Annotated in this window: 53 protein-coding genes (2 of these 53 cut by a window edge); 42 read left to right on the plus strand and 11 right to left on the minus strand. The window is 71.3% G+C overall.

The window, feature by feature from the left end; all coding sequences use genetic code 11:
* The 23 genes from rsmH to ACIBJC_RS24585 form a co-directional block, all read left to right on the plus strand.
* On the plus strand, positions 1-449 hold the 3' end of the coding sequence (gene rsmH, locus ACIBJC_RS24475; protein ID WP_399295833.1) for a 16S rRNA (cytosine(1402)-N(4))-methyltransferase RsmH. It extends 508 nt beyond the left edge of the window; only the last 449 of its 957 coding nucleotides appear in the window; its start codon lies beyond the left edge, outside the window; the stop codon is at positions 447-449.
* Complete coding sequence (locus ACIBJC_RS24480; RefSeq protein WP_399295835.1) at positions 449-946, plus strand: cell division protein FtsL; 498 nt, start codon at positions 449-451, stop codon at positions 944-946. Before rsmH ends, ACIBJC_RS24480 begins: the two co-directional genes overlap by 1 nt.
* Before the next feature lie 4 nt (positions 947-950).
* On the plus strand, positions 951-2,921 hold the full coding sequence (locus ACIBJC_RS24485) for a peptidoglycan D,D-transpeptidase FtsI family protein (protein ID WP_399295837.1): 1,971 nt from the start codon (positions 951-953) through the stop codon (positions 2,919-2,921).
* A 17-nt stretch (positions 2,922-2,938) separates the two neighbouring features.
* Complete coding sequence (locus ACIBJC_RS24490) at positions 2,939-4,687, plus strand: UDP-N-acetylmuramoyl-L-alanyl-D-glutamate--2,6-diaminopimelate ligase (RefSeq protein WP_399295839.1); 1,749 nt, start codon at positions 2,939-2,941, stop codon at positions 4,685-4,687.
* A gap of 4 nt (positions 4,688-4,691) precedes the next feature.
* A complete protein-coding gene (gene murF, locus ACIBJC_RS24495) occupies positions 4,692-6,122 on the plus strand; it encodes a UDP-N-acetylmuramoyl-tripeptide--D-alanyl-D-alanine ligase (protein WP_399295841.1) in 1,431 nt (476 codons plus the stop codon).
* Positions 6,119-7,189, plus strand: a complete 1,071-nt coding sequence (gene mraY, locus ACIBJC_RS24500; RefSeq protein WP_399295843.1) for a phospho-N-acetylmuramoyl-pentapeptide-transferase — start codon at positions 6,119-6,121, stop codon at positions 7,187-7,189. Before murF ends, mraY begins: the two co-directional genes overlap by 4 nt.
* Entirely contained in the window at positions 7,186-8,592 is a 1,407-nt protein-coding gene (murD, locus tag ACIBJC_RS24505; RefSeq protein ID WP_399295846.1) for a UDP-N-acetylmuramoyl-L-alanine--D-glutamate ligase, read from the plus strand. Before mraY ends, murD begins: the two co-directional genes overlap by 4 nt.
* A 136-nt stretch (positions 8,593-8,728) precedes the next feature.
* On the plus strand, positions 8,729-10,165 hold the full coding sequence (gene ftsW / locus ACIBJC_RS24510; RefSeq protein WP_399295848.1) for a putative lipid II flippase FtsW: 1,437 nt from the start codon (positions 8,729-8,731) through the stop codon (positions 10,163-10,165).
* Between the two features lie 6 nt (positions 10,166-10,171).
* A complete protein-coding gene (gene murG / locus ACIBJC_RS24515; protein ID WP_399295850.1) occupies positions 10,172-11,266 on the plus strand; it encodes an undecaprenyldiphospho-muramoylpentapeptide beta-N-acetylglucosaminyltransferase in 1,095 nt (364 codons plus the stop codon).
* Positions 11,267-11,288: 22 nt separating this feature from the next.
* A complete protein-coding gene (locus ACIBJC_RS24520; protein WP_399295852.1) occupies positions 11,289-12,080 on the plus strand; it encodes a cell division protein FtsQ/DivIB in 792 nt (263 codons plus the stop codon).
* Between the two features lie 276 nt (positions 12,081-12,356).
* Positions 12,357-13,568, plus strand: a complete 1,212-nt coding sequence (gene ftsZ / locus ACIBJC_RS24525; RefSeq protein WP_329826035.1) for a cell division protein FtsZ — start codon at positions 12,357-12,359, stop codon at positions 13,566-13,568.
* Positions 13,565-14,293: a peptidoglycan editing factor PgeF gene (gene pgeF, locus ACIBJC_RS24530; protein ID WP_399295854.1), complete on the plus strand. Its 729-nt coding sequence runs from the start codon at positions 13,565-13,567 to the stop codon at positions 14,291-14,293. The genes ftsZ and pgeF overlap by 4 nt, the downstream gene beginning before the upstream one ends.
* Before the next feature lie 23 nt (positions 14,294-14,316).
* The gene (locus tag ACIBJC_RS24535) at positions 14,317-15,036 is read left to right on the plus strand and encodes a YggS family pyridoxal phosphate-dependent enzyme (protein ID WP_399296054.1); all 720 of its coding nucleotides are present in this window, start codon (positions 14,317-14,319) and stop codon (positions 15,034-15,036) included.
* A 124-nt stretch (positions 15,037-15,160) separates the two neighbouring features.
* A complete protein-coding gene (locus ACIBJC_RS24540; protein ID WP_399295856.1) occupies positions 15,161-15,772 on the plus strand; it encodes a cell division protein SepF in 612 nt (203 codons plus the stop codon).
* A 93-nt stretch (positions 15,773-15,865) separates the two neighbouring features.
* Entirely contained in the window at positions 15,866-16,162 is a 297-nt protein-coding gene (locus tag ACIBJC_RS24545) for a YggT family protein (protein ID WP_329826038.1), read from the plus strand.
* A gap of 49 nt (positions 16,163-16,211) precedes the next feature.
* A complete protein-coding gene (locus ACIBJC_RS24550; RefSeq protein ID WP_399295859.1) occupies positions 16,212-17,480 on the plus strand; it encodes a DivIVA domain-containing protein in 1,269 nt (422 codons plus the stop codon).
* Positions 17,481-17,693: 213 nt separating this feature from the next.
* Positions 17,694-18,398 carry a GntR family transcriptional regulator gene (locus tag ACIBJC_RS24555; protein ID WP_399295861.1) on the plus strand — a complete coding sequence of 235 codons (705 nt, stop codon included), beginning with the start codon at positions 17,694-17,696 and terminating at the stop codon, positions 18,396-18,398.
* Positions 18,395-19,201, plus strand: coding sequence for a LamB/YcsF family protein (locus ACIBJC_RS24560; RefSeq protein WP_399295863.1), 807 nt, complete (start codon positions 18,395-18,397; stop codon positions 19,199-19,201). The genes ACIBJC_RS24555 and ACIBJC_RS24560 overlap by 4 nt, the downstream gene beginning before the upstream one ends.
* Positions 19,198-19,836, plus strand: a complete 639-nt coding sequence (locus ACIBJC_RS24565) for an allophanate hydrolase subunit 1 (protein WP_399295865.1) — start codon at positions 19,198-19,200, stop codon at positions 19,834-19,836. Before ACIBJC_RS24560 ends, ACIBJC_RS24565 begins: the two co-directional genes overlap by 4 nt.
* Positions 19,833-20,780, plus strand: a complete 948-nt coding sequence (locus ACIBJC_RS24570; protein ID WP_399295867.1) for a biotin-dependent carboxyltransferase family protein — start codon at positions 19,833-19,835, stop codon at positions 20,778-20,780. The genes ACIBJC_RS24565 and ACIBJC_RS24570 overlap by 4 nt, the downstream gene beginning before the upstream one ends.
* Before the next feature lie 106 nt (positions 20,781-20,886).
* Positions 20,887-21,339: a VOC family protein gene (locus ACIBJC_RS24575; protein ID WP_399295869.1), complete on the plus strand. Its 453-nt coding sequence runs from the start codon at positions 20,887-20,889 to the stop codon at positions 21,337-21,339.
* 162 nt (positions 21,340-21,501) lie between these two features.
* Complete coding sequence (locus ACIBJC_RS24580; protein WP_399295871.1) at positions 21,502-22,857, plus strand: MFS transporter; 1,356 nt, start codon at positions 21,502-21,504, stop codon at positions 22,855-22,857.
* On the plus strand, positions 22,854-23,690 hold the full coding sequence (locus tag ACIBJC_RS24585) for a putative hydro-lyase (RefSeq protein ID WP_399295873.1): 837 nt from the start codon (positions 22,854-22,856) through the stop codon (positions 23,688-23,690). Before ACIBJC_RS24580 ends, ACIBJC_RS24585 begins: the two co-directional genes overlap by 4 nt.
* Positions 23,691-23,739: 49 nt before the next feature.
* Here the strand turns inward: ACIBJC_RS24585 and ileS are convergent, their stop codons facing one another.
* Positions 23,740-26,883, minus strand: a complete 3,144-nt coding sequence (gene ileS / locus ACIBJC_RS24590) for an isoleucine--tRNA ligase (protein ID WP_399296056.1) — start codon at positions 26,881-26,883, stop codon at positions 23,740-23,742.
* Between the two features lie 640 nt (positions 26,884-27,523).
* Here ileS and ACIBJC_RS24595 point away from each other — a divergent pair.
* From ACIBJC_RS24595 to ACIBJC_RS24615, 5 genes are all read left to right on the plus strand, one after another.
* On the plus strand, positions 27,524-28,366 hold the full coding sequence (locus tag ACIBJC_RS24595) for a TraR/DksA family transcriptional regulator (RefSeq protein ID WP_399295875.1): 843 nt from the start codon (positions 27,524-27,526) through the stop codon (positions 28,364-28,366).
* Between the two features lie 126 nt (positions 28,367-28,492).
* Complete coding sequence (gene lspA, locus ACIBJC_RS24600) at positions 28,493-29,065, plus strand: signal peptidase II (protein ID WP_399295877.1); 573 nt, start codon at positions 28,493-28,495, stop codon at positions 29,063-29,065.
* A 60-nt stretch (positions 29,066-29,125) separates the two neighbouring features.
* The gene (locus ACIBJC_RS24605) at positions 29,126-30,067 is read left to right on the plus strand and encodes an RluA family pseudouridine synthase (protein ID WP_329826042.1); all 942 of its coding nucleotides are present in this window, start codon (positions 29,126-29,128) and stop codon (positions 30,065-30,067) included.
* Positions 30,064-30,534, plus strand: coding sequence for a GNAT family N-acetyltransferase (locus ACIBJC_RS24610; protein WP_399295879.1), 471 nt, complete (start codon positions 30,064-30,066; stop codon positions 30,532-30,534). Before ACIBJC_RS24605 ends, ACIBJC_RS24610 begins: the two co-directional genes overlap by 4 nt.
* Before the next feature lie 165 nt (positions 30,535-30,699).
* Positions 30,700-32,286 (plus strand): Na+/H+ antiporter, encoded by a 1,587-nt coding sequence (locus ACIBJC_RS24615; protein ID WP_399295881.1) that lies wholly within the window; start codon positions 30,700-30,702, stop codon positions 32,284-32,286.
* Positions 32,287-32,354: 68 nt separating this feature from the next.
* On the opposite strand, the gene ACIBJC_RS24620 is transcribed toward ACIBJC_RS24615, so the two are convergent.
* Positions 32,355-33,473 (minus strand): mechanosensitive ion channel family protein, encoded by a 1,119-nt coding sequence (locus tag ACIBJC_RS24620; protein WP_399295883.1) that lies wholly within the window; start codon positions 33,471-33,473, stop codon positions 32,355-32,357.
* Between the two features lie 59 nt (positions 33,474-33,532).
* Between ACIBJC_RS24620 and ACIBJC_RS24625 the strand changes: the two genes are divergently transcribed.
* Entirely contained in the window at positions 33,533-34,102 is a 570-nt protein-coding gene (locus ACIBJC_RS24625; RefSeq protein WP_329826046.1) for a dienelactone hydrolase family protein, read from the plus strand.
* A gap of 81 nt (positions 34,103-34,183) precedes the next feature.
* Here the strand turns inward: ACIBJC_RS24625 and ACIBJC_RS24630 are convergent, their stop codons facing one another.
* The 3 genes from ACIBJC_RS24630 to ACIBJC_RS24640 form a co-directional block, all read right to left on the minus strand.
* On the minus strand, positions 34,184-34,999 hold the full coding sequence (locus ACIBJC_RS24630) for a DsbA family protein (RefSeq protein WP_399295885.1): 816 nt from the start codon (positions 34,997-34,999) through the stop codon (positions 34,184-34,186).
* 112 nt (positions 35,000-35,111) lie between these two features.
* Positions 35,112-35,795, minus strand: a complete 684-nt coding sequence (locus tag ACIBJC_RS24635; protein ID WP_399295887.1) for a hypothetical protein — start codon at positions 35,793-35,795, stop codon at positions 35,112-35,114.
* A gap of 74 nt (positions 35,796-35,869) precedes the next feature.
* On the minus strand, positions 35,870-37,225 hold the full coding sequence (locus ACIBJC_RS24640; protein WP_399295889.1) for a DUF2252 domain-containing protein: 1,356 nt from the start codon (positions 37,223-37,225) through the stop codon (positions 35,870-35,872).
* A 260-nt stretch (positions 37,226-37,485) separates the two neighbouring features.
* On the opposite strand from ACIBJC_RS24640, the gene dnaE reads away from it, so the two are divergent.
* On the plus strand, positions 37,486-41,022 hold the full coding sequence (gene dnaE, locus ACIBJC_RS24645; RefSeq protein WP_399295891.1) for a DNA polymerase III subunit alpha: 3,537 nt from the start codon (positions 37,486-37,488) through the stop codon (positions 41,020-41,022).
* Between the two features lie 92 nt (positions 41,023-41,114).
* Here the strand turns inward: dnaE and ACIBJC_RS24650 are convergent, their stop codons facing one another.
* Complete coding sequence (locus ACIBJC_RS24650) at positions 41,115-41,291, minus strand: hypothetical protein (protein ID WP_329826051.1); 177 nt, start codon at positions 41,289-41,291, stop codon at positions 41,115-41,117.
* Between the two features lie 268 nt (positions 41,292-41,559).
* Here ACIBJC_RS24650 and ACIBJC_RS24655 point away from each other — a divergent pair, with 268 nt between their 5' ends.
* The 4 genes from ACIBJC_RS24655 to ACIBJC_RS24670 all read left to right on the plus strand — a co-directional run bounded on the left by ACIBJC_RS24655 (position 41,560) and on the right by ACIBJC_RS24670 (position 45,723).
* A complete protein-coding gene (locus ACIBJC_RS24655; protein WP_399295893.1) occupies positions 41,560-42,828 on the plus strand; it encodes an NYN domain-containing protein in 1,269 nt (422 codons plus the stop codon).
* A 168-nt stretch (positions 42,829-42,996) separates the two neighbouring features.
* A complete protein-coding gene (locus tag ACIBJC_RS24660) occupies positions 42,997-43,968 on the plus strand; it encodes an ABC transporter ATP-binding protein (RefSeq protein WP_399296058.1) in 972 nt (323 codons plus the stop codon).
* 154 nt (positions 43,969-44,122) lie between these two features.
* A complete protein-coding gene (locus tag ACIBJC_RS24665; RefSeq protein WP_399295895.1) occupies positions 44,123-44,959 on the plus strand; it encodes an ABC transporter permease in 837 nt (278 codons plus the stop codon).
* Between the two features lie 83 nt (positions 44,960-45,042).
* Positions 45,043-45,723, plus strand: coding sequence for a hypothetical protein (locus tag ACIBJC_RS24670; RefSeq protein WP_399295897.1), 681 nt, complete (start codon positions 45,043-45,045; stop codon positions 45,721-45,723).
* Between the two features lie 65 nt (positions 45,724-45,788).
* Here ACIBJC_RS24670 and ybaK read toward each other — a convergent pair whose 3' ends face one another.
* The 4 genes from ybaK to ACIBJC_RS24690 form a co-directional block, all read right to left on the minus strand.
* Positions 45,789-46,289 (minus strand): Cys-tRNA(Pro) deacylase, encoded by a 501-nt coding sequence (gene ybaK, locus ACIBJC_RS24675; protein ID WP_399295898.1) that lies wholly within the window; start codon positions 46,287-46,289, stop codon positions 45,789-45,791.
* Positions 46,290-46,324: 35 nt separating this feature from the next.
* The gene (locus ACIBJC_RS24680; protein WP_399295900.1) at positions 46,325-47,065 is read right to left on the minus strand and encodes an LON peptidase substrate-binding domain-containing protein; all 741 of its coding nucleotides are present in this window, start codon (positions 47,063-47,065) and stop codon (positions 46,325-46,327) included.
* Positions 47,066-47,070: 5 nt separating this feature from the next.
* On the minus strand, positions 47,071-48,099 hold the full coding sequence (locus ACIBJC_RS24685; protein ID WP_399295902.1) for a hypothetical protein: 1,029 nt from the start codon (positions 48,097-48,099) through the stop codon (positions 47,071-47,073).
* Positions 48,100-48,326: 227 nt separating this feature from the next.
* On the minus strand, positions 48,327-49,946 hold the full coding sequence (locus tag ACIBJC_RS24690; protein ID WP_399295904.1) for an oxidoreductase: 1,620 nt from the start codon (positions 49,944-49,946) through the stop codon (positions 48,327-48,329).
* 251 nt (positions 49,947-50,197) lie between these two features.
* Here ACIBJC_RS24690 and hisD point away from each other — a divergent pair, with 251 nt between their 5' ends.
* From hisD to hisF, 8 genes are all read left to right on the plus strand, one after another.
* Positions 50,198-51,529, plus strand: a complete 1,332-nt coding sequence (hisD, locus tag ACIBJC_RS24695) for a histidinol dehydrogenase (RefSeq protein WP_399295906.1) — start codon at positions 50,198-50,200, stop codon at positions 51,527-51,529.
* On the plus strand, positions 51,526-52,674 hold the full coding sequence (locus tag ACIBJC_RS24700) for a histidinol-phosphate transaminase (RefSeq protein WP_399295908.1): 1,149 nt from the start codon (positions 51,526-51,528) through the stop codon (positions 52,672-52,674). Before hisD ends, ACIBJC_RS24700 begins: the two co-directional genes overlap by 4 nt.
* Positions 52,671-53,264, plus strand: coding sequence for an imidazoleglycerol-phosphate dehydratase HisB (gene hisB / locus ACIBJC_RS24705; RefSeq protein ID WP_384998014.1), 594 nt, complete (start codon positions 52,671-52,673; stop codon positions 53,262-53,264). The genes ACIBJC_RS24700 and hisB overlap by 4 nt, the downstream gene beginning before the upstream one ends.
* Positions 53,261-53,428: a hypothetical protein gene (locus ACIBJC_RS24710; protein ID WP_329826060.1), complete on the plus strand. Its 168-nt coding sequence runs from the start codon at positions 53,261-53,263 to the stop codon at positions 53,426-53,428. Before hisB ends, ACIBJC_RS24710 begins: the two co-directional genes overlap by 4 nt.
* Positions 53,425-54,069, plus strand: a complete 645-nt coding sequence (gene hisH, locus ACIBJC_RS24715) for an imidazole glycerol phosphate synthase subunit HisH (protein ID WP_399295910.1) — start codon at positions 53,425-53,427, stop codon at positions 54,067-54,069. Before ACIBJC_RS24710 ends, hisH begins: the two co-directional genes overlap by 4 nt.
* A gap of 66 nt (positions 54,070-54,135) precedes the next feature.
* Positions 54,136-54,861 carry a bifunctional 1-(5-phosphoribosyl)-5-((5-phosphoribosylamino)methylideneamino)imidazole-4-carboxamide isomerase/phosphoribosylanthranilate isomerase PriA gene (gene priA / locus ACIBJC_RS24720; protein WP_399296060.1) on the plus strand — a complete coding sequence of 242 codons (726 nt, stop codon included), beginning with the start codon at positions 54,136-54,138 and terminating at the stop codon, positions 54,859-54,861.
* Entirely contained in the window at positions 54,858-55,307 is a 450-nt protein-coding gene (locus tag ACIBJC_RS24725; RefSeq protein WP_399295912.1) for a RidA family protein, read from the plus strand. Before priA ends, ACIBJC_RS24725 begins: the two co-directional genes overlap by 4 nt.
* Positions 55,304-56,059, plus strand: a complete 756-nt coding sequence (gene hisF, locus ACIBJC_RS24730) for an imidazole glycerol phosphate synthase subunit HisF (RefSeq protein WP_399295914.1) — start codon at positions 55,304-55,306, stop codon at positions 56,057-56,059. The genes ACIBJC_RS24725 and hisF overlap by 4 nt, the downstream gene beginning before the upstream one ends.
* A gap of 72 nt (positions 56,060-56,131) precedes the next feature.
* Here hisF and ACIBJC_RS24735 read toward each other — a convergent pair whose 3' ends face one another.
* Positions 56,132-57,671 carry the 3' portion of a glycoside hydrolase family 97 catalytic domain-containing protein gene (locus ACIBJC_RS24735; protein WP_399295916.1) on the minus strand. The gene runs 422 nt beyond the window's last position, so the window shows 1,540 of its 1,962 coding nt (coding positions 423-1,962); the start codon falls outside the window, past its right edge; its stop codon occupies positions 56,132-56,134.

The following is a 57,671-nucleotide window of genomic DNA, read 5'->3' on the forward strand; positions in this document are numbered from 1 at the left end:
CGGTCGTCAAGGAGCGCGACAAGGAGCCCTTCAGCCACAGCGCCCGGCTCGTCGAGCTGATCCGTGACTCCCTCCCGCAGGCCGCCAAGCGCACCGGCGGCAACCCCGCCAAGCGCACCTTCCAGGCCCTGCGCATCGAGGTCAACGGCGAACTCGCCGTCCTGGAACAGGCGGTCCCCGCCGCCGTACGCAGTCTCGCCGTCGGCGGCCGGATCGCCGTCCTCTCGTACCACTCGCTGGAAGACCGCCTGGTCAAGCAGGTCTTCGCGGCCGGGGCCGCCAACACCGCGCCGCCCGGCCTGCCCGTCGTCCCCGAGCGCTACCAGCCCCGGCTGAAGCTGCTCACCCGCGGCGCGGAACTCCCCACCGAGGAAGAGGTCGCGGAGAACCGCCGCGCGGCCCCCGCCCGGCTGCGGGGGGCGCAGCGGATCCGGGAGGACGTCCAGTGATGAAGGGGCCGGCCAAGCAACTGAAGGGGCGGGCCGCACGCCTCGCCGAGGTGCTGCCCGCCGGGAACAGCTCGGCGGCCCGCACCCCCTTCGTCCTGCTGGTCGTGCTGCTCCTCGGCGGCGGCCTGATCGCCCTGCTGCTGCTGAACTCCGCCCTCAGCGAAGGGTCGTTCAGACTGACCGACCTGAAGAAGCGCACCACCGACCTCACCGACGAACAGCAGGCGCTGCAACGGGACGTGGACGACCTCTCCGCCCCGTACGCGCTGGAGCGGCGCGCCCGCGAGCTGGGCATGGTCCCCGGCGGCAGCCCGGCCTTCCTCAATCCGGACGGTACGGTACGCGGCCTCCCCGGCGCGGCCGGGGACGGGCCGTCGGCCCAGCCCTCCGCCCAGCTCTCCGTACGGCCCGCCCCCCGGCCCTCCGTCATGGAGGAGAGCTCGCCGTCCCCCGCACCGGCATCCGGTACGCCGGCCCCGACGACCTCCGGCAGGTGACGCAGTGCCCCCCAAGGAACCACCGCGCCGCCGGGTGCCGAACCCCGCGCGCTCCGGCAGCGGCGGGCGCCCCCGTACCCCGCCCCGCCCCGCCGCCCGCCCGGCGCCGCGCCGGCCCCGTAACGGCTCCCGCGCCCCGCGCCGGATCCAGCTCGGCAGCCCCCGCCCCCGGCTCCGGCTGGTCGGTCTCGGCCTGACGCTGGTCATGCTGGTGTTCGTCGTGCGGCTGCTCCAGGTGCAGGCCGTCGACGCCAGCGCGTACGCGGCCAAGGCGGAGAAGAGCCGCTACCTCAGCCACACCATCGCCGCCGAGCGCGGCCAGATCACCGACCGGTCCGGTGTCGCGCTCGCCACCAGCGACGACGCGTACGACATCACCGCCGACCCGTCGATGTTCACCCCCGACTTCAGCAAGATCCGCGACGCCCCCGAACAGGCCGCGGCCCTGCTCGCGCCGATCCTCGGCGCCGACACCGGCGAACTCGCCAAGAAGCTCAAGACCCCCAAGTCCCGCTACGCGGTGCTGGCCCGCCGCCAGACCCCGCAGGTCTGGAACCAGATCAAGGACCTCAAGCGGGTGCTCGCCGAGAAGGCGAGCAAGGAGAAGTCAGCCGACGGCGCCGTCAGCGTGCTGGCGGGCGTCTTCCAGGAGACCAGCAGCAAGCGGGTCTACCCCAACGGCGACCTCGCCGCCGGGATACTCGGATACGTCAACGCCGCGGGGCGTGGCGGAGGCGGCATCGAGTCCATGCTCGACAAGGAACTCGCGGGCGAGGACGGCAAGGTCACCTACGCCCAGTCCGGCGGACGCCGGGTCCCCACCGCGAGCTCCCGCGAGACCCCCGCCGTACCCGGCTCGGACATCGAGCTGACCATCGACCGGGACATCCAGTGGGCGGCCCAGCAGGCCATCGCCGACCAGGTGAAGCAGTCCAAGGCCGACCGCGGCTACGTGGTGGTCCAGAACACCAGGACCGGCGAGGTCCTCGCCATGGCCAACGCCCCCGGCTTCGACCCCAACGACCTCGCCCAGGCCAACTCCGCCTCCATGGGCAACGCGGCGCTCCAGGACGCGTACGAGCCCGGCTCCACCGCCAAGGTCATGTCCATGGCCGCCGTCCTGGAGGAGGAGGCGGCCACCCCCGGCACCCATGTCGTGGTCCCCAACCGGCTGCACCGCGGCGACCGGCTCTTCAAGGACGACATCGACCACCCCACCTGGTACCTGACGCTCAACGGCGTCCTCGCCAAGTCCAGCAACATCGGCACCATCCTGGCCACCGGGCAACTCGGCAAGACCCAGCCCGAGGCCAACAAGGTGCTCCACTCCTACCTCGACAAGTTCGGCATCGGACAGCCCACCGGCCTCGGCTACCCGGGCGAGACCCGCGGCATCCTCGCCCCGCCGAAGGACTGGTCCACCTCGCAGCAGTACACGATCCCCTTCGGCCAGGGGCTCTCCCTCAACGCCATGCAGGCCGCCTCGGTCTACTCGACCATCGCCAACGGCGGCGTACGGATCGAACCCACCCTGATCCGCGGCACCAACGGCCCCGACGACCGCTTCACCGCGGCGCCCGCCCCCAAGAAGACGCGGGTCGTCAGCGAGAAGACCGCCAAGACGGTGGCCACCATGATGGAGTCGGTCGTCGCCGACGTGGAGGGCACCGGCACCAAGGCACAGATCCCCGGCTACCGCATCGCGGGCAAGACCGGTACGGCCAACCGGGTCGACCCGAAGCTCGGCGTCTACAAGGGCTACACCGCCTCCTTCGCCGGATTCGCGCCCGCCGACGACCCGCAGATCACCGTCTACTGCGCCATCCAGAACCCCACGAGCGGCAGTTATTTCGGCGGACAGATCTGCGGACCCATCTACAAGAAGGTCATGGAGTTCGCTCTCAAGACACTGCGGGTCGAACCGACCGGCAGCAAACCCGCCCGGCTGCCGGTCAGCTTCAAACCCGGCGAGTGACCCCAGGGAAAGTCCCAGTGACAACGATCACCTCCGGTTCCGGGAACCACCCGGACCCGCCCGCGCACCAGCCCGCCTCACGTGGCCCGGCGCCCGTCCACCCCGGTACGCTCACCGCCGTGCCACAAGCTGATCAGTACCGAACCCCCTCCAAGGACGCCCCTGTGAACACTCCGGGGACGCCCCGTCCGGACCGGGTCCGCCCGACCTCACTCGCCGAGCTGGCCGCCCTGCTGGGCACCGAGGCACCGGGCGCCACGGCGGCGGGACCCGGCGAAGCCACCGGGATCACCCACGACTCGCGCGCCGTGCGCCTCGGGGACGTGTACGCCGCGCTCCCGGGCGCCCGCCTCCACGGGGCGGACTTCGCCGGCCAGGCCGCGGATCTCGGAGCCGTCGCGATCCTCACGGATCCCTCCGGCACCGACCGCGCCGCCGCCACCGGGCTGCCCGTCCTCACCGTGCCCGACCCCCGCGGCAGCATGGGCGAACTCGCCGCAGCGATCTACGGGAACCCCGGCACCGACCTGCTCCAGATCGGCATCACCGGCACCTCGGGCAAGACCACCACGGCCTACCTCGTCGAGGGCGGACTGCGCGGCGCCGGCCACCGTACGGGCCTCATCGGCACCGTGGAGACGCGCATCGAGGACGAGCGCCTCAAGTCGGAGCGCACCACCCCCGAGGCCACCGACCTCCAGGCGCTCTTCGCGGTCATGCGCGAACGCGGCGTCCGCTCGGTCGCCATGGAGGTCTCCAGCCACGCCCTCGTGCTCGGCCGGGTCGACGGCTGCGTCTTCGACGTCGCCGTCTTCAACAACCTCAGCCCGGAGCACATGGAGTTCCACTCCGACATGGAGGACTACTTCCAGGCCAAGGCGCGGCTGTTCACCCCCGAGCGCAGCAGGACCGGCGTCGTGAACGTCGACGACGCGTACGGCCTGCGGCTCTCCACCGAGTCCGGCGTCCCCGTCACCACCTTCTCCGCCGAGGGCCACCCCGACGCCGACTGGCGCGCCGAGGACGTCCAGGTCGGCTCGCACGGCTCCACCTTCACCGCCGTCGGCCCCCGCGGCGAGCGCGTCACCGCCGAGGCGCCCCTGCCGGGCCCGTTCAACGTCGCCAACACCCTCGCCGCGATCGTCACCCTGGCCGTGGCCGGGATCGACCCGCAGACCGCCGCCGACGGCATCGCCGCCGTCCCCGGCGTTCCTGGCCGGCTGGAGCGCGTGGACGCCGGACAGCCGTACCTGGCCGTCGTCGACTACGCGCACAAGACGGACGCCGTCGAATCGGTGCTGCGCTCCCTGCGCAAGGTCACCAAGGGCAAGGTGCACATCGTCCTCGGCTGCGGCGGCGACCGCGACCAGACCAAACGCGGGCCGATGGGCGCCGCCGCCGCGCGCCTTGCCGACACCGCCGTCCTCACCTCCGACAACCCGCGCGGCGAGGACCCGCTGGCGATCCTCGCCGCGATGCTCGCCGGTGCCGCCGAGGTGCCGGTCCACGAACGCGGGGACGTCCTGGTCGACTCCGACCGGGCCGCCGCCATCGCCGCGGCCGTCGCACGCGCCGCGGCCGACGACACCGTACTGATCGCGGGTAAGGGCCACGAGCAGGGCCAGGACGTCGCCGGAGTGGTACGCGCCTTCGACGACCGCCAGGTCCTGCGCGAGGCCATCGAGCGCTCCCTGCGCCACGACGCAGACCCCGGCGAGCAGCGCCCCCCGTCCCGCGCCCGCAACGAGAACAACAGTCAGGGATGACCCAGTGATCGCCCTCTCCCTCGCCGAGATCGCCGCCATCGTCGGCGGGCAGCCGCACGACATACCGGATCCGGCCGTCCGTGTCACCGGCCCCGTCGTGTACGACTCCCGCGCCGTCGAGCCGGGCGGCCTCTTCGCCGCCTTCGCCGGCGACCGCGTCGACGGCCACGACTACGCGCGACGCGCCGTCGAGACGGGCGCGGTGGCCGTGCTGGCCACCCGCCCCGTCGGCGTGCCCGCCATCGTCGTCGACGATGTCGTCCAGGCCCTCGGCGCCCTCGCACGCACCGTGGTGAAGCGCCTCGGCGCCACCACCGTCGCGCTGACCGGATCGGCCGGAAAGACCAGCACCAAGGACCTGATCGCGCAGCTCCTGCGGCGCGCGGGCCCCACGGTCTGGCCGGACGGCAACCTCAACAACGAGATCGGGCTGCCCATCACGGCGCTCCGCGCCGAGGCGGACACCCGCTTCCTCGTGCTCGAAATGGGCGCGCGGTACATCGGGGACATCCGCTACCTCACCGGACTCGTCCCGCCCACCGTCGGACTCGTCCTGAACGTCGGCACCGCGCACATCGGCGAGTTCGGCGGCCGGGAACAGATCGCCCAGGCCAAGGGCGAAATGGTCGAGTCCCTGCCGTCCGCCGCCGACGGCGGTGTGGCCGTACTCAACGCCGACGACCCACTGGTTCGCGCCATGGCGTCGCGCACAAAAGCGCGCGTCGTGCTCTTCGGGGAGTCGGGCGAAGCAGACGTACAGGCAGAGAACGTCCGTCTCACAGCCACCGGACAGCCCGCGTTCAGCCTTCGAACACCCTCCGGGTGCAGCGAGGTGACGCTGCGGCTGTACGGTGAGCACCACGTGTCGAACGCGCTCGCCGCGGCCGCCGTCGCTCATGAGTTGGGCATGTCCGTCGACGAGATCGCCGTGGCGCTCTCCGAGGCGGGGACCCTCTCCCGCTGGCGTATGGAGGTCACCGAGCGCTCGGACGGCGTGACGATCGTCAACGACGCCTACAACGCGAACCCCGAATCCATGAGAGCGGCGCTCCGCGCGCTGGTCGCCATGGGTGGTGCCTCACGCGCCGAGGGGGGCCGTACGTGGGCGGTGCTCGGGCAGATGGCCGAGCTGGGTGACGCGTCGCTCGCCGAGCACGACGCGGTCGGACGGCTCGCCGTCCGGCTCAACGTCAGCAAGCTCGTGGCAGTCGGGGGCAGGGAAGCGTCCTGGCTGCGATTGGGCGCTTACAACGAGGGTTCGTGGGGTGAGGAGTCGGTGCACGTGTCCGACGCGCGGGCGGCGATCGACCTGTTGCGCAGTGAACTGCGTCCGGGAGACGTCGTGCTGGTGAAGGCTTCCAGGTCGGTCGGCCTCGAAAAGGTCGCCCAGGCACTGCTGGAGAACGCCACCGAGGGCGAGGTCGCCGGCCGATGAGGCAGATCCTCTTCGCGGGAGCCATCGGGCTCTTCCTCACCCTGATCGGCACTCCACTGCTGATCAAGCTGCTGGCCCGGAAGGGGTACGGGCAGTTCATCCGGGACGACGGACCCCGTACCCACGGCAGCAAGCAGGGCACGCCCACGATGGGCGGCATCGCCTTCATCCTGGCCACGCTTATCGCGTACGCCCTGGCGAAGGTCCTCACCGGTGAGCCCCCGAGCTTCTCCGGACTGCTCGTCCTGTTCCTGATGGGCGGGATGGGGCTCGTCGGGTTCCTCGACGACTACATCAAGATTGTGAAGCAGCGGTCGCTGGGGCTGCGGGCCAAGGCCAAGATGGCGGGCCAGCTCATCGTCGGTATCGCCTTCGCGGTGCTCTCGCTGCAGTTCGCCGACTACCGGGGCAACACCCCGGCCTCCACCAAGCTGTCGTTCGTCGCGGACTTCGGCTGGTCGATCGGCCCGGTGCTCTTCGTCGTCTGGGCGCTGTTCATGATTCTCGCCATGTCCAACGGCGTGAACCTGACGGACGGTCTGGACGGCCTGGCCACCGGCGCCTCGGTGATGGTCTTCGGCGCGTACACGTTCATCGGGCTGTGGCAGTTCCAGGAGTCCTGCGCCAACGCGCTGACCCTGACCAACCCCAACGCCTGTTTCGAGGTACGCGATCCACTCGACCTCGCGGTCGTCGCCTCCGCCCTGATGGGCTCCTGCTTCGGCTTCCTGTGGTGGAACACCTCGCCTGCCAAGATCTTCATGGGGGACACCGGATCGCTCGCGCTCGGCGGCGCGCTCGCCGGTCTGGCGATCTGCTCCCGCACGGAGTTCCTGATGGCGATCCTCGGCGGCCTCTTCGTGATGATCACCATGTCGGTGGTCATCCAGGTCGGCTCCTTCAAGATGACCGGCAAGCGCGTCTTCCGGATGGCACCCCTCCAGCACCACTTCGAACTCAAGGGGTGGTCCGAAGTCCTTGTGGTGGTCCGCTTCTGGATCATCCAGGGCATGTGCGTCATCGTCGGTCTCGGACTCTTCTACGCGGGCTGGGCGGCAGAGAAGTGAACTGGCAGGGCAAGCGGGTCACCGTCGCGGGTCTCGGGATCTCCGGGATCCCGGCGGCCCGGGTGCTGCACGGCCTGGGCGCCGTCGTCACCGTCGTCAACGACAAGGACGACGAACGGGCCCGCGCCCAGGCCGCCGAGTTGGAGAAGCTCGGCGTGACGGTGCGCCTCGGTGACGGGGCGACCCTGCCCGAGGCCACCGAGCTGATCGTCACGGCCCCCGGCTGGCAGCCCGACAAGCCCCTCTTCACGGCCGCCGCGGCGGCCGGCGTGGAGATCTGGGGCGACGTCGAACTGGCCTGGCGTCTGCGGGGGCCCGGTGCGGCCCCCTGGCTGGCCGTCACCGGCACCAACGGCAAGACCACGACGGTCAGGATGCTCGCCTCGATCCTGGCCGCCGCGGGGCTGCGCACGGCCGCCGTCGGCAACATCGGCGTCTCGCTGCTGGACGCCATCACCGGCGAGGAGACGTACGACGTCCTCGCCGTCGAACTGTCCAGCTACCAGCTCCACTGGGCGCCGAGCCTGCGCGCCCACTCCGCGGCCGTGCTCAACCTCGCCCCCGACCACCTCGACTGGCACGGCTCCATGGCGGCGTACGCCGCCGACAAGGGCCGTGTCTACGAGGGCAACACGGTCGCCTGCGTCTACAACGCGGCCGACCCGGCCACCGAGGACCTGGTGCGCGCGGCCGACGTCGAGGAGGGCTGCCGGGCGATCGGCTTCACCCTCGGCACCCCGGGCCCCTCCCAACTGGGCGTCGTGGACGGCATCCTGGTCGACCGGGCCTTCGTCGAGAACCGCCGCGAACAGGCCCAGGAGCTCGCCCAGGTCTCCGACGTGAACCCGCCGGCCCCGCACAACATCGCCAACGCGCTCGCCGCCGCCGCCCTCGCCCGCGCGTACGGGGTCGAACCCGCCGCCGTACGCGACGGACTGCGCGCGTTCCATCCGGACCCGCACCGGATCGAGCGCGTCGCGGAGATCGGGGGCGTCACGTACATCGACGACTCCAAGGCCACCAACACGCACGCCGCGGAGGCCTCCCTCGCCGCGTACGACCCGATCGTCTGGATCGCGGGCGGACTCGCCAAGGGCGCGTCCTTCGACGACCTCGTCACCGCCTCCGCGAAACGGCTGCGCGGCGTGGTCCTGATCGGCGCCGACCGGGCCCTGATCCGCGAAGCACTCGCGCGACACGCCCCCAAAGTCCCGGTCGTGGACCTCGACCGGACGGACACTGGGGCGATGTCGGCGGCGGTCCGTGAAGCGGGGCGCCTCGCGCGGCCGGGGGACACGGTCCTGATGGCCCCCGCCTGCGCCTCCATGGACATGTTCGTCAACTACAACAAGCGGGGCGAGGCGTTCGCCGACGCGGTACACGCCCTGGATGAGCAAGCCTGACCGGTCCGGCCCCGCGCCGTGCTGAACTGTTCCGCGGGGCCGCGACAGCGGCGGCCCCGCGGAACACGCCCCGGCCCGCCGAACGCCGCGACAGCCGTGACGGCCGCGCCAGGCACGACTGGAGGGGACAGCGACGATGCCGGCCGACGACACCGCGGACCGGGAACGCGAGCCCGTGACGCCCCGCTGGAGCCTCGCGGGAGTGCCCGCGCCCGGGGGAGGGCCCGCACTCCGCGGCAGGACCCCGGGAGCCGCCGTACGCAGGCCGCCCGCGGCCCGGCGCACGGCGCGGAGCCGGGCACCCCGTCCGCCCCGCGGGGCCCGCACCAGGCGCCTCTACGAGCGGCTGAGGCGGGCCTGGGACCGGCCGCTCACTGCCTACTACCTGATCCTCGGCAGCGGCCTGCTGATCACCGTGCTGGGCCTCGTGATGGTCTACTCCGCGTCGATGATCTACGCGCTCCAGAACTCGCTGCCCGCGACCTACTTCTTCCGCAAACAGTTCCTCGCGGTGGTCATCGGCGCCGCGCTGCTGCTGGCCGCCTCCCGGATGCCCGTCAAACTGCACCGGGCCCTCTCGTACCCCATGCTGGTCTCCAGCGTCTTCCTGATGGTGCTCGTCCAGGTCCCCGGGATAGGACGGTCCGTCAACGGAAACCAGAACTGGATCTACTTCGGCGGTCCGTTCCAGCTCCAGCCCAGTGAGTTCGCCAAGCTCGCCCTCGTCCTGTGGGGCGCCGACCTGCTCGCCCGCAAGAACGACAGACGGCTGCTGACCCAGTGGAAACATCTCCTGGTGCCGCTGGTCCCCGGCGGCTTCCTGCTGCTCGGACTGATCATGCTCGGCGGCGACATGGGCACCGCGATCATCCTCACCGCGATCCTCTTCGGGCTGCTCTGGCTGGCCGGCGCCCCCACCCGGCTCTTCGCCGGAGTCCTCGGCGTCGCCGCACTGATCGGCTTCATGCTCATCCAGACCAGCCAGAACCGGCTGGACCGGTTCGGCTGCATCGCCGCGAAGGACCTGGGACCCGAGGGGCAGTGCTGGCAGGCGGTCCACGGAATCTACGCCCTCGCCTCCGGCGGATGGTTCGGTTCCGGCCTCGGCGCGAGTGTGGAAAAGTGGGGTCAACTACCCGAACCGCACACCGACTTCATTTTCGCCATCACCGGGGAGGAACTGGGGCTGGCGGGGACGCTGTCGGTACTCGCACTGTTCGCGGCTCTAGGCTATGCGGGTATTCGCGTGGCCGGACGCACGGAGGACCCCTTCGTGAGGTACGCCGCGGGAGGTGTGACCACCTGGATCACGGTGCAGGCCGTGATCAACATCGGTGCGGTGCTCGGCCTGCTGCCGATCGCCGGAGTCCCGCTCCCGCTGTTCTCCTACGGAGGGTCGGCCCTGCTGCCGGCGATGTTCGCGGTCGGGCTGCTGATCGCGTTCGCACGGGAGGATCCCGCCGCGAAGGCGGCCCTGGCCATGCGGCAGCCTGTCTTCGGCAGGAAGCGGCCCGGGGTGAGTTGGAAGACGATGAGACGGCGCGTCAAGAAGCGTCCGTCCGGAGAGCGGTGAATTTCGGTGCATGTCGTACTCGCCGGTGGGGGGACCGCCGGCCACATCGAGCCCGCGCTCGCCCTCGCGGATGCCCTGCGCAGGCAGGACCCCACCGTGGGGATCACGGCCCTCGGCACGGAGCGCGGACTGGAGACCAGGCTCGTACCCGAGCGTGGTTACGAACTCGGGCTCATCCCCGCCGTACCGCTGCCGCGCAGGCCCACCCCCGAACTGATCACCGTACCGGGGAGGCTGCGCGGCACGATCAAGGCCGCCGAGCGGATCCTGGAGCGCACCAAGGCGGACTGTGTCGTCGGCTTCGGCGGCTATGTCGCGCTGCCCGGCTACCTGGCCGCCAAACGGCTCGGGGTGCCGATCATCGTCCACGAGGCCAACGCCAGGCCCGGACTCGCCAACAAGATCGGCTCGCGGTACGCGGCCGCGGTGGCCGTCTCCACGCCCGACAGCAAACTGCGTGACGCGCGTTACATCGGCATCCCGCTGCGCCGCACCATCGCCACCCTCGACCGCGCCCGGGTGCGCCCCGAGGCGCGCGCCGCCTTCGGGCTCGACCCCAACCTGCCGACGCTGCTGGTCTCCGGCGGCTCGCAGGGCGCGCGCCGGCTCAACGAGGTGATCCAGCAGATCGCCCCCGTGCTCCAGCGCTCCGGGATCCAGATCCTGCACGCGGTCGGCCCGAAGAACGAAATGCCGCGCGTGGACAACATGCCCGGTATGCCGCCCTACATCCCGGTACCGTATGTCGACCGGATGGACCTCGCGTACGCCGCGGCCGACATGATGCTCTGCCGCGCGGGCGCGATGACCGTCGCCGAACTCTCCGCCGTCGGACTGCCCGCCGCCTACGTCCCGCTGCCCATCGGCAACGGCGAACAGCGGCTCAACGCCCAGCCGGTGGTGAAGGCCGGCGGCGGACTGCTGGTCGACGACGCGGAACTGACGCCCGAGTGGATCCAGAGCCAGGTGCTTCCGGTGCTCGCCGATCCGCACCGGCTGTTCGAGATGTCGCGCGCGGCGGCGGAGTTCGGCCGCAGGGACGCCGACGAGCTGCTGGTCGGCATGGTGTACGAGGCGATCGCCGCACGCCGAAGGGCGTAGGCGGGAGGCAGGAGGCAGCAGCGTGGCCGGAGGGACGACCGCCGAGCGCGGCGCACGACCGAAGCCGGCCTCCGGCCACCCCGGCGAAGGGGGCGGAGGCGGCCGGTTCCGGCTGCCGCGCCCCCGGCTGCTGATCGCGGTGACCGCCGCGGTCGTGGTGGCCGGCGGGGTCCTCTGGGCGCTCTACGGCTCCCAGTGGCTCCGCGTCGGGAAGGTGACCACCTCCGGCACCGGGGTACTCACCCGCGCCGAGGTCGAGTCGGTGGCGGCGGTGCCCCTCGGGGAGCCGCTGGTCTCCGTCGACACGGACGCGGTGGAGGCCCGGCTGCGACGGGAGCTGCCCCGGATCGACTCCGTCGATGTCACCCGGTCATGGCCGGACGGGATCAGTCTGAAAGTGATCGAACGTAAACCCGCGCTGCTCATCGAAAAGGGTGCGAAGTTCATCGAAATGGACGCCGGTGGCGTCCGTTTCGCGACCGTCGACAAGGCACCCGCAGGTGTTCCCCTACTGAGAATGACGGCCGCTCGACCGGCCGGTTCCGATCGTTTCGGAACCGACCGGCTGATGCGCGAGGCGGTGGCCGTCCGGAGCGAACTCCCCGGCGGCGTAGCCAGGGAGACGAGGGCCGTCCGGGTCCGTTCGTACGATTCCATCTCCCTGGAGCTGACCGGCGGACGTACGGTGATGTGGGGAAGCGGCGAGGACGGCGCGGCCAAGGCGCGTGCGCTCGCCGCCCTCATGAAAGCGGTCCCCAAAGCGGGGCACTTCGATGTGAGCGCACCCACGGCACCTGCCGCGTCAGGGAGTTGACGGACATATGCGCTGGCCAGCACCCTGGTTGGTCAGCGCTATGGGTGATCACATAGGGTGAAAAGAAAAACGGGAGGTTCGGCGTGTTCGTTGAACGCGCGCCACTTGTCGACTTAGTGTCCTGTTCGGAAGAGTCCAAGAAGCGGACACACTGGTAACCCTGAACTTCAACGTGAGGGTTTGGGTCGGCGTTCCGGACCGTCCCATCGGCATCAGTCGCCGCGGCGCCACATCAGCGCCGCGACGACACGTAAATCGAGGCGAGAGGCCTTCGACGTGGCAGCACCGCAGAACTACCTCGCAGTCATCAAGGTCATCGGTGTCGGCGGCGGTGGTGTCAATGCCATCAACCGAATGATCGAGGTCGGCCTCAAGGGCGTCGAGTTCATCGCGATCAACACGGACGCGCAAGCCCTGTTGATGAGCGACGCCGACGTCAAGCTCGACGTCGGCCGGGAACTCACCCGTGGCCTCGGCGCCGGCGCCAACCCGGCGGTCGGCCGCAAGGCGGCGGAGGACCACCGCGAGGAGATCGAGGAGGTCCTCAAGGGGGCCGACATGGTCTTCGTCACCGCGGGCGAGGGGGGCGGCACCGGCACCGGCGGCGCGCCCGTCGTGGCCAACATCGCGCGCTCGCTCGGCGCCCTCACGATCGGTGTGGTCACCCGGCCGTTCACCTTCGAGGGCCGGCGTCGCGCCAACCAGGCGGAGGACGGCATCGCCGAACTCCGCGAAGAGGTCGACACCCTCATCGTCATCCCCAACGACCGGCTGCTGTCCATCTCGGACCGCCAGGTCAGCGTGCTCGACGCGTTCAAGTCCGCGGACCAGGTGCTGCTGTCGGGTGTCCAGGGGATCACCGACCTCATCACCACCCCCGGGCTGATCAACCTGGACTTCGCCGACGTGAAGTCCGTGATGTCCGAGGCCGGCTCGGCGCTCATGGGCATCGGCTCCGCCCGCGGGGACGACCGCGCGGTGGCCGCCGCGGAGATGGCGATCTCCTCGCCGCTCCTCGAAGCGTCCATCGACGGCGCCCGCGGGGTCCTGCTCTCCATCTCCGGCGGCTCCGACCTCGGTCTCTTCGAGATCAACGAGGCCGCGCAGCTCGTCAGCGAGGCCGCCCACCCCGAGGCCAACATCATCTTCGGCGCCGTCATCGACGATGCCCTGGGCGACGAGGTACGGGTCACCGTCATCGCGGCGGGCTTCGACGGCGGACAGCCGCCGACCCGGCGCGAGACCGTGCTCGGCGCGGGCTCCGGCAAGCGCGACGAGCAGCAGGCCCCGAACCGCTCGGCCGACACCGGTCGTTCCGGGAGCGGGCTCGGTACGGTGCCGCCGCGCGAGGAGAGCCAGATCCGGGTCGACCCGACCCCGGTCGGCGAGAAGCCGCTCACGACGGTCAACCCGCCGCAGGTCCCGCCGGCCCGTCCGTTCCCGGACAGCCAGGCCGAGGAACTGGATGTCCCGGACTTCCTGAAGTGATACGACAGTACGAAGAGCTGAGCGGCGCGCACTTCGCCTTCACCGACCGGTGGGGCGGGGTGAGCGCCGCTCCGTTCGGTGAGCTCAACCTCGGCGGCGCGGTCGGTGACGACCCCGCCGCCGTCCTGGCCAACCGGGACCTCGCGGCGAAGTCCCTGGAGATCGACCCCGCGCGGGTCGTCTGGATGAACCAGGTGCACGGGCGCGACGTCGCCGTCACCGAAGGACCCTGGACGGACGGGGACATCCCGGCCGTCGACGCCGTCGTCACCGTACGGCGCGGGCTCGCCCTCGCCGTACTCACCGCGGACTGCGTCCCCGTCCTGCTGGCCGACCCGGTCGCCGGGATCGCCGCAGCGGCCCACGCGGGACGTCCCGGACTGGTCGCGGGCATCGTCCCCGCCGCCGTCGAGGCGATGGTCTCGCTCGGCGCCGAACCGGCCAGGATCACCGCCCGCACCGGCCCCGCCGTCTGCGGGCGCTGCTACGAAGTCCCGGCGGTGATGCGGGACGAGGTCGCCGCCGTCGTACCGGAGGCCGGGGCCGAGACCAGTTGGGGGACCCCGTCCGTCGATGTCGTCGGCGGGGTGCACGCCCAGCTCGCGTCCCTCGGTGTCCTGGACCGGCGGCGCTCGGAGATCTGCACCCGGGAATCGGACGACCACTACTCGTACCGTCGCGACCGCGTGACCGGCCGGCTCGCCGGCTATGTCTGGCTGGCCTGATGGACAGCGCGGACATGAAGGACATGGCGGACCGAAGGGGTGAACTCACCGCGAACCTGGCGACGGTGGAGCGGCGGATCTCCGCCGCCTGCGCGGCGGCGGGCCGCGCGCGGGAGGAGGTGACCCTGATCGTGGTCACCAAGACCTACCCCGCGAGTGATGTCCGGCTGCTCCATGAACTCGGGGTGCGGCAGGTCGCGGAGAACCGCGACCAGGACGCCGCCCCCAAAGCGGCGGCTTGTGAAGATTTGTCGTTGACCTGGCATTTTGTGGGTCAATTGCAGACGAACAAGGTCCGTTCCGTAGCCAGTTACGCCGATGTGGTGCAATCTGTCGACCGTGTCAAGCTTGTCTCCGCTCTCTCCGCCGCTGCGGTACGTACGGAGCGTGAGGTCGGCTGCCTGCTTCAGGTCGCCCTCGACGCCGAGTCCGGTGAGCGCGGGGCGAGGGGTGGTGCGGCGCCCGACGGGATCGAGGAGTTGGCCGCCGCGGTGGCCGACGCGCCGGGGCTGCGGCTCGGCGGTCTGATGACCGTGGCGCCGCTGGCCGGTCCGTACGCGGGCCGGCAACGGGCCGCGTTCGACCGGCTGCTGGAATTGTCATCCCGCCTGCGGGCGGACCATCCGGCTGCGAACATGGTCTCAGCAGGGATGAGTGCGGACCTCGAGGACGCGGTAGCGGCGGGAGCGACACATGTACGCGTCGGTACGGCGGTACTCGGAGACCGACCTCGGCTCGGGTAACGTCGCGAAGCGAGTCGGACCACAGCAGAAAATATGGTCATTTCCGCCGAAAGGCGGTCAGACCCAGTGGATCGAGGGCACTTGGTGACGAGGCCGATCCACCACAGAGCGGAGGACCCAGAGCATGGCCGGCGCGATGCGCAAGATGGCGGTCTACCTCGGCCTCGTGGAGGACGATGGGTACGACGGCCGGGGCTTCGACCCCGACGATGATTTCGAACCCGAGCCGGAGCCGGAACGTGAGCACCGGCGTCACCAGCCCGTACATCAGCCCGAGCGGGACGAGCCCGTGCGCGTGCCCCAACCGCCCGCGCAGCGCGAGCGCGAGCCGGTTCCGCTAGCGGCGGAAAGCGGACGTCCGGCACGAATCGCCCCCGTGGCATCCATCACACCTGAACGTCCCAGCCTGGAGAAGAACGCACCGGTGATCATGCCCAAGGTCGTGTCAGAGCGGGAGCCCTACCGCATCACCACGCTGCACCCGAGGACCTACAACGAGGCCCGTACCATCGGGGAACACTTCCGCGAGGGCACTCCGGTGATCATGAATCTCACGGAGATGGACGACACGGACGCGAAGCGACTTGTCGACTTTGCCGCGGGACTCGTCTTCGGTCTCCATGGCAGCATTGAGCGCGTGACGCAGAAGGTGTTCCTGCTCTCTCCTGCTAACGTCGATGTCACGGCGGAGGACAAGGCCCGCATCGCAGAGGGCGGGTTCTTCAACCAGAGCTAGAACACAGCACCGGGAACGACCCGGTTGCGCGGCGGGAACGGCCCGCCGGAGCGACCGGAACCAGAGTGAGCCAGGGGAGAGGGAAGCAGCGGGATGGGCATCGCACTACAGGTGGTCTACATCGCGCTGATGTGCTTCCTCATCGTGCTGATTTTCCGGTTGGTCATGGACTACGTCTTCCAGTTCGCGCGCTCATGGCAGCCCGGCAAGGCGATGGTGGTCATTCTGGAGGCCACCTACACTGTCACCGATCCACCGCTCAAGCTTCTGCGGCGGTTCATTCCGCCGCTGCGTCTCGGGGGCGTGGCACTCGACCTGTCCTTCTTCGTTCTGATGATCATCGTTTACATCCTCATCACGGTTGTCAGCAACCTTGCGAGGGGAATGTGAACGAAACGGTCTTGCCGACTGCCGACGACTACGTAGAGGTGAAGAAGAGATGCCGTTGACCCCCGAGGACGTGCGGAACAAGCAGTTCACAACCGTCCGCCTCCGAGAAGGCTACGACGAGGACGAGGTCGATGCCTTTCTCGACGAGGTCGAGGCCGAACTGACCCGCCTGCTCCGCGAGAACGAGGACCTGCGCGCCAAACTGGCCGCCGCCACGCGTGCCGCCGCGCAGAACCAGCAGCAGCAGTCCATGCGCAAGCCGCCCGAGCAGCAGGATCGACCCGGGGCCCCGGTGCCCGCCGCCATATCCGGACCGCCGCAACAGCAGCAGCCCCCGCAGATGGGCCCGCCCCAACTGCCCGGTGGCGCACCGCAGCTCCCGGCCGGCCCGAGCGCCCACGGCCAGGGCCCCCAGGGTCATGACCCGCGCGGCCAGCAGCAGCACGGCCCGGGCCCGATGGGCCAGGGCGGCCCCATGCAGCAGCAGGGCGGCCCGATGCAGGGCGGTCCCATGCAGCAGCAGGGTGGCCCCATGCAGGGCGGACCCATGGGCCAGGGCGGTCCGATGGGTCAGGGCGGCCCCATGCAGCAGCAGGGCGGCCCGATGCAGGGCGGTCCCATGCAGCAGCAGGGCGGCCCCATGGGCGGTCCGATGGGTGGCCCCATGGGCGGTCACGGTCCGCAGATGGGCCAGCCCGGTCAGGGTCCCGGCGGTGACAGCGCCGCGCGCGTTCTGTCGCTCGCCCAGCAGACCGCCGACCAGGCGATCGCCGAGGCGCGCTCCGAGGCCAACAAGATCGTGGGCGAGGCCCGTAGCCGCGCCGAGGGCCTGGAGCGCGACGCGCGCGCCAAGGCGGACGCGCTGGAGCGGGACGCGCAGGAGAAGCACCGCGTGGCGATGGGCTCCCTGGAGTCCGCGCGCGCGACGCTGGAGCGCAAGGTCGAGGACCTGCGCGGCTTCGAGCGCGAGTACCGTACGCGGCTGAAGTCCTACCTGGAGAGCCAGCTCCGGCAGTTGGAGACCCAGGCGGACGACTCGCTGGCCCCGCCGCGCACCCCGGCGACCGCCTCGCTGCCGCCGTCGCCCTCCATGGCTCCGGCCGGCGCGGGCGCGATGGGCCACAGCATGAGCGGCGGCCCGTCCATGGGCGGCCCCTCGATGGGTGGTCCTTCGCAGGGTCCGTCGTACGGCGGGCAGCAGCAGATGTCGCCCGCGATGACGCAGCCGATGGCACCGGTACGGCCGCAGGCGCCGCAGCCGATGCAGCAGGCGCCGTCGCCGATGCGCGGGTTCCTGATCGACGAGGACGACAACTGACGGGTTCGCGCGTGCGGTACGCGTAGCCGTCGGCAGGCTTGACAAGGGCTGGGCCCGGGACTTCTGTCCCGGGCCCAGCCCTTCGGCGTTGCCGGGTACGGACAGGGTCGCCGCGCCGGACCCAGGCGGGCGGACGGTTTCCGGGCGGTAAATCCCGGATCACTGTTGGTCGAAACTCTTCCCCATGTTGTGCATCCACTGTATACACGGGATATGAGTCGAGAAGTCAGAGGTACCCGTGGTGAGGCCAACGGAGCCGACGAGGTCACCGGCGAGCTGCGTCGGCTGATCGTCGAGGGTGTCTATCCGCCCGGCTCCCGGCTTGTCCAGGACGAGCTGGCCGACCGCTTCGGAGTGAGCCGGATCCCGCTGCGGGAAGCCATGCGCACCCTCGCCGGCGAGGGGCTGCTCCGTACGACGCCGGGCCGCGGCACGTTCGTCACGGTGCTGGACCTGGACGAGATCGACGAGATCTACAACCTGCGCCGACTGGTCGAGCCGAGCTTCGCCGAACATGTCACCGAACGGGTCTCGCGGCGCGACATCAGCCGATTCGACGCGATGGCCAAGGAGATGGAACGCGTCGCCGAAACCGCGGCGGACTCCTGGTCGCGGACGAACCTCGCGTTCCACCTCGACATGTACCGCCTCTCCCGGCTGCCGTTGCGCTACGAGATCATCTCGGGGATGTACCACCGGCTGGAGCCGTACTCACGGTTCTACGTCCACAGCACCGCGGCGTACGAGCGTGTGCAGTGCGAACACGCCGCGATGGTCCAGGCGCTGGCCGACGGCGACGCCCAGGAACTGGCCCGGCAGATCGTCGCCCACATCGACGGCGGCCAGCGCGGTCTGCACGCCGCCTGGGAGAACAGCAGCAACAGCCCTCACGCCTACTGGGCGGAGTCGGCCCGATGACCGCGCTCGCGATCAACACGGATGTCGGCGAGGGCTTCGGGGTGTGGGGACCCGCCGACGAAGGTGACCTGCTCGACCAGGTCACGGCCGCCAATGTCGCCTGCGGATTCCACGCCGGCGACCCGGATATCCTGCGCCGCACCTGCGAGGCGAGCGCCGCCCGGGGCGTGGCGATCGGCGCGCAGGTCTCCTACCGCGATCTGGCCGGCTTCGGCAGGCGTTTCATCGACGTACCGAAGAAGACCCTGGTCAATGAAATCCTTTACCAGATGGGCGCGCTGGAGACATTCGCGCGCCTGGCCGGCAGCCGGGTCAGTTATCTGAAGGCGCACGGCGCGCTTTACAACGCGGCGGCCCACCACGCGGGACACGCCGAGGCGATCGTCGAGGCGGTCACGCTGTACGACCGTGAGCTGCCGCTGCTCTGCCAGCCGCGCACGGTCCTGTGGGAGTGCGCGGTCGCGGCCGGTTGCCGCCCCCTGGCCGAGGCGTTCGCCGACCGCGGATACACCGACGAGGGGCTGCTGGTGCCCCGGTCGGAGCCCGGCGCCCTGGTCACCGACGCCGCCGAGGCGGCGTCGCGCGCGCTGGGGATGGCACGGACGGGGACGGTCACCTCGGTCAGCGGCCGGTCCGTACGGATCGCCCCGGACGGCGGGGACGTGGCGGCGCTGTGCGTACACAGCGACACCCCCGGCGCGGTCGCCATCACCGCCGCCGTACGGACAGGTCTGGCCGCGGCCGGAATCGCGGTGCGCACGCCCGGAGAGCTCGCCGCCGCGCGTTCCGGGGTACGGCCGTGACGCGCGCCGGGCCGCACCTGCGGCGGGCGGGCGACCGGGGCTGGCTGATCGAGTGCGCGGGGGCGCGCCCCGCGGACGTCGCCACCGCCATCAGGGAGCGCCCCTGGGCCTCGGAGCTGCGGGACGTCGTGCCCGCGGCGACGACCGTCCTGGTGGTGGCCGACGTACTCGGCGGGATGGAGCCGCTCGCCGCCGAACTGCGGGCCGTGCTCGACGAGGTGGGCGCCCGGGCGTCCGGGCGGCCTCCGGGGCGCACCGTCGTGATCCCGGTCCGTTACGGAGGAGCGGATCTGGCGGCGGTCGCCGAGCGCGTCGGGCTGGCTCCGCGGGAGATCGCGCGGCTCCACACCGAGGCGGAGCACGCGGTGGGGTTCTTCGGCTTCGCCCCCGGGTTCGCCTATCTCGACGGCGTTCCGGAGCGCCTGCGGCTGCCCCGGCTCTCCAGCCCGCGGCCCCGGGTCGCGGCGGGCGTGGTGGCGATCGCCGGGAACCAGACGGTCGTCTACCCCGGCGGCACACCCGGGGGCTGGCACCAGATCGGCGTCACCGCGGAACGGTTGTGGGACATACACGCCCAGCCGCCCAACCGGCTGGCGATCGGCGACCGGATCGTGTTCGAGGCGGTCGCGTCATGACCACCGCACTCGACCCCCGCGGGTCGGCGACGCCCACGTGCGACGTCCCGGGAGACGACGCGGCAGGTGTGGCGGAGCCCACCGGCGCGGTACTGACCGTCGTCGGGGCAGGGATCGCGACCAGCGTCCAGGACCTGGGCCGGCCCGGTCTCGCCCATCTGGGAGTCCCGGCGTCCGGCCCGGCCGACCGGCGCAGCTTCCGGCTCGCCAACCGGCTGGCGGGCAACCCGGAGAACACCCCGGCCTTCGAGGTGACCGTCGGCGGCCTGGCCGTGTCCCTGTCGGTGCCCCGGTATGTGGCGATCACCGGGGCACCGGCTCCGGTGACGGTGGACGGCGTACCGGTGCACAGCGCGACGCTGGTGCGGCTGTCCGCCGGGTCCGTGCTGGCGATCGGCCGCCCCTGGGCGGGCTGCCGCACCTATCTGGCCGTATCCGGCGGGATGGAGCCGGAGCGGGTGCTGGGATCGGCCTCGCGCGACTCGCTCACCGGGCTCGGCCCCGACCCGGTCGCGGCCGGGTCGCGGTACGGCCTCGGCCCCGCCCGCCCGGTGCCCGGCGTCCCGTTGGAGCTGGCGTTCAGCGTCGTCCCGACCGGCGGGCCGGTCACCCTCCGGTTCCGGTGGGGGCCACGCCATGAGCTGTTCGGCGCCGCCGACCGGCAGCTGCTGACCAGCGGGCCCTGGCGGGTCTCCGCCCAGTGCGACCGGGTGGGCGCGCGTCTTACGGGCGCCGCGCTGGCCATCGGCTCGGTGGACCTGCCCAGCGAGGGAACGATGCGCGGCGCCATCCAGGTGCCGCCCTCGGGTGAACCGATCGTGTTCCTCGCCGACCACCCGGTCACCGGCGGCTATCCCGTCATCGGGGTGGTCACCGACGCCGACATCGATCTCCTCGGCCAGGCCGTGCCGGGAGACGAACTGCGGCTGGCGCCCGTGCACTGAGAGCCCGTGCACCGAGAGGAGGACACCGGACCGCAGCACCACACAGAAGCACCCCGCGGAAGTACCGGACGGAAGTACCGAACAGCAGCCCCAGAAGGAGAGAAACATGACCGACCAGCCCGCTTCCCTCGCCCCGTTCCACCTGGCCATTCCGGTCGACGACATCGACGCCGCCCGGCAGTTCTACGGAAAGGTGCTCGGCTTCGGCGAGGGCCGCTCCGACACGAAGTGGATCGACTGGAACTTCGGCGGCCACCAGGTCGTCACCCACCAGGTCGGGGACGGCCCGTCCGGGACACCGCGGGACGGTATCGCCGGCACCAACCCCGTCGACGGCCACCAGGTGCCGGTGCCGCACTTCGGCCTGGTGCTCTCCGTACCGGAGTTCCAGGAACTGGCCGAGCGGCTCACCGCCGTCGACACCCAGTTCGTGATCGAGCCCTACGTGCGTTTCCAGGGTGAGCCGGGCGAGCAGTGGACGATGTTCTTCCTCGACCCGGCCGGTAACGCGATGGAGTTCAAGGCGTTCGCCGACATCAGCCAACTCTTCGCCGTCTGAACCCTCCGCACCGTCCCGGGACGACGACGGCCATCAGCAGGAGGACTGGTCCCGCTGATGGCCGTCGCGGGGGGACCCCGCGCCGTACGGACCGCAGAACACAAGCCCGCACGACTGACAGCACATCCCGCCACAGGACATGTCGGATTCCGGAGGACCCCCATGGAAAGCCTACCAACGACGGTCGAAGACCTTGGAAAGACGGGGAACGATCCGGCCCCCTCGGACAGCTCCACACCCGACACCGGGGCGGCGCACAGCCGTCCGCGCCGGGCGGCCATGGCGGCCGCAGCCGGTACGGCCATCGAGTACTACGAGTTCGGCGTCTACAGCTATCTCGCGGTCATCATCGGACCGCACTTCTTCCCCGGCGACGACCCCACCGCCGCGCTGCTGGCCACGCTGGCGGTTTTCGGCAGCGCGTTCCTGATGCGGCCGCTGGGCGGCATCGTGCTCGGACGGCTGGGCGACCGGGTCGGCAGGAAACCGGTGCTCATGTTCACCGTGGTGGGCATGGGCAGCGCCACCGCGGCGGTCGGGCTGCTGCCCACGGCCGAGACCATCGGGGTGGCCGCGCCGGTGGCGCTGCTCCTCGTCCGGCTGGCCCAGGGGTTCTTCGCGGGCGGGGAGGTGACCGGTTCCGCCACCTACCTGGCCGAGTCGGCGCCGCACGGCAAGCGCGGCTTCTTCGGTTCGTTCACCCCGGTCGGCGTCGCCCTCGGCGGCGGGACCGCCGCCCTGGTGGCCGGGATCACCACGACCGTACTGGACGAGCGTCAACTCGACGCCTACGGCTGGCGGATCCCCTTCCTGCTCTCGCTGCCCCTGATCGCCGTCGCGCTGATCGCCCGCCACCGGCTGGAGGACTCCGAGACCTTCCTCGCGAAGAAGTCGGAGCAGGCCACGGCCAAGGCGCCGCTGACCGAGGTGCTCACCGAGCACCGCGCCGCCGTGCTCAAAGTGACCCTGCTGGCCATCGGGTCCAACTGCGGCTACTGGGTCGGGCTCATCTTCATGAACATCTACCTCACCACCGATCTCGGCTACGCCAAGTCCTCCACCTTCTGGATCATGGGCGGGATCAGCCTGTTCGTGGCCTGTCTCATGCCGGTCTGCGGAGGACTTTCCGACCGGTGGGGCCGCAAGCGGCTGATCACGGTCGGCTTCGCCGGGTACGCGATCCTGGTGGTGCCCGCCATGCTCGTCATGGGGCTCGGCAGCTTCCCGCTGGCCGTCGTCGCCATGATCGTGCTCGCCCTGCCCATGCCCGTCGTCCAGTCCGTGACGTACCCCACCTACGCGGAGATGTTCCCGACGCGGGTGCGCTACACGGGCCTCTCGTTCAGCTTCAACATCGGCACCATCATCGGTGGCGGGCTCAGCCCCTACCTCGCCACCTGGCTGATCGCCACCACCGGGAACCTGCTCGCCCCCGGCTTCCTGCTGATGGCGGCCTCGGCCGTGGCCCTGCTCACGCTGCGCACCGTACGGGAGTCCAGCAGGGCGGAACTCGCATGACGGCGACCGTCCCCGTCCCCGTTCCCGATTCCGTCCCCGTTCCCGTCCCCGCCACACCGGCCGAGCTGCGCCGTCTCGTGGCGGCCGGCCGGTGGACCGGGCCCACGGCCGGGCTGCTGGACGGCTACCAGCAGGCCAACCTGGTGATCGTGGGTCAGGACCTCGCCTACGACTTCCTGCTCTACTGCACCCGCAACCCCAAGCCCTGCCCGGTGCTCGCCGTCACCGAGCCCGGCGACCCGGTGATACGGCTCGGCGGGACCACCGCCGACCTCCGGACCGACCTGCCCCGCTACCGCGTCTGGCACCACGGCGAGCAAGTCGCCGAACCCACCGACATCACGGCGTACTGGCGTGACGACGCGGTCGGCTTCCTGCTCGGATGCAGCCACACCTTCGAGGGCCCGCTCCGCGCCGCGGGGGTCCCTGTCCGGTACGCCGAGGAGTCGGCGGCGCCACCCGTCTACGTCACGCGTGTGCCGACGCGACCCGCCGGGCGGCTCTCCGGACCACTGGTGGTGAGTATGCGGGCCATCCCCGCTCCGCTGGTCCCGCGCGCCGTCGAGATCACCTCCCGCTACCCGGCGGGACACGGCGCGCCGGTGCACATCGGCGATCCGGCGGCGCTGGGCATCGCCGACCTCGGCCGACCGGACTTCGGGCCCCCGCCGGCCGTCGAACCCGGTGACGTGCCCGTCTTCTGGGCCTGCGGAGTCACCCCGCAGCTGGCGCTGCCCGCCGTGCGGGCCGCTTACACCATCACGCACCACCCCGGCCATATGTTCGTCTTCGACCACACGGTCGACGCGGGACCGGCCGGACTCCTCTGCTGAGCGCCGGGCGGGCCGCACCTCCGGCCCGCCCGGCACCAGACCCTGGCCGTTACGCCTTGCGGAGGCGGAACGTGAGGGCCAGGCCCTCGTCCTCGAAGGGGGTGCCGTACGTGCCGTCCGCCTCGCCCGGTGCGAAGTCCGTCGCCAGGACCTCGTCCGAGATCAGCGGCGTGTGCGTCGTCAGCGCCTCCGTCGTCGCGTCGTCCGCCGAGGTCCAGCGCACCGCGATCCGGTCCGCCACGTCCAGGCCGCTGTTCTTGCGGGCCTCCTGGATCAGGCGGATCGCGTCGCGGGCCAGGCCCGCCAGGCGCAGCTCCGGGGTGATCTCCAGGTCCAGGGCGACCGTCGCGCCGGAGTCGGAGGCGACCGACCAGCCCTCGCGCGGGGTCTCCGTGATGATCACCTCGTCCGGGGCGAGCGAGACGCTCTCGCCGTCCACGGTCACCGACGCCGTACCGTCGCGCAGCGCCGCGGAGAGCGCCGCCGCGTCCGCCTCGGCGACCGCCTTCGCCACCGCCTGGACGCCCTTGCCGAAACGCTTGCCCAGCGCGCGGAAGTTCGCCTTCGCCGTCGTGTCGACCAGCGAGCCGCCCACCTCGGAGAGGGTCGCCAGCGCGGAGACGTTCAGCTCCTCCGTGATCTGGGCGCGCAGTTCGGACGAGAGCGCGTCGAAGCCCGTCGCGGCGATCAGCGCGCGCGACAGCGGCTGACGGGTCTTCACCCCCGACTCGGCCCGCGTCGCGCGGCCCAGCTCCACCAGCCGCCGTACCAGCGCCATCTGGCGGGAGAGCGTCGGGTCGATCACCGACAGGTCCGCCTGCGGCCAGGACGCCAGGTGCACCGACTCGGGCGCGTCCACGTCGACCGGTACGACCATGTCCTGCCAGACCCGCTCCGTGATGAAGGGGGTCAGCGGGGCCATCAGCCGTGTCACCGTCTCGACCACGTCGTGCAGCGTGCGCAGCGCCGCCTTGTCGCCCTGCCAGAAGCGGCGGCGCGAGCGGCGTACGTACCAGTTGGACAGGTCGTCGACGAAGGCCGAGAGCAGCTTGCCGGCGCGCTGCGTGTCGTACGCCTCCAACGCCTGTGTGGTCTGGTCGACCAGCGCGTGCAGCTCGCTCAGCAGCCAGCGGTCGAGCAGCGGCCGGTCGGCCGGGGCCGGGTCGGCGGCGCTCGGCGCCCAGTCGGACGTACGGGCGTACAGCGCCTGGAAGGCGACCGTGTTCCAGTACGTGAGGAGGGTCTTGCGCACGACCTCCTGGATCGTGCCGTGGCCCACGCGCCGCGCCGACCAGGGGGAGCCGCCGGCCGCCATGAACCAGCGGACCGCGTCCGCGCCGTGCTGGTCCATGAGCGGGATCGGCTGGAGGATGTTGCCCAGGTGCTTGGACATCTTCCTGCCGTCCTCGGCGAGGATGTGGCCGAGGCAGACGACGTTCTCGTAACTCGACTTGTCGAAGACGAGCGTGCCGACGGCCATCAGCGTGTAGAACCAGCCGCGCGTCTGGTCGATCGCCTCCGAGATGAACTGCGCCGGGTAGCGCTTCTCGAAGAGGTCCTTGTTCCGGTACGGGTAGCCCCACTGCGCGAACGGCATGGAACCCGAGTCGTACCAGGCGTCGATGACCTCGGGGACGCGGACGGCGGTGAGTTCGCAGCCGTCCTGCGGGCAGGTGAAGGTCAGCGCGTCGATGAACGGGCGGTGCGGGTCGAGCGCGCTCTGGTCGGTGCCGGTCAGCTCCGTCAGCTCGGCGCGCGAGCCGACGCACGTGAGGTGGTCGTCCTCGCAGCGCCAGATCGGCAGCGGGGTGCCCCAGTAGCGGTTGCGGGACAGCGCCCAGTCGACGTTGTTGTCCAGCCAGTCGCCGTACCGGCCGTGCTTGACCGAGTCCGGGAACCAGTTCGTCCGCTCGTTCTCCTCCAGGAGGCGGTCCTTGACGGCCGTCGTACGGATGTACCAGGACGGCTGCGCGTAGTAGAGGAGCGCGGTGTGGCAGCGCCAGCAGTGCGGGTAGCTGTGCTCGTACGGCACATGGCGGAAGAGCCGGCCGCGCTCCTTCAGGTCCGCCGTGAGGGTCTCGTCGGCCTTCTTGAAGAAGACGCCGCCGACCAGCGGGAGGTCCGCCTCGAACGTGCCGTCGGGGCGGACCGGGTTCACGACCGGGAGACCGTACGCGCGGCAGACCTTGAGGTCGTCCTCACCGAAGGCGGGGGACTGGTGGACCAGGCCCGTACCGTCCTCCGTCGTCACGTACTCGGCGTTGACGACGTAGTGCGCCTCCGCCGGGAAGTCCACGAGGGCGAAGGGGCGGTCGTACGTCCAGCGCTCCATCTCGCGGCCCGTGAAGGACGCGCCGGTGGTCTCCCACCCCTCGCCCAGCGCCTTGCCGATCAGCGGCTCGGCGACGACGAGCTTCTCCGCGCCGTCCGTCGCGACCACGTACCGGACGTCGGGGTGCGCGGCGACCGCCGTGTTCGACACCAGCGTCCAGGGGGTCGTCGTCCAGACCAGCAGGGACGCCTCGCCGGCGAGCGGACCCGAGGTGAGCGGGAAGCGGACGAAGACCGAGGGGTCGACGACCGTCTCGTACCCCTGCGCCAGCTCGTGGTCGGACAGCCCGGTCTGGTCACGCGGGCACCAGGGCGCGACGCGGTAGTCCTGGACGAGGCGGCCCTTGCCGAAGATCTCCTTGAGCGACCACCAGACGGAGTCCACGTACTCCGGATCCATGGTCCGGTACGCGTTGTCGAGATCCGTCCAGTACCCCATGCGGGTCGTCAGCTCGGCGAACGCGTCGGTGTGCCGGGTGACGGACTCACGGCACTTGGCGTTGAACGCGGCGATGCCGTACGCCTCGATGTCCTGCTTGCCGGTGAAGCCCAGCTCCTTCTCGACGGCGAGCTCCACGGGCAGGCCGTGGCAGTCCCAGCCGGCCTTGCGGGCCACGTGGTAGCCGCGCATGGTGCGGAAGCGCGGGAAGACGTCCTTGAAGACGCGGGCCTCGATGTGGTGCGCGCCCGGCATGCCGTTGGCGGTGGGCGGGCCCTCGTAGAAGACCCACTCGGGGCGGCCCTCGGACTGTTCGAGGCTCTTTTCGAATACCTTGTTCTCGCGCCACAGGTCGAGCACGGCGTGCTCCAGCGCGGGCAGGTCGACCTGGGCGGGCACCTGGCGGTACCGGGGGCCGGTCACGGGCGTCGGCGAGGGTTCTGGTGTCATGGGGCGCTTCCTCCGGCGGAACTGCGGCATCTCCGTCGAAGGGACGAGAGCTGGGCTCCCGCGGTACCACCCTCCTTGGCCCCGGACGTGGCCGTCCGTGGCCCCCTCATTGGGGTCGCGCTGCCGGTTCTACTCGCCCCACGGTGACCTGGGCTTTCTTCCGGCGGCTCCGGGGTGATGCTTCACGCCGCGCTCTGCCCCCGGGCTCTCACCGTCCCCGGGTCGCTCATGGCCGCGTACGACGCTACTCGTCCCCATCCACGCCTCTCGCTGGGCCCAGTGTACGGGGCGGCGCCCGGCCGGCCGACCGGATTTCCGCCGCGGGTCCGGCAGGGCGCGCGGCGGGGAGTGCGGAAGGGAAAGGGGGAGCGGGGGGAGCGCCGTACGGCCGAGCGTATGACCCGAACGGTTACACCGGCGCTCGCTCACGGTGTGGCGCACCCGGCGGCGGATTACCCGGCGGGGAGCTGGGCACAACGGATGGAGGCCGGTCTTCTCACGCCACGGGGAGGGGCCGGAGAGGCGGCGTGCCCCGTTGCCGCGGGGCTGGTGTCGATTTATCGTCCCAGCACGATTGGCGAGCAAGATCGCGCTATGTGAAGGGGCCGCGGCCATGGTGGCGAAGAAGACCGCCGCGAAGGAAACGACCGTGGCGGAACCCGCGGCGGCGCAGCAGACGACGGCCGGCACGACGGCGGCCGGGAAGACGACGAAGACGACGAAGACGACGACCAAGAAGACGACGACCAAGAAGGCGACGACGAAGAAGACCGCCACGAAGAAGGCGGCGGCAGAGAAGACGACCGCGAAGAAGGCACCGGCGAAGAAGGCTCCGGGCAGGAAAGCGGCCACCAAGAAGACGGCCGCGAAGAAGGCACCTGCAAAGAAGACGCCGGCGAGCAAGGCACCTGCGAAGCAGGCCGCGTCCGCGGCCGAGGGGGCGGCCCAGGCCGCGGAACAGACGGGAGCCAACACGGTGGGAGCGAAGAAGACTGCGGGCGGCGCGGGCGCGGCCGGCGCCACGGCGGTGTCCACGGCACAGGTCGCCGCGGCCCCGCCAGGGGAACTGGCGGTACGGCCCGGTGAGGACCCCTGGACGCCGGAGGAGGTCGCCGAGGCGCGCACCGGGCTGGAGAGCGAGACCGCCCGGCTGAGCGCCGAGATCACCTCGTCGGAGGCCGCTCTGGCCGGGCTGATGCGGGACTCCGGGGACGGGGCCGGTGACGACGACGCGGACACCGGTACGAAGAACATCACGCGGGAGCACGAGATGGCGCTCGCCGCCAACGCCCGCGAGATGCTGGAGCAGACCGAACGGGCGCTGCTGCGCCTCGACTCGGGCACGTACGGCCTCTGCGAGGTCTGCGGCAAGCCGATCGGCAAGGCCAGGATGCAGGCGTTCCCCCGGGCCACCCTCTGCGTGGAGGACAAGCAGAAGCAGGAGCGGCGAGGCTAGCGTCCTCGGTCCGGTCGGCCCGGGTGCCTGGTACGAGGCGGGCGGAGGTTAGGGGACGGGGGTACCGGGGTGACGTACCCTCGTCCTCAGTCAGGCACCCAGTACTCCAGCAGTTGAGGGACTCACGTGGCAGAGGCGGAGCGCATCATCGGTACGCCGTCCGTTGACAGTGGCAGCGACGACGACGCTGCCGCCCCGGCCGAGCAGCCGAAGGGCAAGCGCAAGATCCTCGCGCTCTTCGTCGTCGCCGTTCTGGCGTATCTGCTGGACCTCGGAAGCAAGATGCTGGTGGTGGCGGAGCTGGAGCACCAGGAGCCGATCGAGGTCATCGGCGATCTGCTGAAGTTCGAGGTGATCAGGAACGCGGGCGCCGCCTTCGGTATCGGCGAGGCGTTCACCGTCATCTTCACGATCATCGCGGCGACGGTGATCGTGGTGATCGCCCGGCTGGCGCGCAAGCTCTACAGCCTGCCCTGGGCGATCGCGCTGGGGCTGCTGCTCGGCGGCGCGCTCGGCAACCTCACCGACCGGATCTTCCGCTCGCCCGGGGTCTTCCAGGGCGCCGTGGTGGACTTCATCGCGCCGGCGCGCTTCGCGGTCTTCAACCTCGCGGACTCCGCGATCGTCTGCGGCGGCATCCTGATCGTGCTGCTCTCCTTCCGCGGCCTCGACCCCGACGGGACCGTCCACAAGGACTGAGAACCCGGCGGCGGAGGGCGCGCGGTCGGGTCTGTCGTAGCCACAAGGCATACTCGACAGGTGAGCTTTCCCGAGATCAGAACCCTGCCCGTGCCCGATGGCCTGGAGGGCGAGCGCGTCGACGCCGCCATAGCCCGCATGTTCGGCTTCTCCCGTACGAAGGCGGCCGAGCTGGCCGCCTCCGGGAAGGTCCAGGTCGACGGCGCCGTGGTCGGGAAGTCCGAGCGCGTGAACGGCGGGGCCTGGCTGGAGGTCGAGATGCCCGCGGCCCCCGCGCCCGTACAGATCGTCGCCGAGCCCGTCGAGGGCATGGAGATCGTGCACGACGACGACGACATCGTCGTCATCGTCAAGCCGGTAGGCGTCGCCGCGCACCCCAGCCCCGGCTGGTCCGGCACGACCGTCATCGGCGGTCTGGCCGCCGCCGGCTACCGGATCTCGACCTCCGGCGCGGCCGAGCGCCAGGGCATCGTGCACCGGCTGGACGTCGGGACCTCCGGGCTGATGGTCGTCGCCAAGTCGGAGCGCGCGTACACCCTGCTCAAGGCGCAGTTCAAGGAGCGCGTCGTCGACAAGCGCTACCACGCGCTGGTGCAGGGCCACCCCGACCCGATGAGCGGCACGATCGACGCGCCCATCGGCCGCCACCCGAACCACGACTACAAGTGGGCCGTGACCGCCGAGGGCAAGCCGTCGGTCACGCACTACGACCTGATCGAGGCGTTCCGGTCCGCCTCGCTGCTCGACATCAAGCTGGAGACGGGCCGGACGCACCAGATCCGGGTGCACATGTCCGCCCACCGCCACCCCTGCGTGGGCGATCTGACCTACGGCGCCGACCCGACGCTCGCCAAGCGGCTCGGGCTGACCCGGCAGTGGCTGCACGCCGTACGCCTCGGCTTCGAGCACCCGTCGGACGGGCGCTGGGTCGAGTACGCGAGCACCTACCCCGACGACCTCCAGGGCGCGCTGGACAAGGTCAGGGCGGAGAGCAACGCGTGACCGTGCCCGGCTGCACGCTGCGGGTGGCGCGGGACCCGGCGGACGTCGCAGCGTGCTTCGCGGTCCGCAAGGAGGTCTTCGTCGTCGAGCAGCGCGTGCCCGAGGAGCTGGAGTACGACGGCCGGGACGGCGACGCCGTCCAGGTGCTGGCCGTGCGTGACGACGGGGTGCCGCTGGGCACCGGACGGCTGCTGTACGGGCCCGGCGCGGCCGACCGTACCGGCGGCGACCCGGACACCGGCGCCCTCGGACGGCTCGCGGTCTCCCCGGCGGCCCGGGGTCTCGGCATCGGCGCCGCGCTCGTACGGGCCATCGAGGACGCGGCGCGCGAGCGGGGCCTGCGGGTGGTGGACCTGCACGCGCAGACGCACGCGCTCGGTTTCTACGAGCGGCTCGGATACGAGGCGTACGGACCCGAGTTCCCGGACGCGGGCATCCCGCACCGGTCCATGCGCCGGGTGCTCTAGCGCTCGGACGGTGCTCCAGCCGCTCGGACGGAACGGGAGCGGGTGTCCGGTGGCTCCGGCCCCCCTGGCCTGCGGCGTACAGGGCCCATGGCAGGCTTGAGGCCTTGATCCCGCTTTGATCACCCCTGTCCGTCGTTCAGGCTTTCGACCACCGGAGGGCCCACCGTGGACCAGTTGGCACTGCTGATCGTCCTGCTGCTCGGGGCGGTGCTCACCGTTCCGCTCGGGGACAAACTGGGGCTGCCCTCGCCGGTGCTGATGACGATCATCGGCGTCGCCCTGGCGCTGCTGCCGTTCGTACCGAATGTGCAGGTCCCGCCGGACTTCATCCTTCCGCTCCTGCTGCCACCGCTGCTGTACGCCGCCGTGCAACGCACCTCCTGGCGGCAGTTCACGGCCAATCTGCGGCCCATCTTCCTGCTCGCGGTCGCGCTGGTCTTCGTGACCACGGCGGCCGTGGCGGCGGTCGCCAACTCGATCGTGCCCGGCCTGCCCCTCGCCGCCGCGGTCGCGCTCGGCGCGCTCGTCGCCCCGCCCGACCCGGTGGCCGCGACCGCCGTCGCCGGATCGCTCGGGCTGCCCCGGCGGCTGGTCTCCATCCTGGAGGGCGAGGGCCTCTTCAACGACGTCACCGCGATCGTGCTCTACCACGTGGCGATCGCGGCGGCCGTCAGCGGCACCTTCTCCTGGCCGAGCGCCGTCGGCTCCCTGGTCCTCTCCGCGGTGGTGGCCGTGGCGGTGGGGCTCGCGCTCGGCTGGCTCACCAACAAGCTGATGTCGCTGCTCGGCGACGCGACCCTCCAGATCGGCCTGTCGCTGCTGGTGCCGTTCGTCAGCTATGTCCTGGCGGAGGAGCTGCACGGCTCCGGGGTGCTCGCCGTCCTCACCATCGCGCTCTTCCTCGCCACGCACACGGCGGACGCCGACGACGTCATGGGACGGCTGGCGGGCAACTCCTTCTGGCAGGTCGTCGACACCCTCGTCACCGGGGTCGCCTTCGGCCTCATCGGTCTTGAGCTGCACAACGCGTTCGGCGCGGCCGAGAGCCGGACGCCCGAGATGCTCGGCTGGGGCGCGGTGGTCGTCGGGGTCGTCGTGTTCGTCCGGCTGCTGTGGCTGCTGCCCGCGACCTGGCTGGCCAAGCGGATGCACAAGCTCCGGGACTACGACGAGGAGATCCCGACGAGCTGGCGCGAGACCGTCGTCATGTGGTGGGCCGGGATGCGCGGGGTGGCCTCGGTCGCCCTGGCGCTCGCCATCCCGCTGGAGACGGAGAACGGCGAGCCGTTCCCGGGCCGCGAGGAGATCATCTTCATCGCGTTCTCGGTCATCATGGCGACCCTGGTCGTCCAGGGGCTGACGCTGCCCTGGCTGGTGAGGAAGCTCGGGGTACGGGCGGACACGCAGGCGGAGCACGAACTGGAGCACGCGCTCGCGCTCCGCGCCGCGAAGGCGGCCAAGGGCCGGCTCAAGGAGATCGAGACGGTGGAGGAGGTCCCGGAGGAGATCAGCGAGCGGCTGGCGCGCGTGGCCATCGACATCGGGTTGCGGATCAGCCCCGACCTGGCGGACGACGAGCGCCGCGAGTGGGCCGCGCAGCGGGTGGCCCGCGGCCGTGCCGTACAGCGCATCCAGCGCGAGATGATGTCGGCGGCCCGCCACGAGGTCCTGTCGGCCCGCAACGAGCCGGGCGCTGACCCGGAGATCGTGGACCGCGTCCTGCGCCAGCTCGACGTACGCAGCATGCACTGACGCGGGCGGCGGGCGGCCCGGACACCGGGTCCCGGACACCGGCCGGTCCGGACACCGGCGAGGGACCGTCAGCCGCGGCCGGTGTCGGGCTCCCTGTCCGACCCGGCCTCCCGGCCGTCCCCGGCGTCCGCCCTGGCCGCGAGGGTCCGGCTCGGCGCCGCGACCTCGCCCACGATCCTCGGCAGGGCGTACGGATGGTGCGCTGCCAGCCAGGCCACCATCTCCTCCCGTACCGCGCAGCGCACCTTCCAGATGTCGTCCGCGTCCTTGGCCGTGACCACCGCGCGCACCTCGATCGTCGTCGGGGTGGTGTCCGTGACGGCCAGGCTCCAGTCCCGGCCGTCCCATGCCGAGCACTCCGCCAGGATCTCCTGGAGCTTCTCGCGCATCAGCGGCACGGGCGCGCAGTGGTCGAGCTGGAGGAAGACCGTGCCGGTCATCTGCACCCCGCCGCGCGACCAGTTCTCGAACGGCTGGGCGGTGAAGTACGAGACGGGCATGGTGATGCGCCGCTCGTCCCAGGTCCGTACGGCGAGGAAGGTCAGCGTGACCTCCTCGACCACGCCCCACTCGCCGTCGACCACCACCGTGTCCCCGATGCGCACCATGTCGCCGAAGGCGATCTGGAACCCGGCGAAGAGATTGCTCAGCGTGGACTGCGCGGCGACACCGGCGACGATGCCGATGATGCCCGCGGAGGCCAGCATCGACGTACCGATGCTGCGCAGGTCGGGGAAGGTCAGCAGCATCGCAGCGACCGCGACCACCACGACGACCGCGATCACGATCCGCATCATCAGCGTCACCTGCGTACGGACCCGGCGCACCCGGGCCGGATCGCGCGTCGAGGTCGCGTAGCGGGCGTACGAGGACTCGACGACCACGGAGACGACCCGTACGACCAGCCAGGCACCCGAGCCGATGACCACCAGGGACAGCACCCGGCCGATCTCGGACTGGTAGCTCTCGATGAGGCGCCAGCCGGTCTCCCGGTACGTACCGCGCAGCAGCGACGCCATCACCAGCACCTGGAGCGGCACGCCGCAGCGCCGCAGCAGCCCCCACAGCGGCGTCTCGGGGTGGCGGTGGTCCGCCCGGCGCAGCACCAGGTCCACGACCCAGCCGAGCGCCAGTGTGAGCAGGACCGTGCCGCCGAGCACGATCAGTGGGCGCAGTGCGTTCTCCATGAACTCCCTCTCGTCCCTCTCGTGGGGGCCGGGCGCGGACGGACTGGCAGGATGTCCGGATGGACATCATGCTCTTCCACTCCGTCTACGGCCTCCGCCCGGCTGTGCACGCCGCTGCCGACCGGCTGCGTGCCGCCGGGCACGAGGTGCGCGTGCCCGACCTCTTCGAGGGAGAAACGGTCTCCACCGTGGAGGAGGGCATGAAGCTGAAGGACCGGATCGGCAAGGACGAACTGCTGCGCCGGGCGGTGCTGGCCGCCGCCCCGTACTCCGAGCGCGGGCTGGTGTACGTGGGGCTCTCGCTCGGCGGATCGATCGCGCAGAACCTGGCGCTGGGCGACGCGAAGGCGCGCGGGCTGCTGCTTCTGCACGGCACGTCCGACATCGCGGAGAACGCGGCCGTGGACGAGCTGCCCGTACAGCTTCATGTGGCGGACCCCGACCCCTTCGAGCCGCACGACTGGCTGACCGCCTGGTACCTGCGGATGCGGCAGGTGGGGGCGGACGTGGAGGTCTACCGCTACCCCGGCGCCGGGCACCTCTTCACCGACCCGGAGCTGCCGGACTACGACGAGCGGGCCGCCGAGGAGACCTGGCGGACCGCGCTGGCCTTCATCGACTCGCTCTGAGCCTTCGGCGCAGGGGTTGCGGGGGCCGGGCCGACCCCCGCCCTGCGTACGGGCGGGGGCGGCACGGCCCGGTGCCCCGGCTCAGCCCTGGAGCGCCTTGGTGATCGCGGCGTTGAACTGCGCCACGGTCATGGGCGGGTTGTCGCTGCCCTCGGCCGTGAGCTTCTTGCCGTCCATCTTCAGGGTGGGCGTGCCCCGGACGCCGCTCTTGTCGAAGGCCGCGGACATCTTCATCGCCCAGGCGTCGTACGTACCGTTCTCGACGTTCTTCTTGAAGGCCGCGTTGCCCTTGAGCGCGCTCACGGAGTCGGCCACTTCGAGGAGGTAGCTGTCCTTGGCGAACTTGTCGCTCGTCTCCTCGGGGTGGTACTTCGCCGAGTAGAGCGCGGCCTTGTACTCCACGAACGCCTCGGGGCTCACATCGAGCGCCGCGCCCAGCGCCGACAGGGCGTTCTTGGAGCCCTCGCCGTTGTCGGAGTTGTCGATGAAGGTCGCGCCCACGTACTTGATCTTGAACTTGCCGGCGTCGACGTCGTTGTGGACGGTCTCGCCGACGGCCTGCTCGAAGGTGGCGCAGACGGGGCAGCGGGAGTCCTCGTACAGTTCGAGCGTCTTCTTGGCGTCCTTCTTGCCGATGACGACGGTTGTGCCGTTCGTGCCCTCGGTGTTCTTGGGGGCGACGACGGTCTTCTCGTCCTTCATGGTCTCCCAGTGGGAGGGCTTGTTGGACTGGACGACGGCGTAGCCGACGCCGCCGGCTATCGCGAGGACGGCGACGGCCGATCCGATGACGACGAACTGGCGGCGTGTCCTGTCCTTCTTCGCCTGCCGCTCGCGCTCGGCGCGCAGCCGCTCGCGGGCGGCTGCCTTGTTGGCCTGGTTGTTGCGTGCGCTCATGATGATTCGCTCCGTGGGGTGACGTGTGCGGCCGGCGTGATGCCGCTGGGGAGGGGAGGGTGACGGGGCCAGGACTCGGCTCGGTTCGGCTCGGTTCGGCTCGGGAAGAGCCTCAGACGGCGCCGAGCGCCGGTCCTGGCGGGCCCCTTCGTCCCACGGAGTGCACGAGGAGGTGGTGGCGGGAGGGGCGCGGGCGGTCCGCGGGGCGCGCGGCGCGCCGTACCGCCCGGGTGGCCGTGGAGACCACGGCGACCGCGATCAGCAGCGGCCGGAACGCGGTCACGGCCGCGGCCCGCACCAGCCGGGACAGCGCCGCCTCGCCGTGCCGCAGCCAGGCCGCGGCGAGCAGCCCCACCGCGACATGGCCGGCCAGCAGCAGCCAGGGCAGGGCCGGGTCGGGGGAGTCCAGCAGCGCGGCGGCCGTGGACCGAGGCGAGGCCACCCCGGGCAGCGGCGCGCCGAGGCCGCCGCCGCACAGCACGTCGAAGCCGACCGCGCGCAGCGACCCCGCCACAGGGCCGCCCGAGGCGCCGTAGCAGACACGCTGGCCGCTGGTGAAGACGGTGTCCGCGGCCAGTTCCAGCGGCACGAGCAGGGCGGCGATCCGCCAGAAGCCGCGCTCGCGGCCCGCCGCCGCGTAGGTGAGCGCGAACACGGCGGCGCCGAGCCCGGCGACCAGGGAGAGCGGCAGCGGGGTACGGGAGAGCAGCACGTGCGAGCCCGCGGACAGCGTCACGACCAGTGCCGTGAAGAGTGCTGCCCGCGCCGCTCTGAGCCGCGTCCCGGATATGTCCATCGTCGCCGAGTGTGCCATGGGTCCCCGTAAACGATCCCTAAAGCATCACAGCCGTACCAGGGACCAGGCCCGGCCTACGCGAGCCGGCCGTTGCGGAACAGGTCCACGAAGATCTGGTGGTCCGCCCGCGCCCGCGCCCCGTACGTGTGGGCGAACTCCACCAGCAGCGCTCCGAAGCCGTCCTCGTCGGCCGCGAGCGCCGCGTCGATGGCACGCTCCGTGGAGAACGGCACCAGGGAGTGCCCGCTCTCGTCGTCCGCCGCCGAGTGCATCGTCGCCGTCGCCCTGCCCAGGTCAGCGACGACGGCCGCTATCTCCTCCGGGTCGTCCAGGTCCGACCAGTCCAGGTCCACCGCGTACGGCGAGACCTCAGCGACGAGCTGGCCCGACCCGTCCAGCTCCGTCCAGCCCAGCCACGGGTCCGCGTGCGCCTGGAGCGCCCGCTGCGAGATCACCGTGCGGTGGCCCTCGTGCTGGAAGTAGTCGCGGACGGCCCCGTCGGTGATGTGCCGGGAGACCGCCGGGGTCTGCGCCTGCTTCAGGTAGATCACGACGTCGTTCTCCAGGGCGTCGCTGTTGCCCTCCAGCAGGATGTTGTACGAGGGCAGCCCGGCCGAGCCGATACCGATGCCCCGCCGGCCCACGACATCCTTGACGCGGTACGAGTCGGGGCGGGTCAGGCTGGACTCAGGAAGCGTCTCCAGATAGCCGTCGAACGCCGCGAGGATCTTGTACCTAGTGGCCGCGTCCAGCTCGATGGAGCCGCCGCCCGGTGCGAAGCGCCGCTCGAACTCCCGGATCTCCGTCATCGAGTCCAGCAGCGAGAAGCGCGTCAGCGAGCGGGCCGAGCGCAGCGCGGTGAGCAGCGGGCCCTGGGCCGTGTCCAGGGTGAAGGGCGGCACCTCGTCGTTCTTCGCGCCGGTCGCCAGCGCGTGGATCCGCTCGCGGTAGGCGCCCGCGTAGATCTCCACCAGCTCGGTGATCTGCGGGTCGCTGAGCGCCTTCGTGTAGCCGATCAGCGCGAGCGAGGCGGCGAACCGCTTCAGGTCCCAGGTGAACGGGCCTATGTACGCCTCGTCGAAATCGTTCACATTGAAGATCAGCCGGCCGTTGGCGTCCATGTACGTGCCGAAGTTCTCCGCGTGCAGATCGCCGTGGATCCACACCCGGCCCGTCCGCTCGTCGAGGAACCGCGCGTCGTCCCCGGTGTCCGTCCCGGCCGCCCCGGAGTCCTCCTGTGCCAGATCGTTGTAGAACAGGCACGCCGTACCCCGGTAGAAGGCGAACGCGGAGGCCGCCATCTTCCGGAACTTCACCCGGAAGGCTGCTGGATCAGCCGCCAGAAGCTCACCGAACGCGGTGTCGAAGACGGCGAGAATCTCCTCTGCGCGCTGCTCCTCGGCTGCTTCGACAGGTCGCGGGACCGACATCGCGGGGTGCCTCCTGGTGGCGGTGGGTCAAGGGGTGACTACAGGGCGACAGAGCCCTCCGAGGGCACGTCCGCGCCCTCGGAGGAGCAACGCGCGAAGCCACCGCCGAGTGCCCGCCGGGCCGCCCGGGTGCCCGCCTGTTGTCGGTCGTGCGACGTAGACTTCGGGGCTGTCTCCCCGGACTGTCCGCAGCGCCGGGAGACCCCCCGGGCGCGCCCCCGGGAAACCACCGTCTCACCCGCTCACTGGAGGCCCCCGCCGTGACCAAGCCGCCCTTCACGCACCTGCATGTCCACACCCAGTACTCGCTGCTGGACGGTGCCGCGCGGCTGGGGGACATGTTCAAGGCGTGCCAGGAGATGGGCATGTCCCATATCGCGATGACCGACCACGGGAATCTCCACGGCGCCTACGACTTCTTCCATCAGGCGAAGAAGGCGCAGGTGACGCCCATCATCGGGATCGAGGCGTACGTGGCGCCCGAGTCCCGGCGGCTGAAGCGGAAGGTGCAGTGGGGCCAGCCGCACCAGAAGCGGGACGACGTGTCCGGTTCGGGTGGTTACACCCACAAGACGATCTGGGCGGCGAACCGGACCGGGCTGCACAACCTCTTCCGGCTCTCCTCGGACGCGTACAAGGAGGGCTGGCTCCAGAAGTGGCCCCGGATGGACAAGGAGACCATCGCGAAGTGGTCCGAGGGCCTGATCGCCTCGACCGGCTGCCCCTCCGGTGAGCTCCAGACGCGGCTGCGGCTCGGCCAGTTCGACGAGGCGCTGAAGGCGGCCTCCGAGTACCAGGACATCTTCGGCAAGGACCGGTACTTCCTGGAGCTGATGGACCACGGCATCGAGATCGAACGCCGGGTGCGGGACGGGCTGCTGGAGGTCGGCAAGAAGCTCGGCATCCCGCCGCTGGTCACCAACGACTCGCACTACACGTACGCGAACGAGGCCACCGCCCACGACGCGCTGCTCTGCATCCAGACCGGCAAGAACCTCTCCGATCCGGACCGCTTCCGCTTCGACGGCACCGGCTACTACCTCAAGTCGACCGAGGAGATGTACGCCGTCGACCTCTCCGACGCCTGGCAGGAAGGGTGCGCCAACACCCGCCTGGTGGCCGACCAGATCGACCCCGAGGGCTGGTTCCAGGAGCGGAACCTGATGCCGAAGTTCGAGGTGCCGGAAGGCTTCACCGAAGTCTCCTGGTTCCGCGAGGAGACCATGCGCGGCATGGCCCGCCGGTTCCCGAACGGCATCCCGGAAGACCGGATGCGCCAGGTCGAGTACGAGATGGGCATCATCATCGACATGGGCTTCCCGGGGTACTTCCTCGTGGTCGCCGACTTCATCATGTGGGCGAAGAACAACGGCATCGCGGTCGGCCCCGGCCGTGGATCCGCCGCCGGTTCGATCGTGTCGTACGCCATGGGCATCACCGACCTCGACCCGATCGAGCACGGACTGATCTTCGAGCGGTTCCTCAACCCCGAGCGCATCTCCATGCCCGATGTCGACATCGACTTCGACGAGCGTCGGCGCGGTGAGGTCATCCGGTACGTGACCGAGAAGTACGGCGCCGACAAGGTCGCCATGATCGGCACGTACGGCAAGATCAAGGCCAAGAACGCCATCAAGGACTCCGCCCGCGTGCTGGGCTACCCGTACGCGATGGGCGACCGGCTCACGAAGGCGATGCCCGCCGACGTCCTCGGCAAGGGCATCGACCTCAACGGCATCACCGACTCCTCGCACCCGCGCTACAGCGAGGCGGGCGAGATCCGGGGGATGTACGAGAACGAGCCGGACGTCAAGAAGGTCATCGACACCGCGAAGGGTGTGGAGGGCCTGGTCCGGCAGATGGGTGTGCACGCGGCCGGCGTGATCATGTCCAGCGAGACGATCACCGACCACGTCCCCGTCTGGGTCCGGCACACCGACGGCGTGACGATCACCCAGTGGGACTACCCGCAGTGCGAGTCGCTCGGCCTGCTGAAGATGGACTTCCTCGGCCTGCGCAACCTGACGATCATGGACGACGCCGTCAAGATGGTGAAGTCCAACAAGGGCATCGACCTGGAGATGCTCGCCCTGCCGCTGGACGACCCCAAGACGTACGAACTCCTCTGCCGGGGCGACACGCTCGGCGTCTTCCAGTTCGACGGCGGCCCCATGCGCTCGCTGCTGCGTCAGATGCAGCCCGACAACTTCGAGGACATTTCCGCCGTCTCGGCCCTCTACCGGCCGGGCCCGATGGGCATGAACTCGCACACGAACTACGCGGAGCGCAAGAACGCCCGCCAGGAGATCACCCCGATCCACCCGGAGCTGGAGGAGCCCCTCAAGGAGGTCCTCGGGCTCACCTACGGTCTGATCGTCTACCAGGAGCAGGTGCAGAAGGCCGCCCAGATCGTCGCGGGCTACTCGCTCGGCGAGGCCGACATCCTGCGCCGTGTGATGGGCAAGAAGAAGGCCGACGAGCTGGCGAAGAACTTCGTCCTCTTCGAGGCGGGCGCCAAGAAGAACGGCTTCTCGGACGCGGCGATCAAGGCCCTGTGGGACGTCCTGGTGCCGTTCGCCGGATACGCCTTCAACAAGGCGCACTCCTCGGCGTACGGACTGGTCACCTACTGGACGGCGTACCTCAAGGCGAACTACCCCGCCGAGTACATGGCCGCCCTGCTGACCTCGGTCAAGGACGACAAGGACAAGTCCGCGGTCTACCTCAACGAGTGCCGGCGCATGGGCATCAAGGTGCTGCCGCCCAACGTCAACGAGTCGCTGTCCAACTTCGCCGCCCAGGGCGACGACGTGATCCTGTTCGGCCTGACCGCCGTCCGTAACGTCGGCCAGAACGTCGTCGACTCGATCATCAGGTCCCGCAAGGCGAAGGGGAAGTACGCGACCTTCCCCGACTTCCTCGACAAGGTCGAGGCGGTCGTCTGCAACAAGCGCACCGTCGAATCACTCATCAAAGCCGGCGCCTTCGACGAGATGGGCCACACCCGCAAGGGCCTGGTCGCCCACCACGAACCGATGATCGACAACGTCGTCCAGGTCAAGCGCAAGGAGGCCGAGGGGCAGTTCGACCTCTTCGGCGGCGGTGACGAGGAGACGAGCGAGCCGGGGTTCGGGCTCGACATCGAGTTCTCCGACATCGAGTGGGACAAGACGTACCTCCTCGCGCAGGAGCGCGAGATGCTCGGCCTCTACGTCTCCGACCACCCGCTCTTCGGCCTGGAGCACGTGCTGTCCGACAAGGCCGACGCGTCGATCTCCCAGCTCACCGGAGGGGAACACGGGGACGGCGCGGTCGTCACCGTCGGTGGCATCATCTCCGGCCTCCAGCGCAAGATGACCAAGCAGGGCAACGCCTGGGCGATCGCCACCGTCGAGGACCTGGCGGGCTCGATCGAGTGCATGTTCTTCCCCGCGACCTACCAGCTCGTCTCCACTCAGCTCGTCGAGGACACGGTCGTCTTCGTCAAGGGCCGGCTCGACAAGCGCGAGGACGTCCCCCGGCTCGTCGCCATGGAACTCCAGGTCCCCGACGTCTCCTCGGCGGGCACCGACGCCCCCGTCACCATCACCATCCCCACGGTGAAGCTCACCCCGCCCATGGTCAGCAGGCTCGGCGAGATCCTCAGCCACCACCGGGGCAACTCCGAGGTCCGCATCAAGCTCCAGGGCGCCAGGAAGACCACCGTGCTCCGCCTCGACCGGCACCGGGTCCAGCCCGACCCGGCGCTCTTCGGCGACCTGAAGGTCCTGCTCGGCCCGTCCTGCCTGGCCGGCTAGCGGACCCGACCCGTACAGAACGCGCAGAACCCAAGGAGGGGCGCGCCCGGAAACCGGGCGCGCCCCTCCGCGTACGTACCCTCGTACGGGTGTCAGTTGTGGCCGAAGCGCTTCTGCCGCTTGTGGGCGACGTCCGACGGCGTGATCCTCTGCTCCACCTGGTCGGAGCGGTCCTCCATCGACGAGGACCTCGACTCCTGTGTGCCGCGCTCCGACTCCGAGCGGGCGTGCTGCTTGTTGCCGCGATCCCGGTTCTTGTTCTTCGACATGGCGCTGCCTCCTGCGGGTTCATTGAGGACCAGGGGCCACTTCGAGACTCACATAGGCTACCGAACGCCGCATTTTGGATCATTGCCGTGTGTAGCGGGCGCTCCTGTGGCCCGCCCCACGGCCGATCCGGCTCGATCCGCCTCGGTCCGTCGCCGATCCGCCACGCCGATGATCGAGTTCCGGACGTTAAGCCTCTTGCCGTCGGGCAGACTCGAAGCAAACCCGCAGTAACTCCCGATCTCCCGATCCCGAGGTTCCCGAAAGAGGGTGGAACGCGTGGACCGCTGCGTCGTCCTGGTGGACGCCGGCTACCTGCTGGGCGCCGCCGCGAGCCTGCTGGCCGGAGAGCCGGCCCGATCCCGCATCACCGTCGACCACTCCGCCCTGATTCAAGGCCTCAGGGAGCGCGCCGAAGCCGATACGGAACAGCCGCTGCTCCGGATCTACTGGTTCGACGGCGCCCCCGACCGCGTCCCGCAGCCCGAACACCGGCGACTGCGCGTGATGCCCCGCGTCACGGTCCGACTCGGCGCGCTGACGAGAAGTGACGGCCGCTGGGCGCAGAAAGGCGTCGACGCGGCGATGCATGCAGAACTCACCGAACTGGCCAGAAATCGCGCCTGCTCCGATGTCGTGCTGGTCACGGGCGACGGCGATCTGCTGCCCGGCCTGATGTCGGCCAAGGAACACGGCGTCGCGGTCCACCTCTGGGCGGTCCAGGCCGCCGACGGCGACTACAACCAGTCCGAGGACCTGGTCGCCGAGGCGGACGAACGGCGCGTGCTGGACCGCGCGTGGATCACCAAAGCCGTACGCGCCAAGGACCTCGGCGGCGTCTGTACGCCGTCCCCCGCCCCGCGCCCCGAGATCGCGGCGATCCTCTCGGCCCCGCTCCCCGAATCGGCGCTCGCGGCCTCCGCGGAACGCGCGGCACAGGCCCAGACGCAGACCTCGGCGCCCGCCGGACGCAACGGCTCGACGGCACAGCCCACGACCCACGACCCCGAACCGCACCCCGCACCCCCGGGCGGCAGGGGCGTCCCCACCCCCAAGGACCTGGCGAGCCTGCGCGCCCCCCACCCCGACCGGCAGCCCGCACCACCCCAGCCCCAGCACCCCGGGGGCGCGACACTCCGCTGGTCCTCCGACAAGGGCTGGGTGGAACGCCCGGGCAGCGGCACATCCGGCGAACCCCCGGAAACGGCATCCCTGCCGACGCTGGCCCAGCTCACCAGCGCGGAACAGCGGTGGGCGGACCGGGAGGAGGACATCACCACGGTCGGCGGCGACCCCTTCGAGGTGGGACAGGTCTTCGCCCGCCGCTGGATGGAACGGCTGCCGGAGACCGCCCACGTACAGAAACTGTCCGTGATGTACCCCCGCGTCCCGCACCGCATCGACGGCGAACTGCTGCGGTACGCGGCCCGCTTCGGACTGCTGGCACACAAGGACGACCAGATCGACGAGCACGACCGGTACGCGATCCGGGCGGGCTTCTGGCGCGAGATCGACGTCCGAGCCGCCCAGGAAAGTTGATTTCCGCGGGCTCGGCTCCTGACCCGGCCGGGGCCGCCTCCTCGCTTGACCGGCGAGTGAGCCGAAGGGGCGCGCCGCTGACGAGTACAGCAGGCGCCCCGGAGGCGAACCGAGCCCCAAAAGAAAGGGGGCCCGGCGCGCAACGTATGGTCGTTTCTCGTGAGTACGGTGTGTGTGGTGCGCGACTTGGTCAAGACGTACCCCGCCGCGCGCGGCAGGCGTGGGGTTCCCGGGACGCCTGAGGTGCGTGCCACCGATGGGATTTCGCTCGATGTGCGGCGTGGTGAGATCTTCGGCCTGCTCGGGCCGAACGGCGCCGGCAAGTCCACACTCGTACGGCAGATCACCGGGCTCATGCGGCCCGATTCCGGCGCCGTCGAGGTTCTCGGACACGATCTGGTGCGCCATCCCGAGCGTGCCTCGCGGCTCATCGGCTATCTCGGCCAGGAGTCGAGCGCGCTCGACGAACTGACCGTGGCGCTCGCCGCCGAGACCACGGGGCGGCTGCGCGGGCTCACGCTGCGGGCTGCGCGGGCCGAGCGGGACCGGGTGCTGGGGGAGCTGGGGCTCACCGAGATCGCCGGGCGCGCGCTGAAGAAGCTCTCCGGGGGGCAGCGGCGTCTCGCGTGCTTCGCCGCCGCGCTGGTGGGGGAGCGGCCCGTACTCGTCCTGGACGAGCCGACCACCGGGATGGATCCCGTCGCGCGGCGGGCGGTGTGGGCCGCGGTGGACCGGCGGCGTGCCGAGCACGGGGTGACGGTTCTGCTCGTCACCCACAATGTCATCGAGGCCGAGACGGTTCTCGACCGGGTCGCCGTGCTGGAGCGCGGCAAGGTCATCGCCTGTGACACGCCGTCGGGGCTGAAGGAGCAGGTGGCGGGGGAGGTCCGCGTCGAGCTGGTGTGGCGGGAGCGCGCGCCGCTCGACGTCCCCGAGGTGGCGGCGCTGCGCGGGTCCGCGCAGGAGTCCGGGCGCCGCTGGGTGCTGCGGCTCGCGCCCGACGAGGCGCGCGCCGCCGTCGCCGCGGTGACCGGCGGCGCGGCCTTCGCGGCGCTGGACGACTTCACGCTGGCGACGCCGAGCCTGGAGGATGTCTATCTGGCGCTCGGCGGCCGGGCGCAGGGGCTGGTGAAGGCATGAGCGCCGGGGGCTTTTCCGGGACGTGTCCCGCGACCGCGCGCCCCGTGGCAGGGTGGGGCCCTGCGGTGGGGCGGGGCGCCGGCCGCAGTCGGCAGCCGTACGTCCGCGACCAGGCCCCGGCGGACCCGAACGTACCGAACAGGAGCAGCGCCAGGTGAGCATCGTGCCCGCGGAGGCCGTGTCCGCGAGGATCCGGACGGCGAAGGACACCCCCACCGAGGCGGCCGGGGGCGCGCCCGCACCTCTCGCGCCCCGGGCGCGGCTGCTGCCCTCGCTCGCCGCGGTCTACCGTGCCCAGCTCTCCCGGGCGCGGGTGGCCCGGATCCCGCTGCTCTTCGTGGCGACGTTCCAGTCCGTCGGGATCATGATCCTGATGCGGGGCGTCGTGGAGGGCGGTGACGAGGCGCGGGCCGTCGTCGCCGGTTCGAGCGTGCTCGTCGTGGCGTTCGTCGCGCTCAATCTGCTCGCCCAGTACTTCGGCCAGTTGCGGGCGAGCGGCGGCCTGGACCACTACGCCACCCTGCCCGTGCCGCCCGCCGCGGTGGTGCTGGGCGCGGCGGGCGCGTACGCCTCGTTCACCGTGCCCGGTACGGCGGTCACGGCCGTCACCGGCAGTGTGCTCTTCCAGCTTCCGCTCACCCATCTCTGGGTGCTCGCCGCGGTCATCCCGCTCTCCGGCGCGGCCCTCGCGGGGCTCGGCGCGGCGCTCGGCCTGCTCGCGCCGCGTCAGGAACTGGCCACCCTGCTGGGCCAGCTCGGGATGTCCGCGGCGCTGCTGCTCGGGGTGCTGCCCGCGGACCGGCTGCCGGGGCCGATCGGGTACGCGCGTGATCTTCTGCCGTCCACGTACGGGGTGGAGGCGCTGGCCCGTACGTTCGACGCGCACCCGGACTGGACGGCCGTCGCGTTCGACCTGGGGGTCTGCGCCGTCGTCGGGGTCGTCTCGCTGGCCGTGGCGACCTGGGCGTACCGGCGGGCCGCGGTCCGCTGAGGCGGCGGCGTACGGTGTCCGGTCCCCGGCCCCCGTGCCGGTCCGATGCGGCGCCCACCGCCGGGGCCTGGCACGATGGCACCGTGACCGCACCTCTGACGCCTCCCCACCAGCCGCAGCACGACGACCCCTGGCAGACACCGCCGGCCGGGGAGTCGCCCCGTCCCGCGGCCGACGCGGAGAAGTGGCCCGACATGAAGACCGAGGTGCGGCAGGCGGTGGTGGTCCTGGTGGCCGTCACGGTGTCGGGGCTGCTCCTCGGGCTGCTGTGGATGTCGCTGGCGCCGAGCGTCCCGCTGGTCTCCGACGCCACGGCCGTCTTCCTGAAGGACACGGAGGGCGAGGAGGCCATCGCCGCCGACGGTACGTTCCTGCTGCTGGCGCTCGCCTTCGGCGCGGTCAGCGCGGGCCTGGTCTTCCTCTTCCACCGGCGCGGCGGGATCGCCCTGGTCGTCGGTCTGGCGGCGGGCGGGCTGCTGGGCGCGGTGCTGGCCTGGAAGTTCGGTGTGGAGCTGGGCCCGACGTCGGACGTCGTGGCGCACGCCAAGCAGGCCGGCAAGGGCGTCACCTTCGACGCGCCGCTCGAACTCCACGCGAAGGGCGCGCTGCTGGCGTGGCCGGTGGCCGCGATGGTGGTGCATCTCGCGCTGACGGCCCTGTTCGGCCCGCGCGATCCGGAACCGGAGTGGGAGTGGAACACGGCGTACGGGAGCGCGCCCCAGCCGGGTGGGGAGAACCCGTCCTGGGGTTCCCCGGAGAAGTGACCCGCGGTACGTGACGGCGCCGAGCGCCACCCATACGGGTGTACGGGTGGGTGTACGGGCGCGTCTCAGGCGCGGCCGATGGGGGCCACGACCGCCGCGGTGAGCGCCGCCAGGTCCCGCGGGGCCAGCTCGACCTCCAGACCGCGCCGGCCCGCCGAGACGCACACGGTCGGATGGGCCTCGGCCGAGGCGTCCAGGACCGTACGGAGCCGCTTGCGCTGGCCCAGCGGGGAGATCCCGCCCCGTACGTACCCGGTCGTCCGCTCGGCCGCCGCCGGGTCGGCCATGGCGGCGCGTTTGCCGCCGACCGCCGCCGCGAGGGCCTTGAGGTCCAGCGAGCCGGCGACGGGGACGACGGCGACGGTGAGTTCACCGTCCACGTCCGCGACGAGCGTCTTGAAGACCCGGTCGGGGGAGACGCCCAGCGCCTGCGCGGCCTCCTCGCCGTAGGACGGGGACGCTGGATCGTGCGCGTACGCGTGCAGGGTGTACGCCGTGCCCGCCGCGGTCAGCGCGACCGTCGCCGGGGTCCCGCCTGCCTGCTGCTTCCTGGACTTCTTCGCCACGGTACGGATCCCCCTGGAACGGTGCGGCCACTCGGTCAGTTGAGGGTGGTCGGCGCCTGCGTCAGCGTCACGGCGGGCAGCGAGGGGAGATGGCGGATCACCGCGGTCTCCGCGCGCAGCAGCTTCAGCTCCGCGCGCAGCCGGGCCGCGATGTCCGGCGCCTCCAGCAGCAACTGTTTCGTCGGGACGTCCAGTACGGCCGCGGCGGCCACCAGGTACGACACCACCGAGGGCTCGTCCGGCAGGTCCTCGATCCGGGAGAGCGAGCGCTCGCGCGCCCCGGCCAGCCGCTTCTGGTAGTTCTGGAAGGCGCGCAGGACGCCGGCGGCGAGCGTGGCCGCGCCCTCGCCGGGCTCCTCGGGCAGCTCCTCCAGCTCCGCCGTCAGATACGGCCCGTTGGCCTCGACGGAGAGCAGCCGGACCCGGGTGGTGCCCGTGGCGACCACCTCGAAGGTGCCGTCGGGGCGTTCGCGGATCGTCGCCGCGTCCGCGACGCAGCCGACCGGGTGGAACGCTTCGAGCGGATCGGGGCCGAAGCCGTCGGCGGGCCGGCGCTCGGGCGGCGACGTGCCCTCCGGCATTCCCGGGGCGGTCACCGCCACTTCGTGCCCGTCGCGGATGGCGACCACGGCGAAGAGGCGCGGTTCGGACTCGTCCGTCTTCAGCAGCTCACGCATGATCGCGCGATAACGCTCCTCGAAGACGTTCAGGGGCAGGACGAGGCCCGGGAACAGCACCGCGTTCAGCGGGAAGAGAGGGAGGCGTGCGGTGGTCACAACGGTCAAGCGTAATGGCCGTCGGGCCCTCCCCGGTCGGTCCTGTTGCGCAAAGGCATGGACGAGGCCACCTGGATCCGTACGCCGTCACGCGTTTCGAGGAACCGGCCGAGCGGATCGTCGGTGAAACTGGTCCACGGGAAGGACGTCGCGTACGGCCCGATCAGCCGGAACTGCTCCAGTGCGTCGGCCCAGCGCCCCCGCTCCACCAGCACGTACGCGAGGAGGTTGCGCACCTCGGCCGGCCAGGGGTCGCCCGCCTCGTACCGGGCGGAGACCGTGACGGCGAGATCGGCGGCGGCGTCGATACGGTCGCCGTGGACCGCGCCCGGTGTGCCGCTCAGCAGCCGGCTGAAGGCCGCGCGCACCGGAAGCGCCCGTACGAGCGAACCGGGCAGCGCGTCGCGCGCGGCGTCCTCGGCGAAGTCGAAGCACTCCTGGTGCGAGCCGTACCAGTGGGCGGAGAGGTACTGGAGGGCCGCGACATGGCAGCCGTAGTGGTGCGAGGAACGGCGTACGGCCTGCGCCCACAGCGACTCGAACGCGGTGTGCGGGGCGTGTGTACCCCGCGCGTGGTCCAGCGCCACGCGCCAGGGCACCGGGTCGCGCGGGTCGCCGTCCGCGGCGGCGTCGATCAGCGGTCCTGTCTCGCGCAGCAACTCGGCGCGGGCCGGGGACTCCCAGGCCCTGCGGACGGCCAGTTCGGCCCGGACGAGCAGGGCGTCGGGGTCGTGCGGCGCGGCGTGCAGCCAGGCGGCGAGCCAGCCGTCCCGGCCGTGCGCGAACGCGGCCAGCCGCATGACGTAGCGGTCCCGGTCCTCCCACGCGGCGGCCTCCCGCGTCGCCGCGAGGACCTTCGCGGCCTGCTCGTACTCGCCGAGCGCGGCGGAGACCAGGGCGGGCGCGAGCCGGTCGTCGGGGGCGTCGAGCAGCACCTCGTGGTCCGGTGGCAGCCCGGCGGCGAGCAGCGGGGTGTGCCGGACCATGCGCGCGGTGCTGATCAGGGCGCGAAGCAATGACATGGTGCGGACCATTGAAAACCGCAGGTGGCGGGGGCGCCAGAGGGTTGCTGTGAAGCTTTGGTGGCGGGGGAAAGGTTGTCCTGGCGGAGGTCAAGGGAAAGTAAAGAAACGCGGGTGGCGTCCCCCGGTGGTGCGCGACCGGTGTGTCCCCCGGTGGGCGCGCGACCGGTGCGGCTGCGGGGGTGACACATCCCCCGGGGCGACGCCTCACGCCGGACCGTCGCCCCCAGGGTCGCGCGTCACCCCCGTCGCAGCACCCGTGTCGCTCCCGTGGCCACCGTGGTCGCCAGGATCCAGCCCAGCACCACCAGGCCCGCCGCCGTCCACTGCCAGGTGCCCTCCGGGAGCCAGAACCCGTCCTGGCCCAGGTCGATCACCGGGATCAGCAGATCCAGAGCGTAGAGCGCCGGATTCCATATCGGGTGTTCGTCCGCCCGCAGCGGGGGCGGCGGGTGGCGGGCGAACGCGATCGTGCCCGCGCCCCACAGCAGCGCCATCCACAGCGCCGCCCGGCCGGGGCGGTAGCCGTACGCGACCGTCCAGTCCTGGAGGTAGCCCCACAGCTTCGCCGCCAGCGGCAGCGTCTCGCGGCGGCGCCGCTGCTTCGCCAGCAGCACCTCGCGCGCGTCCGAGTCCTCGCCGCTGTTCCGCAGCACCTGCGCGAGCCGTTCGTACGGTTCGGGGGAGTACTCCGGGGTCGCCGCCGCCAGCCACTCCAGCCGCCGCAGCAGCGGGAAGTGCCCGAACGGGACGATGTTCTCGTAGACGAAGCCGCCCATGGCGAGCCCACCGGGCCCCGGCCAGCTCGTCGACATGTCGATGAGCGTCACGATCCGCGCGCCGCTCAGCACGACCCGGCCCTCCTCCACGCGCTCGCACTTGAACCGCAGCTCCGGCGTGCTGATCCGGCGCAGCGACAGCTCCTCCGTCGGCGCGAGGAAGAACCGCGCCCCGTCCACGTCGAGCGCGTCACCGAACCGGCCGTCGTCCAGCCGGACCCCGCCCCGGCACTCGAACCGCTGTAATCGCGTGCCCAGCAGCGGCGCGGCGACCTGCCCGACGCCGTACGGGGGAGTCACCGCCGTGATGTCGGGGGTGCCGAGGAGGTCGGCGGTGTCGCCGATCCACGCGCCCGCCATGTACAGCGAGCGCTCCACCGTGAGCTGGGGGGCGTTGAGCGCCCGCCGCTCCTCCGCGGCGCGCAGCCGGCTGCCGCGCAGGCTCAGCGACACGCCGACCTTCGCGCCGCGCAGGCTGACCTCGCCGAACGTCTCGATCTGATCTGCGGTGAAGTCCTGCGCGACGGACAGCCCGTCGGCGGCGATCGCCCGGCCGTGCCGGTCGGGCCCCACGTCGATCTGGCTGATCAGCAGATCCGTACCGATCTGCGCGTCGGTCAGCCGGATCCCCCGCTCCACCCGGCAGCGCGGCAGATGCAGATCGCCCTGGGTGCGCAGCCGGGCGGCCTCCAGCCGGGGGATCGCGCAGGCCACCATCCGCAGCGTGGTGAAGTGCGACTCGGGCAGGATCACCTCGTTCTCGAACCGGCACTGGTCCAGCTCCACGTACGGTGCGATCTCACCGCCCGCGAGGTTGAGCGTCCCGGTGATCTGGAGGCCGCGCAGTTTGAGCGCCGCGACCCGGCCCGGCAGCGCGGCGGGCCCGCTGAGCAGCAGCAGGGCCATCACCCGGGCGCGCACGCTGCGTTCCGTGCCCCAGGGGCGGGGTGAGAAGGGATCGTTCAGGAGCGGGTCCGACGTGCTCAGGTCGTACACGCTGCCGTTGCGGAACGACTGCCACATGCCGACTTCCGCGGCGCTGAGCCAGTCGGGACATTCGTCGTACTGCGGCTCGGTCACGGCCGCTCCTCCGCTTCCCCGTGTGCGTACAGGGTGTGAGTGCTGATCATGGATGTGTGGAGCGATGAACAGAGGGGTGTGGAGCGATGTACAGAGGGGTGTACAGACCAGATGGGCGAAACGGTCCTTACCCTCGTTGTGCCCGCTCGGTGACGAACTGAACACTAGTAGTGAGGAGTGACCTCCGGGACATGTATCAGCCAGTGATACAGGCGTCCGGCGGCCTGATCCGGTCTGCGAGAATTGACCCCGTGATCTCACGAATCGATCTGCGCGGCGCCGCCCTCCCCGAGGGCGTCGCTCTGCGTGACCTGCTGCCCCGAGCCGAGTTCGACGTGTCGGCCGCCCTGGAGAAGGTGCGGCCCCTCTGCGAGGACGTCCATCATCGGGGCACGGCGGCGCTGATCGATGCCGCGGAGAAGTTCGACGGGGTCAGGCTGGAGCGCGTACGGGTACCCGCCGACGCCCTCGCCGACGCCCTCGCGGGGCTCGACCCCGCCGTCCGGGCCGCGCTGGAGGAGTCGATCAGGCGCGCCCGGCTGGTCCACCGCGCGCAGCGCCGTACCGCGCACACCACCCAGGTCGTGCCCGGCGGCACCGTCACCGAGAAGTGGGTGCCGGTGGAGCGCGTGGGGCTCTACGCGCCCGGCGGCCGGTCCGTCTACCCGTCCTCCGTGATCATGAACGTGGTGCCGGCCCAGGAGGCGGGCGTCCCGTCCATCGCGCTGGCCTCCCCCGCGCAGAAAGAGTTCGGCGGCCTGCCCCACCCGACGATCCTGGCGGCCTGCGCGCTGCTCGGCGTCGACGAGGTGTACGCGGCGGGCGGCGCCTCCGCCGTCGCGATGTTCGCGTACGGCACCACGGGCCCCGACGGCTGCCCGCCCGCCAACATGGTCACAGGACCCGGCAACATCTGGGTCGCCGCCGCCAAGCGCTACTTCACCGGCCGGATCGGTATCGACGCCGAGGCCGGACCCACCGAGATCGCGGTCCTCGCGGACGAGACCGCCGACCCGGTGCACGTCGCCGCCGACCTGATCAGCCAGGCCGAGCACGACCCGCTGGCCGCCGCCGTCCTCGTCACCGACTCGACGGAGCTGGCCGACGCCGTCGCCAAGGAGCTGGAACCGCAGGTCGCGGCCACCAAGCACATCGAGGACCGGGTACGGCCCGCGCTCACCGGACGCCAGTCGGCCATCGTCCTCGTCGACTCCGTCGAGGACGGCCTGCGCGTCGTCGACGCGTACGGCGCCGAGCACCTGGAGATCCAGACCGCCGACGCCGCCGCCGTGGCCGAGCGGGTCCGCAACGCGGGCGCGATCTTCGTCGGCCCGTACGCCCCCGTCTCGCTCGGCGACTACTGCGCCGGCTCCAACCACGTCCTGCCGACCGGCGGCTGCGCCTGCCACTCCTCGGGCCTGTCCGTCCAGTCCTTCCTGCGCGGCATCCACATCGTCGACTACAGCGAGGACGCCCTCGCCGAGGTCGCCCACCATGTGGTGACGCTGGCGGAGGCTGAGGATCTGCCAGCGCACGGCGCGGCGCTGAAAGCAAGGTTCGGATGGAAGGTACCCGGCAAGTGAGCACCACCGACGCGTCCGCGCAGCCCCTCGGGATCGACGACCTGCCCGTACGGGACGAGCTGCGCGGCAAGTCCCCGTACGGCGCGCCCCAGCTCGACGTCCCCGTACAGCTCAACACCAACGAGAACCCCTACCCGCTGCCCGAACCGCTGGTCGAGCGGATCGCCGAGCGCGTCCGCGAGGCGGCCCGCGGGCTCAACCGCTACCCCGACCGGGACGCGGTCGAGCTGCGCACCCAGCTCGCCGCCTATCTCACCCGTACGGGGCTCACGGACGCCGGGGCGCAGCCGCTGACCGCCGCGAACGTCTGGGCCGCCAACGGCTCCAACGAGGTCATCCAGCAGCTCCTCCAGACCTTCGGCGGCCCCGGCCGCACCGCCATCGGCTTCGAGCCCTCGTACTCGATGCACGGCCTCATCGCGCGCGGCACCGGCACCGGCTGGATCTCCGGGCCGCGCAACGAGGACTTCACCATCGACGTGGCCGCGGCGCGCGAGGCGATCGCCGCGCACCGCCCCGACGTCGTCTTCATCACCTCGCCCAACAACCCCACGGGTACGGCGGTCGCCGCCGACGCCGTCCTCGCGCTGTACGAGGCCGCCCAGGCGGTCCGCCCGACGCTGGTCGTCGTGGACGAGGCGTACGTCGAGTTCAGCCACCGCCCCTCCCTGCTGCCCCTCGTCGAGGGCCGCCCGCTCCTCGTCGTCTCGCGCACGATGTCCAAGGCGTTCGGCGCGGCCGGGCTGCGCCTCGGCTACCTCGCCGCGCACCCCGCCGTGGTCGACGCCGTCCAGTTGGTGCGCCTGCCGTACCACCTCTCCGCCGTCACCCAGGCCACCGCGCTCGCCGCGCTGGAGCACACCGATACGCTGCTCGGGTACGTCGAGACGCTCAAGGCCGAGCGGGACCGCCTCGTCACCGAGCTGCGGGCCATCGGGTTCGACGTCACCGACTCGGACGCGAACTTCGTCCAGTTCGGCCGCTTCGAGGACTCCCACACCGCCTGGCAGCGGATCCTCGACCGGGGTGTCCTCATCCGTGACAACGGCGTACCGGGCCGGCTGCGGGTGACCGCGGGCACCCCGTCCGAGAACGACGCGTTCCTCGACGCGGTACGTGATCTCAAGAAGGAGCAGAGCGCATGAGCCGCATCGGCCGCGTGGAACGTACGACGAAGGAGACCTCCGTCGTCGTCGAGATCGATCTCGACGGCACCGGCAAGGTCGATGTGTCGACTGGGGTCGGCTTCTACGACCACATGCTCGACCAGCTCGGCCGGCACGGCCTGTTCGACCTCACGGTGAAGACCGAGGGCGACCTCCACATCGACTCGCACCACACCATCGAGGACACCGCCCTCGCGCTCGGCGCCGCCTTCAAGCAGGCCCTCGGCGACAAGGTCGGCATCTACCGCTTCGGCAACTGCACGGTGCCGCTGGACGAGTCGCTCGCCCAGGTCACCGTCGACCTCTCGGGCCGCCCGTACCTCGTACACACCGAGCCCGAGAAGATGGCGCCGATGATCGGGGAGTACGACACGACGATGACCCGGCACATCCTGGAGTCCTTCGTCGCCCAGGCCCAGATCGCGCTGCACGTCCACGTCCCGTACGGGCGCAACGCGCACCACATCGTGGAGTGCCAGTTCAAGGCGCTCGCCCGTGCCCTGCGGTACGCCTCCGAGCGCGACCCGCGCGCCGCCGGAATCCTTCCTTCGACCAAGGGCGCCCTGTGACCGGTCTGTCGACCATCCTGATCGTCGTGGGGCTCTTCCTCGCCGGCGGTGTGTACTCCTTCCACAAGCAGAAACTGCCCCTGGGTGTGATCGTGCTGCTCGGGCTCTGCTCCGTGCTCTGCCTGGTGGCGGGCGTCCTGCGGATCCAGGGGATCTGGGGATGACCAAGACCGCGAGGAACGTGGTCGTCTTCGACTACGGGTTCGGGAACGTCCGCTCCGCCGAGCGCGCCCTCGCCCGCGCCGGGGCCGACGTCGAGATCACCCGCGACTTCGACAAGGCCATGAACGCCGACGGGCTGCTCGTCCCCGGCGTCGGCGCCTTCTCCGCCTGCATGAAGGGGCTCACCGCAGCGCGCGGCGAGTGGATCATCGGCCGCAGGCTTGCCGGCGGCCGTCCCGTCATGGGCATCTGCGTCGGCATGCAGGTCCTCTTCGAGCGGGGCATCGAGCACGGCGTGGAGACCGAGGGGCTCGACGAGTGGCCGGGGACGGTCGGACCGCTCCAGGCCCCCGTCGTCCCGCACATGGGGTGGAACACCGTCGAAGCACCGGAGGACAGCCAACTGTTCGCCGGGCTCGACCCCGACGCCCGGTTCTACTTCGTGCACTCGTACGCCGTGCGGGAGTGGAACCTGGAGGTCACCAACGCCAAGATCCGCGCGCCCCGGGTCACCTGGGCCACCCACGGCGAGCCGTTCGTGGCGGCCGTGGAGAACGGTGCACTGTGGGCCACCCAGTTCCACCCCGAGAAGTCCGGCGACGCCGGCGCCGAGCTGCTGACCAACTGGATCGGAACCCTCTGAATGGATTCTGGAATGCCTTCCGTGCCGAAGTCCGATGTGCCGAAGTCCGACGTGCCGGAGCGCGCTGTGCCGAAGCTGGAGCTCCTCCCCGCCGTCGACGTCCGTGACGGCCAGGCCGTACGCCTCGTCCACGGCGAGTCCGGCTCGGAGACCTCGTACGGCTCCCCCCTCGAAGCCGCCCTCGCCTGGCAGCGCGCGGGCGCCGAGTGGCTGCACCTCGTCGACCTCGACGCGGCCTTCGGCACCGGTGACAACCGGAAGCTGATCGCCGAGGTCGCCGACGCCATGGACCTCAAGGTCGAGCTGTCGGGCGGCATCCGCGACGACGCCTCGCTCGCCGCGGCCCTCGCCACCGGCTGCACCCGCGTCAACCTCGGTACGGCCGCGCTGGAGACCCCGGACTGGGTCGCCCGGGTCATCACCCAGCACGGCGACAAGATCGCGGTCGGTCTCGACGTACGCGGCACGACCCTGCGCGGCCGGGGCTGGACCCGCGACGGGGGCGACCTCTACGAGACGCTGGCCCGGCTGGACTCCGAGGGGTGCGCGCGGTACGTCGTCACCGACATCGCCAAGGACGGCACCCTCCAGGGTCCGAACCTGGAGCTGCTGAGGAACGTCTGCGCCGCGACCGACAAGCCCGTCGTCGCCTCCGGCGGGGTCTCCTCGCTGGACGACCTGCGGGCCATCGCCGGCCTGGTGCCCGAGGGCGTCGAGGGCGCGATCGTCGGCAAGGCGCTGTACGCCGAGGCGTTCACGCTGGAAGAGGCGCTCGCGGCGGTGTCCGGATGAGCGGCGACACCGAGGCAGCGACCGGGGCCGACGCCGTGGCCGTACGGAAGATCTCGTCCGGCGGCCCCTGGGAGGAGTCCTTCGGCTACTCCCGCGCGGTGGAACTGCCGAACGGGCTCGTCCTGGTCTCCGGCTGTACGTCGGTGGTCGACGGCCGGATCGCCGAGGGCGGCCCGTACGAGCAGGCCGTCACCGCGTTCGGCGTGGCGCTCAAGGCGCTGGAGGAGCTGGGTCTCGGCGCGGAGCACGTCGTACGGACGCGGATGTACCTCACGCACGTACGGGACGCGGACGAGGTCGGCCGCGCCCACAAGGAACTCTTCGACGCGGCACGCCCCGCCGCCTCCATGATCGTGGTGGCGGGTCTCATCGACCCGAGCCTCGTGGTGGAGGTCGAGGTGGAGGCGTACCGGGGCACCGGGAACCCGCGGGGAGGCACCGCATGACGCTGGCCGTACGGGTGATCCCCTGCCTGGACGTCGACCGGGGCCGGGTCGTCAAGGGCGTCAACTTCCAGAACCTGCGCGACGCCGGTGACCCGGTCGAGATGGCCAAGCTGTACGACGCCGAGGGCGCCGACGAGCTGACCTTCCTCGACATCACCGCCTCGTCCGGCGACCGCGAGACGACCTACGACGTGGTGCGCCGCACCGCGGAGCAGGTTTTCATCCCGCTCACGGTCGGCGGCGGGGTACGGACCGCCGAGGACGTCGACAAGCTGCTGCGGGCGGGCGCGGACAAGGTCGGCGTCAACACGGCGGCCATCGCGCGCCCCGAGCTGATCCGCGAGATCGCCGAGCGCTTCGGACGCCAGGTCCTGGTGCTGTCGGTCGACGCGCGCCGGACCCCCTCGGGCTCCTTCGAGGTCACCACCCACGGCGGTCGCCAGGGCGCGGGCCGCGACGCCGTCGAGTGGGCCCACGAGGCGGCGGAGCTCGGCGCGGGCGAGATCCTGCTCAACTCGATGGACGCCGACGGCACGAAGGACGGCTACGACACCGAGATGATCGAGGCCGTGCGCAAGCACGTCACGGTCCCGGTCATCGCCTCGGGCGGCGCCGGGCGACTGGCCCACTTCGCCCCGGCGATCGAGGCGGGCGCCGACGCCGTACTGGCGGCCTCGGTCTTCCACTTCGGCGACCTGCGCATCGGCGAGGTCAAGGACGCGCTGCGGCAGGCGGGGCACCCGGTGCGCTGACCCAGCTTGCCTCGTCCGTCCAGGGCCCCCGCCGCGCCTTCCAGGCGTCGGCGGGGGCCTTCGGTTTCGGGGTCAGCGGTAGCAGGTGGTGACGCCGGGGCGCCAGGGGCAGGCGATCCCGGCGAAGCCGCCGTTGTCGACGACCCCGACGTCGATCGTGTCGCCGCCGCGCACCACCCGCCGGTCCTGTACCAGCCCGTCGGGGCCGTCCTGCACGGTCTCCACCAGCCACCGTCCAGAACCGAGGGCCAGCGGCACCTCGGCCGTACGGGCGGCGCCGGCGTACACCCCGCCCAGGAACCAGCGGTCGCCGTCCCGGCGGGCCAGTACGGCCTCCCGGCCGGGGTCTCCGGCGAGCAGCCGGGTGTCGTCCCAGACGGCGGGGGCCTGGTCGAAGAACTCCCGGGCGAGCGGCCGGTCGTCGTACGACTCCGGGGTGCCCGCGAACATCTGGAGCCCCGACTCGTACAGCACGGCGAGCCCGGTCTCCGCCGCGTCGGAGTTGGGGCGCAGACCGACGCGGTGGAAGGCGCCCGGGGTGAAGTCCATGGAGCCGATGACGTTGCGGGTGAACGGCAGGGTGGTGAGATGGGCCGCGGTGTTGGTCCGCTTCTCCTCGCCGCCGACCCCCTCCAGGGTCATGACATGCGGCCAGGTGCGCTGGATGCCCTTGGGGATGGTCGAGCCGTGGAAGTCGACCATCAGGTGGTGGGCGGCGGTCTCCGGGAGGATGGTGTCGTACCAGCGGAGCATCGGCTGCGCCTCGGAGTCCATGAAGTCGATCTTGACGCCCTTGACGCCCCAGCGCTCCAGGGTGGGCAGCCAGAGGGCGCGCTCCTCGGGGGTGTCCAGGTTCGTCCGGTGGACCCAGACGATGATCCCGACGCCCTTGGCGCGGGCGTAGCGGACGAGTTCGGGCAGCCAACTGTTGGTCGCCCAGTCGGGGTCGGTGGTGTTCCACTCGCCGGGCTTGTAGTACCAGCCCGCGTCGACGGCCTCGTAGGGCCAGTTCCGCTCGGCGGCGTAATCGACGTACTTCTTCTGCGCCGCGAGGCTCTGACCGGCCTCCCGGCCGCCCGCCAGCCAGGTCCACAGCACGGTGCCGGGCCGGATCCACGAGCGGTCGGCGACCCGGGAGGCGGGCGCGAGGTCGTCGGTGAAGGTGGACCGGGTGACGGTGGCGAGATCGCCGGTGACCAGCGCCCGCCAGGGGGTGGTGAGCGGCCCGTCGGCATCGACCCGCTCGTCGGCGAGCGCGACCCGGTAGGTGCCGGTGCCCTGGTCGTGGGCGAGCCGGGCACCGGAGTACGTGCCGGTCAAATTGGATTCCGCGAGCAGGGTGTAGCCGCCGTCGGTCGCGAAGAGCGCCTGGTACGAGTACGCCCCGGTGGGGGCGGTCGCTGCGGTGTACGGGGCGAACTGGCCCTCGTTGTCGGCCCGGTAGGCGCCGAGCCACGCACGGGCGTCCGGCGCCAGGGTGAAGGCGGAGGTCTCGCGCAGGACGTCCCCGGACCCGGCGGGCAGGTCGTACCGGTAGGCGACCCCGTCGGCGGCGGCGCGCACGACGAGGTCGAGCCGGGCGCCGGCGGCCGTGGCGAACGACAGGCGGGTC

Source organism: Streptomyces sp. NPDC050509, assembly GCF_044457965.1.
Taxonomy (GTDB): Bacteria; Actinomycetota; Actinomycetes; order Streptomycetales; family Streptomycetaceae; genus Streptomyces.

What these genes read in the sequence shown, in the direction of transcription:
- ACIBJC_RS24480 (WP_399295835.1), top strand. Translation starts at nt 449, where the DNA reads ATGAAGGGGCCGGCCAAGCAACTGAAGGGGCGGGCCGCACGCCTCGCC.
- mraY (WP_399295843.1), top strand. Translation starts at nt 6,119, where the DNA reads ATGAGGCAGATCCTCTTCGCGGGAGCCATCGGGCTCTTCCTCACCCTG.
- ftsW (WP_399295848.1), top strand. Translation starts at nt 8,729, where the DNA reads ATGCCGGCCGACGACACCGCGGACCGGGAACGCGAGCCCGTGACGCCC.
- ACIBJC_RS24535 (WP_399296054.1), top strand. Translation starts at nt 14,317, where the DNA reads ATGGCGGACCGAAGGGGTGAACTCACCGCGAACCTGGCGACGGTGGAG.
- ACIBJC_RS24540 (WP_399295856.1), top strand. Translation starts at nt 15,161, where the DNA reads ATGGCCGGCGCGATGCGCAAGATGGCGGTCTACCTCGGCCTCGTGGAG.
- ACIBJC_RS24545 (WP_329826038.1), top strand. Translation starts at nt 15,866, where the DNA reads ATGGGCATCGCACTACAGGTGGTCTACATCGCGCTGATGTGCTTCCTC.
- ACIBJC_RS24550 (WP_399295859.1), top strand. Translation starts at nt 16,212, where the DNA reads ATGCCGTTGACCCCCGAGGACGTGCGGAACAAGCAGTTCACAACCGTC.
- ACIBJC_RS24555 (WP_399295861.1), top strand. Translation starts at nt 17,694, where the DNA reads ATGAGTCGAGAAGTCAGAGGTACCCGTGGTGAGGCCAACGGAGCCGAC.
- ACIBJC_RS24560 (WP_399295863.1), top strand. Translation starts at nt 18,395, where the DNA reads ATGACCGCGCTCGCGATCAACACGGATGTCGGCGAGGGCTTCGGGGTG.
- ACIBJC_RS24570 (WP_399295867.1), top strand. Translation starts at nt 19,833, where the DNA reads ATGACCACCGCACTCGACCCCCGCGGGTCGGCGACGCCCACGTGCGAC.
- ACIBJC_RS24575 (WP_399295869.1), top strand. Translation starts at nt 20,887, where the DNA reads ATGACCGACCAGCCCGCTTCCCTCGCCCCGTTCCACCTGGCCATTCCG.
- ACIBJC_RS24580 (WP_399295871.1), top strand. Translation starts at nt 21,502, where the DNA reads ATGGAAAGCCTACCAACGACGGTCGAAGACCTTGGAAAGACGGGGAAC.
- ACIBJC_RS24585 (WP_399295873.1), top strand. Translation starts at nt 22,854, where the DNA reads ATGACGGCGACCGTCCCCGTCCCCGTTCCCGATTCCGTCCCCGTTCCC.
- ACIBJC_RS24595 (WP_399295875.1), top strand. Translation starts at nt 27,524, where the DNA reads ATGGTGGCGAAGAAGACCGCCGCGAAGGAAACGACCGTGGCGGAACCC.
- ACIBJC_RS24620 (WP_399295883.1), bottom strand. Translation starts at nt 33,473, where the DNA reads ATGGAGAACGCACTGCGCCCACTGATCGTGCTCGGCGGCACGGTCCTG.
- ACIBJC_RS24625 (WP_329826046.1), top strand. Translation starts at nt 33,533, where the DNA reads ATGGACATCATGCTCTTCCACTCCGTCTACGGCCTCCGCCCGGCTGTG.
- ACIBJC_RS24630 (WP_399295885.1), bottom strand. Translation starts at nt 34,999, where the DNA reads ATGAGCGCACGCAACAACCAGGCCAACAAGGCAGCCGCCCGCGAGCGG.
- ACIBJC_RS24635 (WP_399295887.1), bottom strand. Translation starts at nt 35,795, where the DNA reads ATGGACATATCCGGGACGCGGCTCAGAGCGGCGCGGGCAGCACTCTTC.
- ACIBJC_RS24640 (WP_399295889.1), bottom strand. Translation starts at nt 37,225, where the DNA reads ATGTCGGTCCCGCGACCTGTCGAAGCAGCCGAGGAGCAGCGCGCAGAG.
- ACIBJC_RS24650 (WP_329826051.1), bottom strand. Translation starts at nt 41,291, where the DNA reads ATGTCGAAGAACAAGAACCGGGATCGCGGCAACAAGCAGCACGCCCGC.
- ACIBJC_RS24685 (WP_399295902.1), bottom strand. Translation starts at nt 48,099, where the DNA reads ATGGTCCGCACCATGTCATTGCTTCGCGCCCTGATCAGCACCGCGCGC.
- hisB (WP_384998014.1), top strand. Translation starts at nt 52,671, where the DNA reads ATGAGCCGCATCGGCCGCGTGGAACGTACGACGAAGGAGACCTCCGTC.
- hisH (WP_399295910.1), top strand. Translation starts at nt 53,425, where the DNA reads ATGACCAAGACCGCGAGGAACGTGGTCGTCTTCGACTACGGGTTCGGG.
- ACIBJC_RS24725 (WP_399295912.1), top strand. Translation starts at nt 54,858, where the DNA reads ATGAGCGGCGACACCGAGGCAGCGACCGGGGCCGACGCCGTGGCCGTA.
- hisF (WP_399295914.1), top strand. Translation starts at nt 55,304, where the DNA reads ATGACGCTGGCCGTACGGGTGATCCCCTGCCTGGACGTCGACCGGGGC.